Raw genomic sequence first — 57,671 nt, 5'->3', positions numbered from 1 at the left:
TCCCACCCGCATTGACATTCCCGGCCAAGTCGGCCACTTGGCCGGCCACGAACGTGACCTCGATCAACCCATCACCGAGCGTCTCGCCATCGTCGTTGTACCAATACCGAACCCGCCCGCCGCCGAGGTCTTCCGCACGATCGATGGAGACATCGCCAACGGTCACGTCGTCGGCGTCGATTGAGTTTTCATCCGTGCCTGCGAGACCTTCATCTGTCCATTGTATGTCAACATAGCCCCGCTCGGATGAAACCAACGATGCAGCGATTGGATCGCTTAACTGGGCGTACGGTCGGTTGGAATCCACTTCAATGCGTTGGGTGGCGAGCAACCGTTGGTCACCATTATTTGCCTCGACCCGGACAGAGTTTGCGCCATGGGCAAGTACGATCTCAGCGAAGAAGAACAGGCCATCGCTGTCCGCCGTTGCTGTCCCGTCGTCAAATCCGTCACCGTCGACATCAAGCAACAGAGCGGTCCCTGGCGCGGTCGAACCCTCTAGACGCACGACGGTTTGGTTGGTGAGCCCATCGCCGAGGATGCCAGAATCACTTTCGGCGGCGAGTCCAAACTCGACATCAACGACGGAGTCATTGACAAGTCGAAGATTGTCGATCGCCACCGAACTCGCAGCATCACCAAATCCGAGCAGGTCAAAGTAGAGGGTCGCGGCCTTGTCTACATCGATTGCGGTCAAATCGATGGTCACCGTGAAAGGACCATCCAATGACGATGGTTGTCCCGATTGAGAAACATTCGGGATAGAGATCTCGGTTCCGAAGTAAAGAGTCATGTCCGACTGCAGGTTCAACAGGGCATCCGTATCGGAAAGCGAAATCGTGGACACCACTGATTGCCCAGTAGTATCGTCAATCAAGGCGACTTCGAACGAGTCACTGGGACCGACGACATCGTCGACAAGATTGAGTTGCGTCACGTCGAACTGAATGGCAGTTGCTCCTGCCGGAAGAAAGATCGGGTGGGTGGAGCGAAGTTGTCCGCCGAGTGTTTCGCGTAGTGTGAATGCGCCGTCGACAGCCTCGACCGAGTGGGCAGGTGGGGGCGTTATGGAATGTATCGAACCTGCCTCTTGCAAAGCCGGAGGCGGCGGAGGGGGGGCCTGAGGTTTCGCCTTGATGTCGAAAGGTGACATCACAGTCACGGTCACCGTGAAGGGACGTGCCAAGCCGTGGACCTGCAGGTCCCGGGCAAAACTGTCCGGCCACGCGAATTCTTCGCTGTCGTTCTGCCCGTACCCGTACGTGTCGATGTAAGTGTAGGTGAGGAATCCGTTGTAACGACCGTCGACGAGTCGAGCATTTCCCGTAATTTGAAGTCCCTGCGTTCCTCCGATCGCGTAGAACGGGTCGGGCAAGGTGAACTGCGGCCGTACAATATTGACTTTGTCAAAATCGTAGGGATCGATCGTTAGGGTGCCTGAGCTATTCGCGACTTGTTCGTCGAGCAAACGCGAGACGGCGACGGTCGTCGCCAGATGATTGTTTACATGAGCCCGATCTTCAGCAATCAAGTCCGACAGTCGGCTGCCGAGCGGGTGGTGGATCGGCGTCCCAACGTTGTCGAGAAAGTGCCGCAGGTGTTCGGCCGCTGCGAAAATCGGCTCATTCGTAACCGGCAACTCAATGGTTGAGACATCGAAGTATTTCTCGAGAATGCTCTTGATTTCAATAAATGGGTTCCCAACGTTCGCAGCTAAAACAGATGCTTCGAGAATCAACTTGGCATCAGTGAGTCGGCGGATTTCACCTAGATCGAATACATCGATGCGTTCGGTCGCGTAGTCCGTGTCGGCCGAACTCGAGTTTTCGAGATTGAAATTATCCTGACCGAAGACACGAATCTGCGGGCCTGCATCGGTATCGATCGCAACACTCTTGGCGTTTCCTCCGAGAAACAGTGGAGAATTCTCTTCGGAGTAAACTTCCAGGTTGACGAATCCATCGCCGGTGAACGCAACCGGACGAAACGCGGCGTTGATATCGATCGATTGATTCACCGTTTGCGGATCTTCCGGCGACCACTGTCCATCGTTGACATCGTTGATCGAATGTCGTGCGAGGATTGGCGCCGTTGGGCCTCCCCACAAGACGGGAACGGCGACCGTGATTTCCGCATTGGCGACAACAGACTCGGCGATCGCATCCACGTCGTATACAAGCAGTGCCCCCCTTTGGCTTGCCGTAGCTGTTGGCTCATTCCCACCTTCCTGCTCGTCGACGTTCGGCACGAACTGAACGCCCGGATAGGCGGCATGCAAATACTTGCCATCGCTCGAAAGCGCTAAGCTTGAAACATAGCTGTTAGGGATGGGCCGTGTGGCCGCGACAAGCTTCGCATTGGTGGAGAGAGGATTTTGAATGATGCCGACGTTGCTTCCAGCGAAGTGAGGACTACGGAAGCGATAGGAATGTCGCTTGCTCGGATCACCGCCGCCGGTGAATTTGACACCGATTCCCGGATTCAATGTCACTTGGTTTTTTGGATCGGGGACATTGAACCCGGCGACGAATCCCCATTTCCCATCTGGCGTGATAATCACGTCACGGGCATTGTTGACGTCGAAAGAGTCCGAGATCGGCCCCGGGGAAATTGCTTGACGTTCGCCGAGCACCAGCCTGATGTCGGTGAGTTTCGACCACTCACCTCCCACGTCACGCTGAAAGATCTGTACGCCCTGATTATCAGACAGAAAGTTCGTTACTGCGATCGTGTCGGCGAATCCCGTGGCTCTCACGGCAAATGGATAATTCCCCGCCTCAAGTGATTGCAAATGGGCCCAACGAGCCTTGCTGTGGGGAGATACGTCATAGACGTGGAGTTTTCCATTCGCGTCGGGGGTGCGTCCAAAATATCCATCGCTACGAAGATTTACCGGATCGGCGACGATCAGGTGCCTGCCCGTCGGATCGATCGCCAGACCTCTTAGTCCGACCTGCCCGAACACAAAACCTCCGCCGACATTGATCGTGCGAACCTTGGTCAAAAAACTGTCCGAGGAAAAATCAACATCGATCACGTAAATCGAGTTCTTATTCTCGTCCGAGATATAGGCATATTGGCCGAGAGGATCCACTGCGATCGCATGCGGCTTGCCGGGCAGTTTAAGTCTCAACCGACCCTGCGGACCGGTCAATTCTTGGAGATTGATCGGATCGATCAGCGAAACCATTTTTGAGGATTGGTCGAGGGCGAATAGAAGCTTGCGATCGGGCGACATGGTGACCGATGATGGCTTTAGGCCGGAAAGCTCGATCGTTTTGAAGGTCGTCGGCGCCTCTCCAGGTACGTTGTGCGCAGCACGATCAGCGTGGACGACCGCCACGGAACCGTCCACCGGCTTGGCAACGAACGCGAAGCCGCCTGCCGATCGGATCGAAAACGGCTTCGACAGCACCTGCGCCGCTGCCCCTTGAATGGTGTTGTAGCTCCTGGCGATCTGAATCGTCGATTCCCCGATAACCAGATCCGTAGGAAGCTCGAACTGGATTTCACTTTCGGTCACCACCAATGGGAAATACGGTCCGAAACGTTCGCCATCGATGCTGAAGAACACGGATGCTCGGTCTAGCTCCTCAGGACCTTGAAACCCTGTGCCATCGACAACTGCAACCGTCCGATCATTTTCGTAGCGAAGCGTAACACTATTGACGCTTGGTTCACCGGGAGCGGGGGAGTCGGACGGCACGTCGATGATCAAGAGGTTGTTATCCGGTGTTACCTCCGCCACGGATCCCTCCGCGATCACGGATCTGGAGGGATCGGCGCTGTAGACCTTGTAATTGAGAATGCCCGCATTGGTCGGCAGGTGAATTCCCCCCAACCCACCCGCGGTGGTCAGCGCCGCACCGATTCCGATGTTGGCAAATCCGGTCACTAGGCCTTTTCTAACATGGTCAAGTCTCGTTTGGAAATATTTTTCGGAGCCGTATTTGCGCACCGATATCGGACTGTTTTTGATCACGATTCAAAAACGTGCGGCGCGTACTGATAATCGATTTGGGCGATGTTCGGCTGGTGTGAGTGACCTCTTGCTGTGGTCCTAACTGTTTGCCTCACGGCGAATACTCTGAAATGGCTTCAACCTTTTACCTTGAGTGTCCCAACGGAGCGGCATTGATTGAATGAATACCGAAGCTCGACGCGGGCACTGAATTGGCTTCATTGAAGATTGCTTTCAGAACCGTGTTCGGGGATGCCTTGAGACTGGGGTCGGACCTCACGAAAAAAACGCGGTGTCGATGGCTACCTGTTGAAGGTCATCCCTAAACAAACGGCTGGACTACAGTGTTGGGTAACTCAGTAGGTTCCTCGATTTACGTGTTGTGGGAAAATCAACTTAAAATTCAGGCGGCAACTCGTTTGTTGCGACGGCGACGTTTGCGTTTCTCTAACGGACGCCCGGGAAAGACTTTTGCATAATCAAACTCTTGGTCATGTTGACAAACGTACCAAAGGGAGCGACTTAGCTTACGCATCAACGCGACAAGCCCTTTCATCTTGCGGTGCTGTGTGCTCGTGCTGCGACCTACTTTTTGAAAGTCCAGATACCAGCGTTGTAGCTCAGGCCGCTTCAACGCTCGCATCGCCCACAAGTAGAGGAATTTGCGGGCTAGACTCGGACCGCGTTTGGTGATCCCAAGCTGGCCTTGACGCTTACCACTGCTGAGCTCCTTGAGATTCAGCCCCAGAGACTTCAGGAAGGCGCCGCTGCTGTCGTAGTTGCGCGGGTCGCCGACCGAAGACCAGATCATGCAAAGCGTAACAGCACCGACAGGGTCAACGTAATTGCTCATTCCGGCGTGTGATTGGGCGATCGTTTCAAGCCGCTTTTTACTGGATTTGACCTGCAAAATTGATTGTTTCAATTCCTTCGCGATTTCCTGAATCCAAGACAAATCAGCCTCTCCGACCGGAACTCCCTGCGTCGTACGAGCCGAGTCAATCAGCTGATCGATCTTCCGAGCTCCCAAAAAAGAGCCACCCCACAACCGTAGGTTTTTTGCGGCGTCGACGTCTGCGGCAAGTCTTGCTGGACTACCGTAGTGCAGCATGATATTGATCAATGTCGAGCTCTTCGGTGACAGCAAACCCGAGAGCTCCGGCCAATGCGCCGCTAGAACTGCCTCGAGACGACCGCACCACTCGGTGGCATGACGATCAAAGACATCCAGCCGCTGTAACTGATAACGCATCTCCTGATTGGTTTCGCTCCGAGGCTCAAACGGCCACGGCGTTCCTTTTCCAAAGCAAGTCAACTCGGCGATAATCGCAGCATCCTTTCCATCATGCTGGCTCGGGACACCGTCGAAGATTTCCTTATAATCACTGGAAGCTTTGCCACTGATGCGATGGACCTCTAGCGACGTCGCTGTCATTGCGGCACGAACCACTTCGCCGTAGGTCCCGGTAGACTCCAATCCGATCGTCAGGCTATCACCAGTTTCTCTAAGCATCTTGAGGAGTCCGATTAATTCTGTGATCTCCGATGGGTTTTTGACACTCCAGGGACATTCAAATGCTCCGTCGGCCCAGCGTACCACAGCGACGATCTCGTTTTTGCCGATATCCAGACCGACACAAGTGCCGGCACCTGCTTTCTCCAGGGCGAGATCCTTGAGTGTCTCAAGTGAAATCTTCTTGACGGACGTGCGGCGATACCTTCTCTTAGCAGACATGGGGATGACCTCCAATTTCCTGGTCTTTTGAATCAAAGACACCAGTTTCGGGGCATCCCCTGTTTTTTGAAATATCCATGCCGCTAACCATAGCCAACTGGGGTATAACGATTGACACTGGAAACGGTCGCTTGCACAGTTCCAACCGTGGTTCGTATGGCTCCCTCCGCCATCAGGTAGGTCCCGGTCGTTTTGATTCCTGGATGCGGCGGGGAAGAGGTTCGCACGTAGCCATCAACGCCGGCGATCCCAACCTCCTCCTGAAGCCAGATCGGTTCGAACACGCCGGCATCATTGGGGAGTTCGAACAGCCGATAGTAGAAGACCGGTGTTCCAGGATCGACACCCGCCGGGGTGGGAAACATTAGCTGGGCGGGAACCGCAAGATCGTCGCCTCCCAGTTGCAATTCAAACGCCGCTACGAAATCCAGCCATTCGGGAACGGCCAGGCTGAGGTTCGCTTCCTCGACTTTGGTTGCGGAGATAGTCACATCGTCAGACAATGAGTTTGGCGCGACTTGAACGGTCAGCCCGTCCTGAAACACGACTCCGCCGTCGGTTCCAATCAGGGCAGGACCTGGCACCGGCTCCTGCGTTGTGACGGCGACGCGAAACTCGGACGGCCCGTTGAGCGCGATGATTGTGGCTTGTCCCGGTCCGGTCGCGGTGATCAAGCCATTGTCTGAAACGGCCGCTACTCGATTGTCCGACGAAACATAGATCGTTCCCTCGGAAGCCGCGGTCAGATTCAGTTGTTCGTTTACCGTTACGCTTAGCGGTCGAACACCGCTTGTCGTCGGCAGCGAGACGGATTCAGGAAACACGTCGATACCGACAAGACGTAGCATGCCAGTGGTCTCATCGCCGGAACCTGACACCACGGTGGTTGCATCGCTTAACGCTCCCCGGTTCGCAACGATGACCGACGTCCCATTGCCACGGGCTACGAGCCTTCCACTGGAATCGAGTTCGATCATTGAAGAATCAGTGAGCGAAAGCGTGACATAGTCGGGGGGCAAACGGACGGACTCTTGATCTTCGAATGTCCCAACGATTTCAATCTCCGCAGATTCCCCCAGTTCCAGCGACAATTGCCGCGTGACCAGTTGCAGTTCGACCAATGCCGCGCTGCTGACATCGATCGAGAACTCATGTGCTGATGCGTTGAATCCGTCGCTCGTTGTAATCGACAGGTTTCCGGTGCCGATAAATCCGTCATTCGGTTGGAATAGGACGGATCGCCGATCTTTTGTCAGACGCGCGGATCCGCCGCCAACCGCGTCAATTCTCAGAAAGATCGGATCGAATTCCTGGTCTGAAAGAATTGATTTCAACGGGACCGAAAGTCGAAGATCCTCGTGGGTCCTGATTGAGGCATCGACCGCCTGTGGAGGGCGGTTCGCCTGGAACGAAAAGTTTGCAGATAGGAGGCTTAGATCTGCCGCATCGACACGATCGTTCCTGTTCAAGTCGTACTCGGGGTGATAGCTGGACTCGCCGAGTTGGCTTCCCAACGCGGTGGAGACCAGTTGCTCGTCGGTACCATCGACTTTGCCGTCGAAATTGACATCACCAACCACAGACAACGCGACGGTGTACCGTCCGTCGGTGAGGTCGCCGGTGCCGTCGACCGTCAATTGTTGAAGCCCCGCCGTTGAAATCGGGAAAACGGCATAACTTGACCCTGGGCCGTCGTGCCGAAGGACGGATGACGCTCCGGCAACTTCTCCGGAGGGTGACCAAGTGACTGATTGCGATTCGATTTCAACCCCGATGAGCACCGTGCCCAATCGGGTGGTTCCCAACTCAGACGGTCTCAATGCAAACGCCCACTGGTCGCTGACATTTGGATTCAACGTCCCTGATAATCCTTGCGACGCGAAGCGGAAGGCAGTGCCGAGATTTCCCGCAAGAGGTGTGGTTGTTGTTGGTCCATTGTATGCGATGAGATCACCATCACTCGGCGTGACCACGAGACTGAGTCGTCGGCCGGATGATTCGGCATATCCGTACTGCGTCGCGGTTTGTAATTCACTGTCGACGACGGAAGTCAATCGGTTCCCGAGATCGTATCCGTAGTCAAGTCTTTTGGACGGCGAGATCACGGACGCGATGTGCCCATTCTCGTTTCCTACCAACGTGATGCGTTCGCCGGAGGACATCAGGATTCCTGATTCGGAGAGAATCAACGACTGCCCCGTCGGCAAAATCATTCTCGTTGCCCGGCCAGCCGGATCGAGTTGATAACGAATCCCGTCCGCCGTAGACAACTCAAAGCTGTTTTTGCCAGGAGATTGCGAAGTCGGATTGTAGGGACGCCCGGAAACGTATTCGTAATAGCGATTCCCCGCGCGAAGCAATAACGCGTCCTTCGATTCAAGCGTGTTGTCGCCCGAATCGCTCCGCCATTGCGGTCGAAAGAGGTTGAGATGCTCAAATTGAAGTGGCTCCGGGTCGAACCAAAAACGCGTCCGCTCTCCGTTTGGAAGTGTCAAATAGAGACGGGTCGTCGTTGTGTAGGGCGTGACGATCCCTGTGCTTCCTGAGCCGGCCGCGTCGACATTCGTCTCGATCATGAAGTCATGGTCGGTCCACCGCCAGCCACCTCCGAAACTGCTCTCTGCAAGGTGATTGAGCGAATCGTACTGTCGCGTCAGGGTGATCGTCTGCCCTGAAAACTCAAATGACAAGTCAACCTCGCTGCGGACATGGCGACGTTTGTCGGCGCTGTTGACTTCGATCGAGACAACGGATGTGGAAGTCCGGCCATCGTAGTCGACCGCGGTCAAACGAAGCAGATAGAATCCGTTGGCGAATTCGCCAGGATCGATAGTCGCAATTGGTGTATTCGCAATCGCATCGATGCCACCAGCGATCTCGATGGCCGGCCCATCGACGCGATGAAGCAATTCCAAGACCCATTCGTCGAGGTTCTCGTCTAACACGGTTGCACGAATGGGAGTTGGATTGTCGATCACTAACCCCTCTGCATGCCCGTCGAATGACACCGAGGGAGGTTGGTTATCAACCCCACTCTTCACTCGAATCTGCTGTTGCTGGACTGAAACGGTTCCCGCCACATCAACCGCAGTTGCGACCACATTGAATTTGCCCGGTCGATCCGGGACGAATCGGCCGCGTCCTCGCTCGTCGAGTTCCAGGGAAACTCCATCGACCATGATCTCAAGTTGTTCGATCGTGAGAAAGCTGTCCACCAGCGCGGTCACGAACACTTGTTGTCCGGGAACTGAGGGAAAACTCGGAGTGATTTCGATCGAGACACTCGGTTCGCTAGGCTCGTAGGCGGCGCGTAGGATGGCAGATCGTTGAACGACCGCACTCCCGTCATCGACCGAGTAGACGACCACGCGGTCACCGAGATCAGCCGGCTTTGGAGTCCAGGTGACAGTTCCCGAGGTTGTATCGAGAGCGGCGCCAAACGGCAGTCCGATGGCGTCGAAAGTCAGTTGGGCATCCGAATCCGGATCCAACGCCTCGATCACGAACTGAAGCGGTTGCCCCACGATTGCTTCCTGATTCCCGACGTCAATCGAGGGGGCGAGATTGACATCGACGACCGAGAGAACCAATTCCACCGTGTCGGAACCGCCGGAATCGTCACTGGCAGTGACGTCGATGACGTATGTCCCCGCTTGCTCAAAGTTGGGCTGCCACGCGAATTCGCCCGAAGCGGTGTCCAGTGCGGCGCCTGCTGGCAAGTTTGCGGCACTCAGTCGAATCGCATCGCCATCAATGTCATCCGCATTGAGCGTCAATTCGATCCTTTCACCTTCAAAGATGGTTTCCATCTGAGGTGGTGTAAGGATGGGAGCCTGATTGTTGTTGTGGACCACCAACTCAACCGATGCGGAAGCAACGGCATTGCCGTCTGATACCGAGAAAACCACATCGGGATACCGGCCGGCTTGGAAAAGATTGGGCGTCCAAGAAACCTGACCCGTCGCCGCATTGAGTTTGGCACCCGGCGGCAGTCCTTGAGCCGAAAATGTCACCGTGTCACCGTCGGGATCCGAGGCCGTCAGCTGAAGCGACCAGTCCTCGAGTTCGTGAAGCTGAAGGCCGCTCGGAGGATCCAGCGAGGGAGACTGGTTCGATTCCCTGACAAGCAGCCGAATCGTTTCTTCGGCAGAGAAGAGGTTGGCAGGATTGCCGTTCCCGCTGTCCTGGACGGTCACCGTCACCGGGTGAATACCGATGTCGTCGCCACCGGTTGTCCAAAGGAAAATCGCCTGGCCGTAGCTTGACGTTGGGACCAAAGTGGCTCCCTGAGGAAGTCCAGCCGTTGAAAACGTCAGTCCGTCTTCGTCCAGATCTGTGACGTTGACGGAAAACTGAACTGTTTCACCAGCGATGACCACTTTATCACCGATGGGTGAGAGCACCGGTGGCTCGTTTGTTGAATTTACGGTCACCACGAAGGTTTGAAAATCAACATGACTTTTGCTCGGATCTCCGTCTCCATCGTCTTCGGCTCGCACGGTGATTGGATAATTGCCGCGATCGTTGATCCCAGGTGTGAAGGTGAAGGTCCCGCGACCGTCGTTTCCCGCAGCAAAACTCACGAAGTCCGGTAGCGGATATCCAGGTAGACCACTCGCAGACAAAGTAATCGGATTAAAGTCCAAGTCCGTGGCGCGGATCGCCAGTGTGAGCGTTTCATCGCGATCGAGTTGTACGTTGTTAATTGGCTCAATTACCGGAGGGCGGTTTGCATTGAGGACCGTGACGGTGTACTCCGCGGCAGCCGATTGCCCCGTGTCAACTCCATCGCCGTCGTCGCTGGCTCGGACCGTAAAGCGGTAAAATCCCGATTCGTTGAATCCGGTCTGCCAATAAAACTCTGCCGATGTCGGATCGAACTGAGATCCGGGCGGAAGGTTTGTGGCCGCGTAAGTGACGGTGGATGCGTCGCCATCGAGTAATTCGAGCGAACCGTCGGAAGCAGGCAGGGGTCCGATGTAGCCTGGATTATCGGGGTCGAACGCGGTCGTACGAAACCGAATGTCCTGGCCTTCTTGAATGACGAAGTCCCGAGCCCCACCAAAGTAGGGCGCTGCATTGGCGTTCGAAACCGAGACGAGGACAGACTCTTGTGTCCAATGCAAGCCGTCGCTGACTTCGAATACAACGTCATAGTCTCCGGCCTGGAAAAACTCCGGTACCCACGAAAAGATCCCAGTCTCTGGATCCAGCACCGCGCCTGGTGGCAGTGAGTTGCTTCGAAACGCCAGACGCTCGCCCTCGGGATCAAACGCGTCAACGTGATACCTTATGGTCTCGCCCTCTCGTCCGGGCAGACGTTCGGGTAACAATAACTGTGGGGGTTGGTTGAGTGGTTCGACCACGATGGTGGTGGTCGACTTGGAAATGGAAAGGCCGTCGTCGGCAAAGATACTGACCGAGGGGTAGATGCCGGCATCGTTTAAGCCCGGTGTCCAAACGATCGCTTTGATCTGGTCATCGTAAACGGCTCCTGGTGGTAGCTCGGATGCCCACACGAAAATCGGATCCGCGTTGTCATCGCTGACCAGGATCGGAATCGTCAACGCTTGGCCTTCGCTCACCGTGTACGAATCGAGTAGCCCTTCGATGACCGGAGGTTGGTTGACGCCAGAAACGTTGATGATGAATTTTTGGGTGGCATATGCGTTCCTCGTATCGTAGGCGTGAATCTCCACCACCACCGATTCTTTGGATCCGGCGTCGGGCTGCCAAGTCACCAAACCGGAATTGTCGTCGATCTGCATGCCTGACGGCCCCTTCGCCAACAAGTAACGCAGATGCGATCCATCTGGATCGTTCGCTTGCGCCGTATATTGATACATCGTCCCCACATCGGCCTGGGTGTTGGGGGTCGATGCGAAAACGGGCTTTTGGTTGTTACTCGGAAGAGAGTAGATCCCGTATTCAAACAATACCCGTTGGATCTCACTGTTTTGCACCGAGACTGTTTTGGCTATCGTGGTTTCGCCGGGGGACAGAAATCCGCCAGCGACACTGTCGCTCAGGTCGAGCAACCAGACATCGTTGTTTTGATCGAATATCGTTGCCGTAGGCACACCGCTAAAACCCGAAATGGGGTCCAGGACCAGATAGAGTGGAACGGCAACATCATTAATCGATGAGTTTGTGAGTGTCACGTCGATGGAAACTGTTTCTGCACCTCGGTGAGATCGCGATGCGTCAAATTCGATGTCAAGAAACTGAGAGAAGTCAGAGATGGCGAGAAAAGACGTCGCATATTCCTCCGCCAATAGAATTCCGCTGGCACTTTCAACCGTGTTGAACACCACAAAGTCATATTGCCCAGGCTCAAAACTAGAGAACGAAATAGCGACCGTGTTTGTCACCTCGTCGTATTGGATTTCTTCGATTTCAAGCGAGCCGGACACACCCGAGGTCAAGAGATAATTGTAGGGGTTTAGCACCGATCCCGAATCGGTCGCCGACTCGGTATTCATACGCTGATCGAAAGTCACCATGATCTGAAATTGCGGCAGCGCGACGACGGCGTCTTGAGGTGGGTTGGTGAAGGCGACTTTGGGGGCGACGAGGGGTTGGAGGACGTCGACTTGGTTGGTTTGGCTGATCAACAGTCGGCCGTCGGCGGTGGCTTTGACGATGTCGCCGCGGGTGCCTCCGGTGGCGACTGGGGTTTGTTGCCGTGTGGCGAGGTCGACCATGATGAGCTCGCCGCCGGCGCCTCGCTTGCCGCTGTTGCTGCTGATGAACAGCAAGCCTTCCAGGTCGGTTCCGGGGACGCCGAAGGTCAAACTGTCGATCGGGATTTCGAAATCCAGGATCGGTTCCGGCGTTCCGTCGTCGGCGAAACGTACGACCGTCTCACGGCTGGGCCATGTCGCTCCCCAAAGCACGCCCTCGGGATCGAATGTCAGATTGCCAACACGCAAATTGCTGAACGGAGTGAAGGTCTCGTCGACCGGATCAAAGCGGGCAATGCCGCGAGCGGTGGAGACAAACACGTCACCGCTGGTCGGGTCGACCGCCAGTGATTGCGTGACCCCTTCACCAAATTCTCGCTCGATCGCCCCGGTTTCCCCGTTAAGTAGCAACAGCGGTCCGCCACCGGTTGCCGCCCACAATCCACCATTGGTATCGAACTGGAGATCGAAAATGGGATGGGACAACTCGGTGACTGCGTTGCCGACGCTGCCGCCTTCGATCGACACCTCGTACAAGAAATTGCGTCCGACGCCGCCACTGATCAGCGTCGTCCCGTCGTCTCGAACCGCGATTGCCATCGGCCCGATTCCCGCTTCGCTGGTCGGGATGCCGCTGGCGAATTGGCGAGCGGCGAAGGGATGCAACACGCTCGCGAACTCGGACGTATTTCCGGCAGATGGGACTGCCGACTGAGCGGCAAGAAACAGTTCGTTGGTCGACGGCGTCTCGACCGGTTCGGGCGCCGGTGGCAGCGGCGCGCTGGTTCGATCAAAACGATTGGTCGTGCCCAGATTCACTTGCGAACCGTCAGCCGGCACCGCGGTCCCCAAGCGAGGCGATTCCTGATTACCCGCATTGTCGGTCGCAAGCGCAAGGAACTCGTAGGTGCTGCCGGGAGTCCCCACATAAATACCACTCGATTCGGTGGACTGACGTTGCCAGATCTCGAAATCGCCGCCGTCTTTGGCAACGTAAACCGTGACGTGCTTGACACCCGATCCATCGGTTTCATCATTTGCATTCCAATCAACTTGGAATCGACTGCCGTCGGCGCCGATCGGAGTCGTCGAGAGAGTGGTTAGCGGAGCGGCGACGTCGACGCGATGCGAGGTCGCGTTGGTCTGCATCGGTGGTGCGTTGTTCAAGATGACACGTGCCGAGGCAGTGACCTCATTGTCGACGTCCAGATCCGCGGCGGGATTGACTTCGTAAGTGACAAAACCCGCGCCGCGTCCACGTGCATCGTTTGGCGGCAATAAGCCGATGTCGCCGTCTCGCACCAATTCACCGGTGGCCGGATCGATCGCTTGCAGTCTCCAGCTTGCGATCCGTGTTCCCAAGTCGACGCCGGCCGTGACACGGAGCACAAAGCCCTTGCTTTCGGTAAAGTCGAAATCGCCTTGAAACGTTGCCCGGTCGTCGGGAATGTGTACTTGAACATCGCCGAGCTTCAAATCACCGAGGCGGAACGACTGGATATCGACATCTTCATCCAGTTCCGTGATCACACGCAGATCGTTCGTTGCCGAAGATGCGGATGCATCGTTCTGAAATTGGATGGTGTAGGGCAACGGCGCCGTCGCGGGAACAAATTGTTGTTCGCCAAAACCAAAGGGGCCGATCAAGGTCGCACCCGGCGTTTCGGCACCCGTCCCCTCTAAGAAGCGGGCAAAGTTCGGCGGAGAGAGTTCGGCGCCGGGAGGAACGTCGAGTGCCGCCGATCCCAGCTTGTTCGAAAAAGGAACGTAGATATTGAAGGATTGAAAGTGCGTCTGCCGACTTTGATTCAAGTCAAATGCGGCCGGATCCACTTCGTTGGCATACGTCGCCTCGGGATTGGAGGTTTCCGCGAGTCCCGCATCGTCACCGTACCAGCGACGGATGTGATCGAAGAATTCGAGCAGACTGCCAGCGGTCTGAATTTCTTCGCCGACGGGGCCGGCGAGGACACCGGTCGACAACACGGCCGCAAGACTGATCACCTTCGGGTTTTCGCGCACCGGCGGCACATCATCTTCGGGACGCAGTAAACCGCCTTCTTCGAGTGCGGCAAGATAAGCGTCAGCCCAGGTATCACGGTCGGCCGCCAGAACACGCAGCGCGGGCGAGGCATCGGGATCGTCCAAAACGGCATCGCGAAGCGCCAGTGACTCCTGGGTTTGCAATGCGATGAACTCGTCGCGATCCACTGCGGTGGCCGACGCTCGGATGTGAAACTGGAACGCGATCAAAATCGGGTCGATCGTATCCATGAACGAACCGGCATACTCGGCGTAGGCTTCGCTCAGTTGCGGAAACAATTCATCAAGCTTCTGTTGATCGCTGACGAGCGTGCTGAGCATTTCGTAGAACCGATCCATTGCGGCAAGAAACTCATTTTCTTCTTGATCAATCAGCTCTTGCAGGCCGGGATAGGTGTGGACGTTAAATGTCAGTCCTGCGAAATCGCCCACCGTAAGATCCGGAATCACTCCGGCGGCGGTGATCTGGCCAATCGCGTCGGTCTGAAAGCTGTCGTCCTGGGGTGTCGTGATCGCTGAATCCAGGCTCGCCCACGGCACGTCATCCAACGCTTCGCCATCGGGTCGACCACGCAAGTTCGATGTGAACGCGGCGTAACGGAAATCAAACAGATCGGGATTGGTGCCGAGTTCAGGAACGCCAATCGTGAAATACACGTAGGGAGTGTCGACGTTGCTGCGGTTGTCGACGGAGAAGCTGTAGGTGCCCACTTCGCCGGGATTGAGAACTCGTGGTCCTCCCAGTCCGACCGACACGTCGTGCTCGATCGCGCGTTCGATCAGATATCGGTACGGCAAGGAAGCTTCTTCGCCGTCGGGGTTGATGACCTTGACATCGTACAGACCACGGGGGGCATCGCGCAAATCAAACGTCGCGAGGATCCGAGTGCTGTCGAGGACTTTGTAGTCGACCGGTTCGAATTCACCGAACCGCGGTCGAACCAGTTTCGGAATCGCGTTCTCGTCGAACTTTGCGCCGTGAATCGTGGTCGTCACCCAACGCGAATCACCACCGACATCGGTGTTCACATCCGTCACTTGGAACGGAAGCAACTCCGCGGTGAGTGTGACCGGCGTGTCATCGGCGGGCTGGGAATAACCCCGCACCAAGACGAAGTAGGATCCGGGTTCGGTGGTCGCGATGGTCGCGCTCTGATCGGCAGCCAATTGACCGGAGTAGGCTGCGTCGTAGGCGATGCCATTGGGAACATCACGAAAGCGAATGAAGATTTCGTTGGCTGCATCTTTAGCGTCGGACTCAATCGAAACACGCAAGGTCTCGCCGGCACCGACTTGGACTTCGTACAAACGCACCTGGCCGGTGCTGAGCGTGGTTGCCAGCGGGACTCCGGGCGTCAATGCATCGACGGAAAGCTCGATGGTTCCGGGAGACGCGGTTTGATTGTTGAGTTCGTTTTCAGCTTCGAAGACATCATCGAAAATATCCGTCCGCGTGATGACGCGGTATTGCCCAGGTTTCGCCGGCGGCAACGTGGCGGTCAGCGTGGAGGTGTAGGTCTCACCGACGGCCATCGAAAAGCGGGTTGCGTTGTTTTCGACGATTCCCGGAAACGCAGTTCGCCCCAGTGGGATGTCACCAATGTCCCAGATCGCATCCTCGGAAAGATACAACGCGTCCGACCATGGACCGGTTGCCGGTTCGGGGCCATGATTGGTGACCGACCAAGTGATCTGGACGTCTTCGCCCGATTTTCCAGTTTGCGGAATGCTGATCGAATCGACTTGCAGGTCCGCCGGCGGAGGAAGCTCAATCACGGTCGGCGGCTTGCCGGCGAACCAGTTGTTGAATTCCTTGTCCAACTCAAACACGTTGCCATCGGGGAAACGGTTATTGAGAATTGGGTCAGTGATGACGATCACGTAGTAAGGACCTTGCAGATCCCGCGGGGCGCGAACGGATTGCGTCGCCGTATAGGATTGCCCCGTCGTTAATCCACCCGAATGAGATCCCGATCCGAGGTACAGATCCGTCTTTCTGTCCAGGAATGGGTCGCGAGAGAGATAAACTAAATCGGTCCAACTGGCCTGGTTCGGCGGCGTGTCTCCTGCGCCAAGGTTGCTGACGGTGTATTGGACGTCGAAGGACTTTCCGGCGAGCAGACGCGGCGGCACCGCGACGGATGTCACCTGCAGGTCCGGCGGGTCTGTCAGTTCGATCGGCAAGAATGCCTTGGCCGTGTTATCAGCCTCGCCGTCGAATTCCAGCACGACTGCCATCGGAGTGTCGCCGCAGCTGACGATGTCGTTGCGGAAGATCGCCAAGCAATCTGTTGCCGAAGAGCCGCCGGCCCTGAACTCAATACCGCTTCCGTCGACTTTGGGGAAGCGTGCACGGGTGAACTTTGAGTCGACGTCGACGATCAGATAGAAGTCGCCGTCGATCCCTTGAGGTAGGCGCACATCGAGCGACCGACTGTAGGTTTCACCGACACCGAGCACCTTTCCGTTGGCACCGAAGCCGTCTCTTGAACCTAATAACCAGTCAGACGAGTCCAATGATTCATCGCGGGAAAGAAAGACGCGATCCGGCCACGCGGTCTCAGCAAGATCCGTGCCGGGGCGCGAGTAGGTAGCGGCCGTGCCGATGTTCTGCACGGTCCAATTAACGGTGATGGATTGACTGGATTCAGCGGTGCCCGAGGGGACGGTCAACGAGGTGATGCTTAGATCTGGTTCCGAATAGGAGACTTCGATGGCGCGAGAATCTCGGTTGTTGAATTCATTGGCGGCGAACCCACCGTTTTGCAATCGCCCACCTTCGTACACTGCACCGCGTCCCCATCCGTTCGTTCCCGCATAAAACGCTTCACTGGAACCGTTGTCCATTGATGGGACGACCGGTTCGTGGGGGCGTGGATCCGGAATCGGCAGTGCATCCGTCCAGACATACACGTAATATTCGCCATCGGCACCGCGAGGCATGCGGATTTGCGTTGACTCGGTGTAGCTTTCCCCGGTTCCCAGCGGGGTGTCACTGCGATGGATTTGTTTTCGAACCAGCGTCGACTCGCTGAGTTGGAACTCGGGAAACCGTGACAGGTACACATAATCGGTCCAGTACGTGGTGCCGGACCAGACGGGCGCACCGACGTTGGTCACCGTCCAACTGAGATCGACGTATTCGCCCGATTCGCTCGACGCTGGCAAGTCGATGTTGGTAATCTGCAAGTCGGCGGCGGCCCGGCTGATCTCGATCTCGGTCGATCGCTCGTTGTTGTCTTCGAACAGGCCTTCATAGATGCCGGGGGATCTGGTGTCGGTCTCGACAATGACGTGGTTGCCAAAGATTTCCGGTGTCAAATCAAAGACGGCTTCCGCGCTGTAATGTTGGTCTGCATCCAACCGACCCTGATGAGTGAACGTCCCAAGGCTCCACGTTCGGGCGTCAGGATGCCGCCGATCGGCATGCGTCGAAACATAGACCGAGTCGTACCAGGTATCCCCTTGAGTTGCGGTATCGCCTTGGTTTCGTACCGTCCACTCGACGGCGAGGGCCGTACCGGCGACAACGTTTGCCGGTGCAACGACGCTGTCGACGACCAAATCCGCAGGTGGTATCGGCAGCACCGTGATCGACCGCGACTTGTAGTTGTTGCTATCCAGTTCGTTCGGGTCATCGGGATTCGCATTGATGTCTCGGGTGTCTTCGATCACGACGTCGTAGGCATCCGACCAAACAGTGATTTGCCATTGGCCGGCATTAAAATCGCGGCCATCGATTCTCGGCAGGGTCACCCGATGAGTCGCCTGGTAGTCTTCGCCGATGGCCAGTGATCCGGAGTGCGAGAACGTGCCCAACAAAATATCGTCGGTCCGAACGTCTGGACGGTTTCGATCAACGGTCAGCCAGATCGTGTCATTCCAGGAGTCGACGTTTGTCTCGCCAAGTCCGAGGTTGGTGACGGTGTAGGAAACGTCGATCGTCGTTCCTTCAAAGACTTCGTCAGGGGCGACGACGCCGGAGGTGACCAGGTCGGCCGGGGGAAGTGCTTCGGCGAAGAACGAATGCGTGGCAACGTTATTGTCTTCATCCGGGTATTCTTCGATCGAATCGTCGATGTCCGTTTGCACCAACACAAACACATCGCCGCGGAACCGCCCCGGGACAACGTACGGATCGATCGAAACCTGATAGGATTCATTGGGAGCCAAAGCGGCAGCATTGCCAAAGGTGCCCAGTTCGATGTCGTCGCTGGTGATCCGATTGTCGAGCGACAGGTAAACCCGATCTTTCCAGCGTCCCTTCGTCGTCTCCGTTCCGCGGTTGGTCACGATGTAGGTGGCCGCGATGGTTCCACCCGCCGGAACGTTCGTCGGCGCAATGATATCGGTGACTTGAAGATCCGGACGTGGAGGGTGACTGACGACGATGATTCCATCGTCTTCGCTGACGTTGTTGTCGGCGGCATCCGCGTGTTCATACAGTGCGTCGGTAAAGTTCGAATGCACGACGACCTGGAACGCACCCTCCAGTTCGGCGGCAATCGAAAACTGTTCGGCGCGGGTGTAGGACAAACCGGGGTCGAGCGACAGCGAGGTTTCGAAAATGCCCAAGCTGATGAGATTCGCATCGGGATCGCCCACGGGCTTGAGCGACACTCGGTCACTCCAACGCCCATCGGCCGCTGCGCTACCGGTGTTGCGGACCGTCCACTCGACATCGATCTTCGTACCCGACTTGGCTTCGGGCGGTGCGGTGATCGACTCGACAACCAGATCGGGCGAGGGCGCAACGGTGACGTCGGTCGCATCGGAGATCAAACCGTTGTTGCCGCCGAAACGATGTTCGAAAACACTGGAAAACGTTCCGGTGGAAACGACGACATAGAACGTGCCTTCCAGTCCATTGGGCAACGCAATCTGGCTGGTCCGCCGATAGCTCTGATCAACATCCAGCACGCCAAAGTGGCTGCTGCTTACGGCGATGCTTCGATCCCCGGAAACCAGATCGAATGCATGCAACAGGTCCGTCCCGTCGGGTTTACGCGCAAGCCGAATGATGTCGCTCCAACTCGCCACGTCGGTTGCGGCGATGCCCTGGTTGGCCACTTCCCAGCTGACCTCGAGCGGTCCGCCGCTGGATGCTTGCGGCGGCACCGTGATCGAAGAAACGACCAGGTCGGCGTACGGCGCCGGTGTGATGTCGACCTGTCCCGCAGCGCGGGCGTTGTTGTTGGCTGTTTTGCCGTCTTCGAACACGTCTCCCTGCGAGTCCGACTGAACAAAGACGTTGAACAGTCCGGACATCCCTAACGGCAGCGTCAGGTCGACCGAAGCATCGTAGCTGTCGCCGTTGGCCAACGCCGTCTCGCGTTCGAATTGCCCGACGACGCGATCGTCGTCGTTTCCAAAGATTTCGTCAGGCGACAGGATGATCGAATCCACCCAGCGGTCGGCGTTCGTCGGGGCGTCGCCGCTGTTGGTCACCGTCCAACTGACGGTCATCGACGCGGGGTCACCGATCACCATGGTGGGATTGGCCACGTTGCTGGCCACCAGATCCGCGTGCGGCGGAACGGTCAGCGTGATCGGGCTGGCGGCTAGGTTGTTCTCTTCTGCACCCAGTTCGTAGATTTCGTCGTCCGCGTCAGTGCTCAACACCAAGAAATAATTGCCGCTCAATTCGATCGGAATGGCAACTTCTGCTTGAGAGTTCAGCGTTCTTCCCGGTTGCCAGATTTCCGTCTCCAGTCGCTCGGCGAGCAGCACGTCACCCGTGTCGACTCGATCATCCTGCGACAGGTACAGACGCGTCGCGAACCCGCTGAGCGTCGCCGTCGACCCGATTTGGCTTTCGATCCAATCAATCGTCAGCGTGCTTCCGGCGACGACTTCCGCGGGCGGATCGACAAGATCTCCGGTCAGGTCGGGATGGCCGACCGTGATCGTTTGTGGCAGCACAAATTCATTGTTGGTTTCCCCATCACGCTCGAACAAGTCGTCGTTTCGGTCGAGTGTAAAGACGAGCCGATATTGGCCGTCGGCGACATCGGGGATCACGATGGTGCTTTCGACCGTGCGATTCTGATTGACGTCCAACGCCATGTCTTGGATCACGCTGGCGATCGGGATGCCACCGGCCACGGTTCCGTCGGTCGAGAGGTAGACCTGGTCGGTCCAGTCGGCCGCGGCGATTGCGGTGCCAAGGTTTTCGACCGTCCAGCGAAGCACGACCTGCTGACCGGGCTGGATCGAATCGCTGCTGGTCGACGCCGATGCAAAACGCAGGTCGGGTGTCGGAGCGGGGCTGATCGCAATCGCTGACGTCGCAATGTTGTTTGCTTCATCAAGTTCGATCACAGCGCCGGCGGCATCGGTTGCGACGATCAAAAACAGGTCGCCGGTCGCATCCTGCGGTATCGTGACGTCGATCTGTGCGTCGTAGCGCGAGCTGAAGGCGAGATCATCGGTACGACTCAATTGACCGAGCAGCGTGTCGGCGGCATCGAGCACCTGGTCGGAGGACAAGAAAACTTGATCGGTCCACGACGCTTCGGCGAACGCTTGCCCGATGTTGTTGACGCGCCACGCGACGGAGATCACATCACCGGTTTGGGCCGAACCGACGGCGGTGACCGAATCGACGTCCAGGTCGGGCCGGGGCTGTGCGTCGACAAAGGCCTGATTGTTCTCCTCGTCGCACTCGGCGATCGTGCCGGTGCCCGTCCCGTCGTCGTCGGCGACGACGTACAGCTGGGTGAAGCTGCTGGGGACCGAAATGGTGACATCTTCGAATTCCCCGGGATCGAGGCGCCGAGTCGTGTTGACGGTGCCGAGCAGGGTTCCGTCGGCACTCGGGTCTCCGTCGTAGAATGCGACCGGAACACCGGCTTCGGTGTGCACTTGCCCGCCGTTGCCGACTCTCGCGACAACATTAACCGATGCCCCGGCCGGGTTGGTTCGAATGTAAGAAGCCGTCAGGTCCGGTGCGGGCTGTTGTTCTTGTGCAAGGACACTGATTTCGAACCAGCTCACCCACGAGGCCGACGACGTCGTGTGGACCTGGACATACCGGCCGGGGATCGTTTCATCAAACTCGATGTGAAAGGATTGGCCGCTGGTCGTCACGGAGGTCAACCGCTTGGCCAAGACGGCACCGGCACGGTTGCTCCCGATCGGTGTGTCGGAGACCCAAATCTCGTGCGTCGTCGTCGCCGTTTGGGGTAATTGTGAGGGCAAGAGTTCGATGCGCGACAGCGGGAAGGTGCCTCCCAAATCGGCCTCGATCCATTCAGGCGGATGTGAGCCGGCATTCCACCCTGTACTGGTATTGCGATCGAACGCGTTGGCCGGGACGCTTGCTTGGTAGACACCGCTGGCGGTCAGTGCACTGCCGTCTAGATTGCTGGACACGTCGATCAGCTGTCCACCGACAAAACACTCATGACGCGCGTAATTGTTCAGCTCGTCGATTTCCGTGACGACGTCCGCGGAATCGACGACGCCCCAGATCACGTTGTCGACAAACAGAACGCTTCCCGACAGCGCGACAGAGAGCGAACGGCTTGCACCGCTGGCCAGCGACTCGGTGACCGTGGTCGTTCCGAGAATAGCGTCGACCGCCGGGTTGAACGATCCGTTTCGATCCGTGTCCTCAAAAAACGCGACTTCGATCGGTCCCGGGACATCGGTCGGGCCTGCGTTCGTGACCGTTGCGGAAACGGTCCCGCCGACGGTCAGTGTTTGTGAGTCGTACACCAATCCACTGGTGTCGACGTCGATCAACGCTAAGTCATAGGTTTGAGTGTTCAGATTGATCGCTGGCAGCGGATCGAGCTGAATTCCGTCGTACAGCGGATCCGAGCTGGTCGTTGCGGTGAAGGTGATTTGGTAGGGCACGTCACCATCGTCCAGCAAATCATCGAGTCCGGTGACGGTGAACGTCTGCGGCTGATCCCAATTGGTCGGCGTGAAGGTGTAGGTCGGCGGTGTGACCGTCGCCTCGGATGAATCGTTGGATTCAACGGTCAGCGTGACATTTTCGGTGGGCTCGCTGTCGAGGACGACGGTAAAGCTGGCTGTGGCGCCGGATTCGCTGGTCTGCAAGTTGGTCGGCGCGGCGACGGTGATGCCGGCGGTGTCGTCGTCGGCATTGGTCAGGTCGAAAGTTTGACTCGCCACCGCGGCGTAGGCCGTGTCGGCGGATGACTCAATCGCGACGGTCACCTGATACGGAATGTCGCCGTCGTCCACATCGTCGGGCTGTCCGGCGATGGTGACGGCGCGTGCCACGTTCCAGTCCTCAGGCGTGAACGTGATCAAACTCGGAGACGGTGCGCCTTCGCCGGAATCATTGGAATTGACCGATACGATCACGTTGGCCGTCGGCTCGCTCTCTAACGCGATCGTCAGTTCGCTCGTTCCGCCTGCTTCGCTGGTTTGATTCGTTGTGGGCGAGCTGACAACCAGTCCGGCTTGGTCATCATCGACGTTGACCACATTGACGTCCGACGGATCCAGGCCGCTGTACAGCGGGTCGTCACTGATGATCGGAGCGGTGAGGATCGAATAGGGTTTGTCACCGTCGTCGACATCGTCATCCAAGCCGGTAATGGTGACCGTTTGTGGCACGTTCCAGTTGTTCTCGTCAAAGGTGACCGAAGAGGCATCCAAGCTGCCTTCACCGGGATCGCTGGGCTGTAGGTTGATCGTGACCGGTGCGGCCGGAATGTCTTCCAACTGGATCGTGAAGGTCGCCGTGCCGCCCGCTTCGGTGGTGGTCAGTCCGGTCAACGGCTCGATTTTGATCCCGGCCACGACACTGGCCAGTGAATAGGTGTTGTCGGTTCGGACCGGCACGAGGGCACGATTGTTGTCGATGACCAGGCCGTTGAAAGCCGAAAAGCCTCCCGTTTGAATTCCAAAACTGGTGATCAGTTCAAAGACGTCGCCGCGACTGGGCAGGAACGTACTGGCAACATCCACGTTGAGCGTGCCGTCCAACGTCACGGAATTGAAGACGCCCAGGCGATCATATTGAGTACCGAATTCGGTACCCGCGACGTCGAACGACAGACTGCCGCCGGAAGTTTGGGTGTAGTTTCCTCGGATCGTCAGTATCCCCGGCCCATCGAATCCCGGCATGACATCACCGCCGGAGTTGACCGTATCGGACCAGACGATTCCGTTGCCTTCGAGCGTTCCGCCTTGAAGCAGGAACTGATTTGACGGGTCGATCCAGCCGCCTTCGGCGACGCCCGTTTCGCCGCCGGTTTGGATAAAGTCACCGGTGACGGAGAACGTGCTGCCAAACCCCACATCGACGATCCCCGCGTTGGTGAAGTCCGCCGGAACCGTGATATCGACACCGTCGGCGATCGCAAACGTCCCGTCAACTTCGTTCAAACGAAAACCACGCAGGGCGTCATTGCCACCGGTGTCGCGGATCGCGGCGCCGGGAGCGATCAATTCGATCGTCGCTGCGTTGGACTGGATGTCGGCACCGGGAAACCGCAGCTCGCCGGCGATGATGTAGCGACCACCTGCAAAGCGGTTGTTGGCAAAGTTTGAAAAACTACTCGCAATATCCAGCCGACCCTCGAACACCTCCACGATGCCTTCGTTTTCGAACGGAATGAAGACACTGGAACCATCGACTCCGATCTGCTGCAGCGTCCCCGCGTTGGTGACCAGCCCTGCTGCCATCCCGCTTTGACCATCTTGTCGGAAAGAGAGAGTGGCTCGGTTGTTCAGCGTCAGCGTTCCCCCGGGCATGTTGGCCAGCACGCCGGTGCCGGTTGCCGTCCCATCGCTGAGCACATTGATGGTGCCGGTGACCGCGAGCGCGCCATAGTTCTCAAACGTTCGGTACAGACCGTTCTGGTAAAACGCTGTGTTGGCCGATGCGGTCGCGCCGCTGGCGAGAATCGTCTTTCCCGATCCACGCATCGCCCCCCGCGGCCAATCCAGTCGATCCGTGATCGTCACATCGCCGCTGCCGGTCAGCGTGCCACTGAGGTGCAATCGCTCCAGCGTCTGGTCCTCGTTGATCGAAACCACGCCTTGGATGCTGAGGACTCCATCGCCGATGAGATCGAAACCGGGAACAAGATTCAGGGTTCCGCCCGTCAGGGCCAAGGGATCATTGAACGTCAGGTGATCGATGGTGACGGTTCCCTGGGCGGACAGTCCACTACCGACGACCGTGGTGTCGATCAGGTTGGGGCTGCTGACCAAACCCAGGCTGCCTTCGACGATTTCAATCGTGCCGCCGTCATTGTCAAACGGAATGGAGACACTGGAACCATCGACTCCGATCTGCTGCAGCGTCCCCGCGTTGGTGACCAGCCCTGCTGCCATCCCGCTTTGACCATCTTGTCGGAAAGAGAGGGTGGCTCGGTTGTTCAGCGTCAGCGTTCCCCCGGGCATGTTGGCCAGCACGCCGGTGCCGGTTGCCGTCCCATCGCTGAGCACATTGATGGTGCCGGTGACCGCGAGCGCGCCATAGTTCTCAAACGTTCGGTACAGACCGTTCTGGTAAAACGCTGTGTTGGCCGATGCGGTCGCGCCGCTGGCGAGAATCGTCTTTCCCGATCCACGCATTGCCCCCCGCGGCCAATCCAGTCGATCCGTGATCGTCACGTCGCCGCTGCCGGTCAGCGTGCCGCTGATTTCTAATCGAGTTAAGAGTGCCCCACCCGAAACACTGAGACTGCTTTGCGAAACGGCAACATTCTCCTCCGCATACAGACTGTTGATCGTGATTGACTGCGTCACTGCGACCGTGATGTCTCCCGATTGATCGGGGATCAGGACATCGGCGGTTGCGTCGGGCACCGCGTCGCCGAGCCAGTTGAGCGGGTCGTGCCAGCTGGTTCCATCTCCGCCGCCGTCCCAGACAAAGTTCGCGGTGTCGTCGTCGATGTTCCGAAGCGTGATCGTTTGGTCGGAAGCGGATTGATAGTCCGCGTCGGCGGTGGCGGCGATGCTGAGTGTGATCGCGTAGTCGGTGTCACCGTCGTCGACCGAATCGTCTTGACCGGTCACCGTGACCGTTTGTGGCGTGTTAAAGTTCTCCGGTGTGAACACGAGTTGCTCGACCGACACCTGGCCTTCGCGGGTGAGGTTGGATCGGACGTCGACGATCACCTCGGCGGTCGGTCGGCTGCCAAGCGAGACGGAAAACTCAGTCGTGCCGCCGGTTTCGGTGGTCTCGGTGGACGATGACGGGGTGATGATGATTTGAGTTTCGTCGTCATCCTGGTTGACAAGCGAAACGTCGACCGGATCAAAGTCTTTAAAGTTCAGGTCGTCACTGACCGCCGCACTGGTGACGATTCGGTACCCGATGTTCCCGTCGTCATCGAAGTCGTCGACCCCGGTCACCGTGACCGACTTGGACGCCCAGTCGGTAGGTGTGAAAGTGACCGAGTCGACGCTGACCGTTCCTTCGCTCGGGTCGCTGGTGGAGATCCCGACCGTGACATCGGCGGTGGGTTGCTGGTCCAAGGTCACCGAAAACGTGACACTGCCGCCGGCTTCGGTGGTCGCCAGGTTTTCGAACGGCTCGACACTGATGCTGACGAAATCGGCGTCCAGGAAGTAGCCGTCGCCCGTATTGTTGGGGACCAACAGTCGGTTCGGGGCATAGTCCAGTCCCGTGAATGTCGCGAAATCGCCGGATCGTGAAAACAACGGGTAATCGAGAATCTCGAACGAATCTGCGGCACCGGGCGCATATCCGTCCGCCACCGAAACGCTCAGCGTGCCATCGAGGCTCACTTCATCGGCTCGAACGAAACCGAACTGATCCGGCGGCGGGCCATTGAGCGCGATTTGCAGTGTCCCTGCGTTCCCTTGCTCGAACCGTCCCAGCACGACCAAGCCACCGCCGAGCGGCTGGACAACGCCGACGCGATTGCTGATGTTACCCAGGAGGGTCCCGTCACCGCGAAGACTGCCGCCATCCAGGAAAAATGTCCCGGTCAGCATCTCCGCGCCGTTCGTGATTTCGGTCAATCCATCGGTCTGGACAAGGTCGGTAAAGAAACCGGTCGCGAACGCGCTCAAGCCATCTAGCCGGAACAGACCACGATTCTCCAACGCCCCATTGATAAACAGGCCCGTTTCGTCCAGGAGTTGAAGCTCGCCATCGGTCTCGATGGTGCTCAGCGACACCAAAGAATTGTTGCCGCTACCGTCGAAGATTCTTCCGTTGCCGTGTTGCTCGATCGACGACGCGAGATTGGTAATGCCTTGGTTCGGAAAGACGAACCTATTGTGTATCACGTAGTTTCCACCAGCGAGTCGTCCATCGGTGTAGTTGGACGGTGCTTCGCTAAGCGAGAGATCTTGCGACTGGACCAGGATCGTTCCGTCGTTGGTGATCGGTCCCGAAATGTGACGGGCGCCGCGTGTTCCGCTGCCTTCTCCTGCCTGGGACGTGATCGTCCCGGTGGCAAGATTGAGTAACATCCCGCCACTGATCGACAGCGTCGTGTTGGCAGCGTCGCTGTTGCCGCTGGGACCTTCACCCAGCTCGATCGTTCCCGCGTTGGTGAGCCCATTTGGAAAGTCAACTGAAAGCGTCTTGTTGATCGCGGCGGTGGTGTTGGTTGCGTTGACACTGGGTTTGATCGCCAGAGTGCCCGTAGCCGCATTGGTGAAGCTGCCGGCAAAGGTGCGGGTGACTTCCGGAGTCGTGCTTGACGCGTGATGGCGAACAACCTCGATCAAACCTTCATTGACCAGGACCGAACTGGCAGGGAATTCCGCATTGTCAAACCGGAGATTGCCTTGAAGAGTCCCTCCCCCCAGTGCAGCGCCGCCGTCAAGCAACAAGAATCCATCCCCGATCAACGCTCCGCTGAGCGGATTGAACGTGCCGCCGTCGACCCTGGCGATCACGCCCACCGGAGTTTCCATCGTCCCTTCGTTGTTGAACGTGGATCCGTTAACCATCAGGCTGCCACCGAAGGTATTGACGATGGAGTTTTGATTGACGAGGGTGTCGCCGGTGCCTTGGTGCTTCAAATCGTGGGAAATGAAGATCGTCCCCAGGTTCATCGTGTCGCCGTCAATGACACGGGGATGCAAACTACCACTGCCCTCGCCACGTGCGGAGAGGATCACGCCGGTCGACTCGTTGAGGAGTGTTCCGCCGCTGATTCGCAGGACGGTGATCGCGGAGTCAATGCTGGCGCTGTTGCCTTCGCTCAGCTCAATCCTTCCGGCGTTGGTCAATCCGTTTTGAAAATCGACCGTGTAGGTTTTGGTGATCGCCGCAGTTGTATTGACCGCGTTTACGTTCGGCATCAGCCGCAGCGTTCCGGTCGCGGCATTGGTAAATGTCCCGGCGATGGTTCGTGTGACGTCAACACTCGATGAGAAACTGAAATGCTCGTGAAAGGTCAGCACCCCCGCGTTGGTCACACTGGTTCCGGCGGGCATACCGGCATCGTAGAATTCGACATCGCCGGTGATCGTCCCGTTGCCAAGTTCCGCACCGCCGCGCAATTCAAACGTCCCCGATCCGGTGATCTGGCCGGTCCCGGGATTGAATCGCGAACCGCTCGACACCACGATCGAAGTCCCGGGATTGGTTTTCAGGTCGCCGTTATCAGAAAGCGTGGCATCGGTCAGGATCAAATCACGATCGACCGCTTCGATCGTCCCCTGGTTGTCGATCGTTCCGGAGATCGCGCGTGAACCGATCGTTCCGGCCCCGTCGCCGAGGATCGTTTCGATCACACCCGTTGGCCGATTGTCCAACACGCCTCCGCTGATTCGGACGAGCGTGTTGGCGGAGTCGCTTGAATCGCTCGCACCCTCACCTAACCGGATCGCTCCCGCGTTCGTCAGGCCGTTCTGAAAATCGACCGTCAGCGTCTTACTGATCGGCGCCGTTGTATTGGTCGCGCCGACGCTGGGCTTGAATTCCAATGTCCCCGTCGATGCGTTGGTAAAGGTGCCCGCCATCACTCTGGTCGCTTCGGACGACGAGCTGAATGGGTGGTGGCGGACAAATTCGATCATTCCTTCGTTGACAAACACCGAACTTTCGGGGAATTCCGCATCGTCATAACGCAGATTTCCTTTCAGAGTGCCGCTACCCAGTACTGCTGCATCGTCCAACAGCAAGAATCCGTCACCGGTTAACTCGCCCGTCAGCGGGTTGAACATGCCCCCGCGGACTTCCGCGACGATGTCCGTGGGAGTCTCCAGCGTGCCTTCGTTGTTGAGCGTCGACCCCGCGACGATCAACCTTCCCGTCGCAGTGTTTTGGATCGTCTGCCGATTGTCCAACATCGCTCCGACGCCACGATGCACGAGATCTTCGGAAAGCGATAGCATTCCCGAATTGCTCAGATTTCCATCAATTTCTCGAGGGCGGACGCTTCCATTGCCGCCGCCAAGGAGAGACGCGATCACCCCGGTCGACTCGTTGAGGAGTGTTCCGTCACTGATTCGCAGGACGGTGATCGCGGAGTCAACGTTGGCGCTGTTGCCTTCGCTCAGCTCAATCCTTCCGGCATTGGTTAATCCGTTTCGGAAATCGACCGTGTAGGTTTTGGTGATCGCCGCAGTTGTATTGACCGCGTTGACGCTTGGCATCAGCCGCAGCATTCCGGTCGCGGCATTGGTGAATGTCCCGGCGATGGTTCGTGTGACGTCAGCACTCGATGAGAAACTGAAATGCTCGTGAAAGGTCAGCACCCCCGCGTTGGTCACACTGGTTCCGGCGGGCATACCGGCATCGTAGAATTCGACATCGCCGGTGATCGTCCCGTCGCCCAGCTCCGCACCGCCGCGCAATTCAAGCGTACCCGATCCGGTGATCTGGCCGGTCCCGGGATTGAATCGCGAACCGCTCGACACCACGATCGAAGTCCCGGGATTGGTTTTCAGCTCGCCGTTATCAGAAAGCGTGGCATCGGTCAGGATCAAATCACGATCGACCGCTTCGATCGTTCCCTGGTTGTTGATCGTTCCGGAGATCGTGCGTGAACCGATCGATCCGGCCCCGTCGCCGATCACCGATTCGATCACACCGCTCGCCTGGTTTAGCAGTGTTCCACCACTGATGCGAAGCTCGGTGTTGGCGGCGTCCTTTGAAGACCCCACACCCTCGCTCAGCCGGATCGTCCCCGCGTTGGTCAAACCGTTCTGGAAATCCGCCGTGAACGTTTGGGTAATTGCAGCGGTGGTGTTGGTCGCATTGACGCCAGGGAAGAGCGTCATCAGCCCTCCGGGGCGATTGATGAAAGCTCCGGACAGTGTCACCGATTCGGGCGGCTGAGAGCTGGAGAACACGTCGTATGACAGGTCGAACTGGCCGCTGTTGTCGACTTGGCCCCGGATACTTGCCGGTGCAATGACATCGACGGTCGATCCCGATGCAACCACGAGCGGTCCGGCGGTCAGCTCCAACGTCGACGAATCGATCGCCAAGGTTTGGGTTCCGACGGCGTTTCCGATCGCGATCGATGCCACGGAAACGTCCGAATCGATGATGACTTCGTAGTCACCAGCCAGGTTGATGCGCACATCGTCGTTGACGCCGGGCAGTTGATCGGTGCTCCAGTTGATCGGGTCAGACCACAACAGACCATCGCCTCCGCCGTCCCAATCGACCTGTGCCAGCATTCGGCGGTCTTCGAGCAGTTCCAGGCGGAGCTGCTTGCGAGACAAACGCAAACGTTGTTTTCGTCGCTTGCGGTTTTGTCTTCGAGGCCGGTTGATCGTGTTCTTCACGTTCTTCACGGTGTCACCTTGTCCAATGGATCACCAAAAAAGTCATGCCCGATCTCCAGCCGCGTTGGGACATCGGGTCGTCAGAAGCCGCAGCGACACGGCCGGGAGTAGAGGCCGGCAGCTGGCGAAAAGACGCCGCAGTTTGCGGCTGTAGAAGGCACTGCCAGGGCGGGCGGGATCGGAGGGGCGGTTCATGCTGCAATCTTGCATTGGTCGTCTGGCCTTTTGCCCCGAGGCCGATTGTACTTCCGGTCACCCGCCGTGGGGGAATCGGAAAACACACTACAATGGATGTGTCCTGTGATCCTTCACCCGTGCCACGCGTTGCGAGCACGCTCCATCAGTACTAGCGCGAACATCGCGCCGATTGTCCGAGAAAATTTAAGAAACTTTCAGGTGCCAACGGATCCTTCGGAAAACAGGATGCCCGAGACCCGGCTTTGACAACGCACGGCGCCGACTGCGCCGTGAGCCCAACAAGAGCGTCTGATTTTTCTCTGAATCAAATGGACGCTGTGTTACAATGACCGCAACGCTTTAAGGAAAACACCAACCACCGCTCCCTGTACGAAACGGAATCGTGTGTCTTCCACGGCACGCGTGTGAATAGCTACAGCATGTCTGACGTCACGAAGATTCTCGGCCGAATCGACGCCGGTGACGGCCGTGCGACACAGGAATTGCTTCCGCTGGTCTACGACGAACTTCGCCGGTTGGCCGCTCAACGGATGCGTCGTGAGCGGTCCGACCACACGTTGCAGTCGACCGCGCTGGTCCACGACGCGTATCTGCGACTGGTGGGGTCTCAAAATGAGAGCTGTTGGCAGTCACGGTCACATTTTTTTGCCGCCGCGGCTCAGGCGATGCGTCGCATCTTGATCGAACATGCCCGCCGAAAAGCGAGTCTGAAACGCGGCGGCGATTGGAACCGGATCGCGCTCGAAGACTACGAAGAGCAAAGTGTTTGCGATCTTTCGGCCGACCAACTGCTCGAACTCGATGAAACGCTCACCAAGCTGGAAGCCGAAGACGCGGTGATCGCCGAACTCGTTCGGCTCCGGCTTTACGCCGGGCTGTCGGTCACCGAGGCCGCCGGCGTGATGGGGATCTCCCGCAGCGTCGCCTACCAGCACTGGGAGTACGCCCTCGCCTGGTTCGCCGTCGAGCTGGAGGGCGATTGATCGATGAACCAGCAACCCGTTCCCCCGCCGGCCCGCCGTCTTTTCGAGCAAGCAATCTCGATCGAAGACGAAGCGTTGCAACGTTCGTTTCTCGCCGAGCAATGCGGCGACGACACGGCATTGCGGGAGCGGGTCGAGCGTTTGCTGTTAGCGCGGCGTGAACAGCCGAACCATCTGTTGCGTCGCGCCGTGGCATCCGCGAGCGTCGGCGCGAAAGTGCAGCAAACGGAGTTCCTTGATCGTGCGACGCGTGCCGCGACGAACCAGTCATCGACGTCGGACACCCCCACCGTTTATGAAGACTCCAGCCGCTTCGCCCCGCCCTCGATCCCCTCGTACCATCTCGTTCGGGTGATCGGCGAGGGTGGGATGGGAACGGTTTACTTGGCCGAGCAGCTCGTGCCCGTCCGCCGTGAGGTCGCGATCAAGGTGATCAAGCCGGGGATGGATTCCGAGGAGGTGATCGCGCGATTCCGCGGCGAGCGTCAGGCCCTGGCGATGATGGATCACACCAACATCGCCAAGGTCTTTGAAAGCGGCACGACCGAGCGAGGTCGCCCGTACTTTGTGATGGAACTGGTTCGCGGCATCCCCATCACCGATTATTGCAAACAGCACCATTTAAATCTGCGCCAGCGGCTGGAACTGTGCGCCGACCTTTGCATGGCAGTCCATCACGCCCATCAGCGAGGGGTGATCCACCGCGACCTGAAACCCACCAATGTCCTGGTCATGAACCAGGACGACAAACCGGTCATCAAAGTGATCGATTTCGGCGTCTCCAAGGCACTCCATGGCGATCTGGGCGGACTAACGCTGGTCACTCACGGCTCCCAGCTGATCGGGACCCCGCTGTACATGGCGCCCGAACAGGCGAAACGGACCAATTACGATGTCGACACACGCGTCGACGTTTATTCGATCGGAGTGGTGCTGTACGAACTTTTGACCGACGCGACGCCCATCGATCGCGACACGCTCAAGCGGATCGGTGTCGACCAGTTCTACAGCCTGCTGGTGCGACGAGAACCTGAACGCCCCAGCCAGCGCGTTCCCGGCGCGGGATTTCAAACCAAGCTGCTCAAGCGCGAGCTCGATTGGATCGTGATGAAGGCCATCGACCGGGAACGTGACCGGCGGTACCCATCGGCCAGCGCGTTTGCCGCCGACTTGCAGCGCTATCTGGGCGGCGAACCGGTGGAGGCGTGCCCGCCGTCCTGGGCGTACCGGTTCGGTAAAACCGCACGCCAGTACCGCATCGAACTCAGCATGTTGGCATTGGTGATGGTCACGCTGGTCGTCATCTCTGGCGTCTCGCTCTGGCAGATGGCGGCGGTGGATGCGGCGCGACGCGAGAGCGAGCAACGCGAACGTCATGCGGTCGAGTTGCTCCAGGCACTCAAACTGCAACGCGCCCTGACGACGCTGCAGGACGGCAATCTGGTGCGACTGCACGAATTGGCCACCGACCTCCAATCCGAACCCGTGCCGATCGAGGGAGTCTCCCGGCCGCCCGAACTGACGCGACTGCTGATGAACGTCGCGACGCGCCCGACCGCGGGATCCTTTGCCAATTCCTCCGCTGTCAATGGGGTGGCGGTGACACGCGACGGGAAGCGGGCATTGAGTGTCGACGAACGCGGCGATGTCAAGCTTTGGGATTTGAATGCACCCGATGCGAGCGGGCGATTGATCGGGACCCACAACGAACCCGCTCACGCCGTCGCAATCTCGCCCGACGGCCACACCGCGGTCACCGGCAGCAAGCTGGGAACGATCTGTTTTTGGAACCTGGACGACGGCACGCTGATTCGTCGATTGCCGCCGCTGGAAACCGGCGTCGAAACGCTGCGCTGGTCCCCCGACGGTCGGCATTTGGCCGCCGGTGCTCGCTACAGCGAGGTCTGGGTCGGTGACGCCGATGGCAAGGAAACGTTTCGCATCGCCAATGACCATCGCCATGAAAGTTTGCTGTTTTCGCGCGACAGCACCAAATTGATCATTCCGACACGAGCGGATATCTCTGTCTACGAGATGTCGTCGGGCAAAAAAATCCGCAGCATCAATCCGCTGCCGCTAAGCAATGTGCGAACACTTTGCTTTGCCGGGAAAGACGACCGCTGGCTGGTCGCCGGCGAGCGATTCAAAGAATCCTTGATCATCCTCGATTTCGAAACCGGAAAACTGATCGGTCAATTGCCGCTGGACACCTCATATCCGCGCTCCCTCTGCGCTTCCGGCAACGGCATGTGGCTGCGGATGAGTTTCTCCGACGGTCAGATTCAGGTGATTCAGCTTTCTCCGTCCGACGGAGGAGCCTCGGTGACCGGCCGCGTCTTCGCACAGTTCCTCGCCCATCGGCCGGCATTCGATGTGCGTTTGCCGCTGGCGTCCCTGCCGGGCGATACCTTGTTCGTCTCCGGCGGCCAGGACGGCAACCTTCACCGCTGGCATCAACATGATCTGCGTTCGTCCGAGATGCGCAGGCGGCCCGATTCGGTGCTGGCAACCTATTTGATCCCGGAAACCGGACACGTCTATCACGTCCACCGGACGAAGCAGCCGCCGCTTGCCAGTCGTTCCGCGATCTTTTCTCCGACGATCGTCGATGGAATGTTTGCGGTCGCTTACAGACAAACCATTTCGATCGTCCAGACCAGCGACCAACGATCGATCGCCGAAATCATCTCACCGCTGGCCGAACACCGCGACGTCACTCTCTCTGCCGAAGGTGACACCGTGGTGGCGGGATCCGCGACGACGTTGTGCGTCTGGAAATCGACCGACCGATGGAGCTCACACGAATTGGTCAACCAGTTCGAGATCCAGCACGACGCGCCGCCACTGCTTTGCGATGGCGGACAAACGTTGATCGTGGACGACGCCGTCGGACGTCGGATCCTGGCGATTGATGTGCGATCGGGGCAACAAACCGAGCTCGCCAACGACGTCAGCGTCTCCTTCCTCTGCCTGGACTCCGACGCCCGGCGATTGGGGATGATCGCCGATAATCTGCTGCAGGTGATCGATCGCCGAAGTGCGGACGTGCTGATCGAGAAGCCCCAATTTCATGGAATCGCACGGCTGCATTTCAGCGACGACGGGACCACTCTTCTGGAAGGCCGCCGCGACGGTCGCGTCTACGTTTGGCATCTGCCGACGCGTCAACAACTCGGGTTGCTCTACGAACCCAAGCATGCGGTCGGCACACTGCTCCGCTGGCAAGTCGCAGACGACAGCCGCCGCGTGATGCTAGAATTCGGCAGCGATTACGGCGGGATCGACCTGCTGTTGATCCCCGGACAGACCCATCCGTAAGCCCTTCCGGCACAACCCTTCCATCCAGTCCGCCGGAGTCAGCGAGAGAGAATGAAGAGGATCAGTAGCTTGGACATGACTACCATGACGTTTCGATTCGCACTGGTCGCCGTTACCGCCATCATCTTTGGGACGCAGTCGTCCGCGGAATCGGCCGAAGACGCTCTCGGCAGCCCCAACTTCGTGGTCATCTTTACCGATGACCAGGGGTATCAGGACGTCGGCTGTTTCGGATCGCCAGAGATCCGCACGCCACGGCTTGATGCGATGGCCGAGGACGGCATGAAGTTCACCAGTTTCTATGCACAGCCGATTTGCGGGCCGTCGCGTGCGGCATTGATGACCGGTTGTTATCCGATGCGAGTCGCAGAGCGAGGGCACACCAAACAGGTGCATCCGATCTTGCACGAGGATGAAATCACGATCGCCGAAGTGCTGAAGACGAAAGACTATGCCACCGCATGCTTCGGAAAATGGGACTTGGCGAAACATTCCCAAACGGATTTCTTCATCGATCTTTTCCCGACCCGTCAAGGGTTTGACTATTTTTATGGAACGCCGACCAGCAACGACCGTGTGGTGAATCTGTACCGCAACGAAACGCTGATCGAACCGGCGTCCGACATGTCGTCTCTGACGCGGCGTTATACCGATGAAGCCATCGCGTTTATCAGAAAGAACCGAAAGCAGCCGTTTTTTGTTTATCTGCCACACACGATGCCGCACACGCGTCTGGACGCGTCCGGGCCGTTCAAGGGGAAAAGCCCGCGAGGGCTCTATGGCGACGTGATCGAAGAAATCGATTTCAACGTCGGCCGACTGCTGGATTCGATCGACGAATTAGGCTTGGCCGACAATACCTATGTGCTGTTCACCAGCGACAACGGACCTTGGTTGAACAAGAACACAGGATTTGCGGACGGGCACCTGGGCGGCGATCATGGCGGTTCGGCCGGGCCGCTGCGAAGCGGCAAGGTGTCGACATTTGAAGGCGGCGTGCGGGTGCCTGCGATCTTGTGGGGTCCCGGGCGCGTCCCCGCCGGAACGACCTGTGATCGGATCGCCACGACCATGGACCTGTTGCCGACCTTCGCCGCGCTGGCTGGTGCGGAAGTCCCATCGAACCGTGTCATCGACGGCGAAGACATTCGACATCTTTTTCACGGCGAGTTTGATCAGGCGGATCCGGAGAAAGCCTACTTCTATTATTTGCGCGTCCATCTCCAAGCGGTGCGTCAGGGAAAGTGGAAACTGCATTTGCCACGTCTGGAAGAACCGGTCGGGGCGGCTCCCTTCAGCCGCAATGTTCACATCGCGCCGGCCGATCGAATCGGATTTGAAAAACCGTTCCTTGTCGACCTGGAAAACGACCTCGGTGAAACGACCGACGTCGCGCACGCGAATCCCCGAGTGGTCCGGCGATTGCTCGCCCTGGCCGAAGACATGCGCGAGGATCTGGGTGATTACGATCGCGTCGGAAAGAACATGCGTTTCTTCGATCCACTGGAACGTCGGCCGACAACGCCGCCGGTTCCAGATCCCTCCAAACCACGAAAGAAAAAGCCGGCTGGATCCAAGAAATGAATCAACTGAATGGACGCGTTGGTGGGTAACACGAAATTGTTCTTAAGAGGTGAACCGCAGCCGGCGAGTCGAGATCATGTTGGAGTTTCGGTCAATCGCGCCGACGCGATCGACCGCAGGCTGTTATCCGAGCAAACGCACAACACCTCTACACCAACGGTCTTATGATGAAAGCTCTCCATCGCTGGATCGTCGCTCTCGCGTTTTCTGGGTTGTACGTGGTCCACCCTGCTTCAAGCGGCGCACAAGAACGCTTGCCTGCCGTTGTCGAGATCGATTTTCCGGTCGGTGATATTCACTTCCGGCACGACGAAACGCTGCGCGGCATGATGCTGACGATTTCCAGCGGCCCAATCTCGATGCGTGTGCGGCGCGTTTACGTCGGTGACGGCAAACTCGCGGTCAAATACGAGGCTTCACAATTCGGAATGATCACCCCTAACGGAACAACAAAACGGGGTGCGATCACCGTCGCGAATGGCGCACGAATTCAGACCGATGCGGAGCGACTTGCAAGGTGGGGAAGCATAGCCAACGAAGTCTATCTTTTGGTTCCCAACATTAAACTGATTGCAATCGACGAAGAGACAGAGTAGCGGTCAGAAACCAGTAAGGATTTGACTTCACGTGGTCGTCAGCCAATTGGCCGAAAAGTCGTCTCGCAAAGAGACGAGTCGCCGCGACGCTGACCGTGGCATGGTGGCTGAAGATGGCGAACCTATTTGTGTCGGTGTTGTCATAAGGACCATCCCCAGCACCCTCTCGTTGCCCCCGGGTTTTTACTGAAGCGATGGATCCGAACACCCATTCCGCATTGACAATTGAACAGTTCACACGGCAAGCGGTCCCGTTTGCAAGCTTGCCCGGCCACTCGGCGGCCATGGACATACTGGTTGAACTTGCCGCCCCGGGCCCCGAGGATGACATGTTGGACGTCGCCTGTGGGCCGGGAATCGTTGCCTGTCATTTTGCCCCGTTGGTCGGCTCCGTGACCGGGCTTGATCTCACGCCGGAGATGATTCGCCAAGCACGGATGCGACAATCCGAACAGGGCATCAAAAATGCCTCTTGGATCGAAGGCAGTGCAGCACTGTTGCCGTTCGACGACGCGACGTTTTCTCTCGTGTTGACGCGTTACTCGTTTCATCATTTCCAAGCCCCCGCCCAGGTGCTCTCGGAAATGCGACGCGTCTGCAAACCCGGTGGGCGGGTCGTCGTTGCCGATGTTTCCCTGCCGAGCGACAAGGTCGCCGGTTACGACGAGATCGAACTTCTGCGTGACCCCTCGCACGTGCACGCGCTCAGCCGCGACGAGTTTGCCGACCTGTTCTCATCCGACGAATTCGACCGTGTTCAGTTTAAAGAGTACAAGGTGGAATTGACATTGGAAGAACAGCTTGCCGTTTCATTTCCGGTGCCCGGTGGTGCGGATCGGATTCGCAACCTGATGCAGAATGATGTGGGCGTCGATCGGATCGGCGTCCAAGCATCGTTGGACGACGGGACCCTTCGATATTCCATTCCGATCACGGTCGCCGCCGCAACGACGGCGAGGAGCGGGTAGGAGGGGGCAATTCGATCAGCGTCTGTCGCCTCGGACGTGGCGTGCATGCGCCAGCGAGTCGGTGATTTGCGGTGCGCGATTGTTACCGTTTCTTGACCAGCGACGGTTGCCAGACTGTTACACTGGAAACTGATCCAAGGGATTGGCGGCAGGGGGCGATCGGTTGCGTGGTGGTCGATTGCGTGCCGCCGCGGAGATCCGTTAGATCGCTTCATTCTACTGATCCACGGAGACGCCGAATCAATGCGCCGCTCATCAATCTCTCACGTTCTGCTGATTCTTTTCTCCCTCTCCCTGACGGTTGCGATGTCAGGATGCGGTCAGGACATGTCGGAGCCCCAGGGGCCGGAGATGAACGCAGTGGAAGCTTACTTGCAAGAGCATCCCGAGGAGCGTGAAGACAATCCCGATGAAGCTCAGTCCGAAGAAGACGAGAACGATGCTTCGAGCTGATCAACGTTCGAAGCCGATCCGATAAATCAATTCCAATGTTTGTTTCTTTTAGCGCCGACCTTTCGTCCTATCATGCGAAGGGGCGGTGACCGATTTTTATTGTCTTGTTTGTTCTTGTTCGAGGTAGGTGTCATGAATGTCCGTATTAAACGTAGGGGTTTCACGCTGGTGGAACTGCTGGTGGTGATCGCGATCATCGGGATCTTGGTGGGGTTACTGCTGCCGGCGGTCCAGGCGGCGCGCGAAGCCGCGCGGCGGATGAGCTGCAGCAACAACTTCAAGCAGATCGGCTTGGGGATCCACAATTACCACTCCGCGTACAAGCGACTCCCGACGATCCGCGGCGGGACCTCACGAGTCCACGGGAGCAATAATCCACAGTCCCGCGAGCCGCGTACGATTGGTGGCAGCTTCGGTGGAAACAACCTGAACAACCTGAGCTCGCTGGTCCAACTGGCACCATTCGTCGAACAGCAAGGTTTGTGGGACCAGATCAGCAATCCGTTTCGCGTCCGCGAACCGGCTTCGGCCGCAGGACAGTACGAATTCAGCGCGATGGGGCCTAACGCCGACATCAGCCTGGCCCAGCACGGTCGCTATCAATACGATCCGTGGTTGACCACGGTCCCGATGCTGCGCTGCCCGAGCGACCCGGGCGACGGTTTGCCGGCTCAAGGCCGAACGAACTATGGTGTTTGTGTCGGTGACGCGCTGCAATTCCAAAACACCGGGGGCATCAACCAGAACGGCCGGCCGAACCGGACGGCTGCACCACGTGCCAAGGCCACTTGTCGCGGCATGTTTTTCCCGCGTGTGAACATGCGATTCCGCGACACCCTGGATGGGCTTTCCAACACGATCATGGCCGGTGAAATGGCGACCAATCTTGGCGACCGAGCCGTGTTCACGCACGCCGCGCGGATGACCAACCTGGCCACGCTGCAGAACGATCCATTGGTTTGTGAAGCCGAAATCGATCCCGATCGACCCAAGTTCTGGGCTCCCGGCGCCTCATTGACCGGTGGAACGCAAGGGCAACGCGGGTTCAAGTGGTCCAGCGGTTATTGCGTGCACACCGGAGTGACGACCATCCTGCCGCCCAACAGCCCAATCTGCAGCAGCGGTGCCGGAACCTGGCGGCCGGGAATCTATGGTCCCAGCAGCCGGCACCAGGGCGGCGCCCACGTCTTGATGGGTGACGGCGCCGTGATCTTTATCACCGACTCGATCGAAGCGGGCAACAAGTCGAACCCGATGGTGATTTGGAATGGCACCGATGCACGTTCGCCGGGGTCTCAAAGCCCGTATGGCTTGTGGGGCGCACTCGGGACGCGTGCCAACAACGAAACGATTGATGAGCAGCTCAATCAGTAGTTGACTCACCAGACTTGGTTCAAGTCGACATCGACGTCATGAAGGTACGTGACGGAAATACGCTTTTCCGTCACACGCTGGTCGACGTACCGCCCGTTCTCGAGCACCAACTGCGTCAGCGTCTGTTCAAACGGGTCGACGATCCAATACTCCCCGACTCCGGTTCGCTCATACAGTGAACGTTTGAGCGTCTTGTCGTTCGATTCGGTCGATGGCGACAGAATCTCAATCAGATGGTCGGGGGCCCCCTTCACCTTGGTGGGGGTGATGATCCGGTTTTCTTTCAGCACGACGACGATGTCCGGCTGGACGATGTCACTTTCGGTCAATTGCACATCCACCGGTGCGCAGATCACGCTGCCTCGCTCGACAAGTTCGATCTTCGAATACAACTGAAAGTGCAACCGCCGTGACACATATTGATGGTAGGTGCTCGGTGCCGGATTCATGTAGTGATCTCCTCCGATGATCTCATGCCGCTTCCCGTCATCCGGGAAACAGACGTAATCCTGGTAGGTCAGCTTGCGAATCTCAGTGCTCATCGATTCTGGCGAGGTTCCGGGCGAGGAGGAGCGAGCGAAGTTGGCGCCCACCGCCAGTATATCCATCGTGGACTTTCGCGGCGAACGAATGCGGCCACTGGGACAGTTGCCAGGTAGAGGTAAGAAGATTCTGGAGGTAGGAAAATGAGCTGAGTCGGATGGAAGGTTCATTTCGCTAGATTCTTACCCCCAAATCTTCTTACCCGATTTTCGCGACCGATCGCGACCTTGACGCCGCGACGTTGCCGGTCGAACATTCGCAGATTCTACGAAAGATTGCTGCGAGCCGATTCGGAGAGAGATTCAACGCGTCGGCCGCGATCCGCATGGTTCTACGTTTGAAAGGGTGGCTGTCGTCGGCTGGTATCTACTTCTGATCGTTGCAGGGTTTCTGGCCGGGGTCGTGAACACGATCGCCGGTGGGGGATCTTTCATGACGTTGCCGGCGCTGATGGTGTTCGGGTTGGAGCCGAAAATTGCCAACGCAACCAATCGCGTCGCGGTGCTGTTTTCCAGCGGCGCTGCCGTCGCGACGTTTCACAAGCACGGGCACCTCGACCACCGGCTTGCCAACCGCCTGACGATTCCGACGATGTTGGGGGTGCCGGTCGGGTCCTGGCTAGCGGTCTACCTGCCGCCGGACGCGTTCGAGCCCGTGTTCGGTGCTATTTTTCTGGCGATGGCGGTGCTGCTCTTGCTGAACCCCAAGCGAATTGCCGCAGCGAACGTCGCTTCGGATCGTTGCCGCCGGTGGGTCAATCCGATTTTTTTCGCCATCGGCATCTATGTCGGGTTCATTCAGGCCGGGATGGGCATCCTGGTGCTGTTGGCGATGAGCCTGACCAACAGCGGCGACTTGGTCGCGTCGAACGCGGTGAAAAACTGGATCGGTTTTTTGGTCACGCTGGCGGCGACGGTGATGTTTGCGATCTATGGGCTGATCGACTGGCTGCCCGGTTTGGTGATGGCGGGCGGCAACCTGCTGGGCGGTGTTGTCGGTGCTAAGCTGGCGATCAAGAAGGGGAACCGCTTAATCTTCGGGTTCCTGATCGTGGTGATGATCGCAACGGGGCTGAAGTTGATCGTCACCAGCGTGTACGGCTGGATCCGTTGACGCGATCGCGTCGACCGAGCGAGGTGAATAGAAAACGGCACGCCGCATATCCTAACACGGCGTGCCAAAATCAAATCCCGTATAGACTCCCTCTTCCCTGAGGTTCCGATTTACGCCAGATCGGCGGCAACGGACGGGACTCGACTGAGCGATAATGGAGCTTCGTTTCGAAGTGCTTGAGTGGGCTGTTTGGCTTTGGGGGCCCCGATGGCTTGGCGGATGGAGTTCATCAGCGTTTCCAGGCTGAGCGGTTTTGGCAACCAGCGATCGACGCCTTGGCGCCCCATCACGAGGTCATTTTCTTCGGGCGAAGTCCCGCTGACGGCGAAGATGGGGACATCGCGGAAGCGTTCCGACTGGCGCATCATGGTGACGGTTTGATGACCATCAAGCTCGGGCATGTTCATGTCCACCAGGACCAGCCCCGGTGCATCATTGTCTTCGAAATGCTGCAGCGCGTTGGCGCCGTTGCTGAATTCCAGGACCTGGTATCCTTTCAATTGCAGCACTTCGGCCAGCATCCGCCGTTCGTTGGCCGAGTCTTCGATCAGGGCGATGGTTTCGCGATCGGGGTCGGTGACCGGCGGTGCGTCGGGCCGTCGGAAGGCCTCGTTGGAATCGAGCCGTTTCAGTGATTCTTGGAGCGAATCGAAGGTTTCTTCCGCTTCATCGTTAATCCCGGCGCGGATCAGCTCGCGGTAGAGGTGCAGCCCGACGGTGATCTCGTGCAGTTCGTTGCGGATCCCGTGTCGGGTTTCTTGTGGCAGTTGTGCGATTTGGCGGCGGACCATTTCGGCGATCGCGTCCCCATCGCTGACCTCATCGCGCACGATGGTGATGCTGCGCGGTGCATCGATGCCGATTTTCACCTGTCCAGATTGGACGCGGATAAAGTGAACCGTGACTCCGACTTGCGGAAACGACACTTTGTCTTTGGTGCGACGAGAGAGAACTAACACGGCTTGCCCCTTGGAGTTAATTTTGCAGCGTCACAACCGGGAAAAAATCCCACCGGTCAACCAATTGTTTGCTGCGACTGACCTACCAGTTGGCAGGTGCGCTCCATTGCCAAGTCCGAGTGTCGGCCACTCGGAAAGCCGTATGATTAGGATTAGAACGCATGCCCCACTGAGTGTCAAACAATTATTCTACAAAAACCGCGAATAAATTGAAGTTCAATTTGCGCTCGGTTCGGCAGTGTTTTGCGAAGCATCGAAGTCGGCGATCGATCGCATCAGTTCGTCCGGATCGATCGGTTTGACCAGGTGCCTGTCAAAGCCGGCCTGATCGGCTTTGTTGCGATCCTCTTCACGTCCATAGCCGGTCACCGCGAACAAGATCAGGCCGGCATGCTCGGGATCGTCACGGACCCGCCGCGCCAATTCATAACCGTCGATGTCCGGCAGACCGATATCGACGACGGCGATGTCGGGACGGAATTCTTTAATCGCTTCGATGCCTTCGCGTCCGGTGACCGCCGTGGCGACCTCGAACCCTTTCAGCTGCATCGAACGCGAAAGCATCCGCCGGATCCCGTCGTTGTCTTCGATCAGCAACAGTTTTCGCCCAGGCGTCGCCGCCGTGTCGGACGGCACCTGGTCGGTCGGTCGTTTGTCGGTGATCGGAATGCGGATGGTGAACTCGCTGCCCCGCCCCGGACCACCGCTGTGGGCGACCGCGGTTCCGTTGTGCGCCTTGGCGATCATCCGCACCAGCGGCAACCCCAACCCCATGCCGCCTTGGGAACGTTCGATGCTTTGATCGGCCTGGGTGAAGGGCTCAAAAATCGACGGCAACAGCGACGCGGGAATGCCTTGGCCTTCATCCCGAACGGTGATGACCGCATCGTTTCCGTCGCGACCGACCCCGTAGGAAATGCTACGCGATTCGGCGCTGTATTTCGAAGCATTGACCAACAAGTTGACCTGCGCCTGCTGCAACCGCCCCAAGTCACCTTCGACGTAAAGCGGGCCATCAGAAACATCGACACGCAACTGCTGCTTTTTTTCATCGACTTGAAATTGAATGCAATCGACGACGTCCATCACCAAGTCCGTCAGGTCGAACACCTCGTTGCGCAACACGATCTTGCCATGGGTGAATCGCGCCACTTCCAGTAAGTCATCGAGCAACCGAGCGACGTGCCGGAGTTGGTGGTCGACGACCTCACGGGCTTCGCGGATCGTGTCCGCATTGATGCCGTCTTCCTTCAGCAGGGAGGTCGCGTTGAGGATCGCCGAGAGCGGATTGCGAAGCTCATGCGAAAGCGTGGCGAGGAATTGGTCACGGTGCCGGACCGCTTCCCGGATCTCGAATTCGGCTTGACGCTGTTTGGTGATGTCACGGGCGATCACCGATGCGCCGACGATGTTTCGATGGTGATCATGGATCGGCGAAACGGTCAGCGAGACGTCGATGCTGGTGCCGTTGCGGCGGACACGCGAGGTTTCCACGCGGTCGACCGCGATGCCGGTGCGGATCCGCTCGAGATAGGATTCGGGTTCGGAGGGGCGATCCGACGGCGCGAGGATGGAGACGTGTTTGCCGGTGACTTGCTGGCTTTCGTAGCCGTACAGCCGGCTGGCGCCGAGGTTCCAGGTACGGATCGTGCCGTCCAGGTCGACGCGATAGATGGCATCGTCGGAGTGCTCGACGATCTCGGACATCTCTCGCAACATCGCCTCGGCGTTTTTGAGCGTGGTGATGTCGATCAGCGTGATGACGACCCCGTCGATCCGCTTGCGTGCGATGTAGGGCTGAATCCGCAGCAGGTGCCAGGTGCCCGCCTGATCGACGACCTCCTTTTCGAACGCCTTGCCGTTCTTCAAGACGGACCGAATCTCATCGATCAGCCCCGAGTACAAGATCTGGTGCGAGAAACTGTCGAAGCGTCGTCCGACGTCTTGCGGAATCAAACTGAACGTTTCGGCGATCCCGGGCGTGAATCGCCGAATACACAGTTCGCGATCCAGGAAGATCGTGTGGACGTTGGTGCTGATCAGCAGGTTGTCCATGTCGTCGTTCAACTCGGTCAGTTCATCGATCTTGCGCTGGTGTTCGGCGTTGACGGTGTAAAGTTCTTCGTTGACGCTGTGCAATTCCTCGTTGGTACTTTGAAGCTCCTCGTTGGACGACGTCAATTGTTCGTTGGCGGATTGAAGCTCTTCGTTGGTCGTCTGCAATTCTTCGATGGTCGACTGCAAACTGTCCTTGGTGAATTGAAGTTCCCGTTCGATGGCCTCGAACTCTTCGTTGGACATCGTGCTGGCGTCGACGTTGGCCGGCTGAACCGGGTCCTCGGTCGGGGAATCGCTTTGGAATTGCAATAACAGCTGGGTGTTGCCGTTGGGGTCTTCGATCGGCAAGACCATCACGGTCAACTGCTCCGGGCCGTCGGCGGTCTGGCATTTGACACCGGCGTACTTGACCGGTGCTTTGTTTTGCATGCCGCGGCGGATGGCCGCCGACAAGGTGGAGCGGAGATCGGGCAGCAGGGCTTCCAGGATGTCCGACGACGGCCGGCCCTGGGGTGCGCGGAAATACTTTCCTGCCCCTTTGAAGGTGTGGATCAACTCGCGGCCCGACGAGATCAAGATCCCCGGCGGCATGAAGTGCTCCAGCAATTGGTCGTAAGTGTGAAGCAGGCTTTGCGCCGGGATCGATCGCAACAGTCCGGGGCCGTCCGAAAGCGGCGCGGGGACACGGGCCGGAGTCGCGATCGGCATTCGCATCTCGGTGGTCAATTTCAGTTCACGGTGTTTGCGATAGATCCGTGCCCGGTCGTCGATCGGCTCGAATTCGTCCGACAAGTCACCGGTCGTTTCGCTGGTCCCCAGGCACAGCACACCGTTCCGTTTCAGGCCGAAATGGAACAGCGACAACGCTTTCTTTTGGGCCGGTTGGGTGAAGTAGATCAACATGTTGCGGCAGGTGATCATGTCCAGCCGCGTGAAGGGCGCATCGCGGATCACGTTGTGCGGTGTGAACACGACCATCTTGCGGACTTCGGGCGAGACGTGATACCCGTCCTCCCGCTGAATGAAGTGCCGCTCGAGCCGTTCGGCGGTCAACCCGGCCAAGCTTTCGGGTTGGTAGATCGCACGGCTGGCCAGTTTCAACGAGCGTCGGTGGACGTCCGACGCGAACACGCGGACCGGTCGATCGGACTCCTCCAGTTGCAATCGTTCGGCCAGCAGGATGGCCAACGAATACGCCTCCTCGCCGGTCGCACAGGCGGCGACCCAGGCCCGAAACTCTTCGCCCGGACCGAGTCGCGAAAACAATTCCGGGATGACATCCAGCTCCAAGCGATCGAACACTTCCTTGTCACGAAAGAATCCGGTCACTCCGATCAACAGGTCGCGATACAGACGATCCAGTTCCCCTTCATCGCTCTTCACACGCTCGGCATACTCTTCCAATTCCACCGTGCCGGTCAACAACAACCGCCGTTCGATCCGGCGGCCGATCGTCGTGCTCTTGTAGTGAGAAAAGTCCAAGTCATAGCTGTCTTTCAACTGTGTCAGGATCGACCGTAGGGGCGCGTCGAGCACTTCGTTTGACTCCGAACCGGGCTTGGGGGCGGCGTGCCAGGGGGTTTGAAGGTAGCGGAGCAACGCCGCCGGCATCTCGCGAGCCGGCAGGACCATGTCCACGATGCCGGTGTCACAGGCGCTGCGGGGCATGCCGTCGAATTTCGCCGACGCTTCGCTTTGAACAACGACCAAACCTCCGGCCGCATGAATGTCCAAGATGCCGCGAGATCCGTCGGTGCCGGTGCCCGAGAGCACGATGGCGATCGAATTGCGTCCTGCGTCTTGGGCCAGCGAACGGAAAAAATGATCGATCGGAAAGCTGAGCTGTTCGCCCGCCGAACGGTCGGCCAGCAACAGTTTTCCGTTGGATAGAATCGCTTCCTTTTTGGGCGGCAACAAGTAGATGTGGTTGGGCAAAATCCTGGTCCCGTCTTCGATCAGCCGCACCGGAATCTTTGTCTTCCGGGTCAACAGCTGGTCCATCACGCTCTTGAAGTCCGGCGAGAGGTGCTGGACCACGACGTAGGCCAACCCGCTGTCGACCGCCGTGTTCTCAAACAGCTGCTCCAATGCCTCCAGCCCCCCGGCCGAAGCGCCGATGCCGGCGATGAAGAAGTGCTCGTCGGTAATGTTGGCGGTGTCTGCCGCCGGTTTCGCTTGGCTCATTGGTCGCCCCCAAAATTCATTGCCTTAACCTGCCCCTACGATCAAAGCTCGTTGCGGTCCATCGTAATACATGCGAAACTCCAGTTGGTGGTTTAAATCTAGCCCGATGAAGACTTGTTGGTCGCATTGTTGATCACCTCTTCGACGTCCGGCAATCGGATGAAGAACGTGGATCCTTGCCCCGGCTCCGACTCCACCCAAATGGTGCCGCGATGGCGTTCGACGATCCGCTTGCACAGGGCCAATCCCAGGCCGTTGCCGGGGATGTCACGACGGGTGACGAAGCGACGGAACACGACGAAGATTTCATCGATATGGTGCGGCTTGATCCCGATGCCGTTGTCGCTGACCGAGATCACTACATCGTCCCCGTCGGCCTCGGCGTTGATCTCGATCCGTGGCGGTGATTCGCTGAACTTGATCGCGTTGTCGATCAGATGTTCGAACAACGCCCTGAACTGAGCCGGGTCGACCGCCAACAGCGGCAGGATGCCGCGGGAGATGATCGCGTCGGAGTGCTGCAGTTGCTCGGCGAGCCGGTCGGTCAGCTCGTCGACCAGTTCTCCCAGGTCGGTCGGCTTGGGGCTCGCGCCGCGGGTGTTGACGCGTGAGTATTCCAGCAGGCAATTGAGCAATTCGTTCAGCCGTTCGGCCCCGCGGGTGAGCATCTGCAACTCTTCGGCAGACGCCTCGGGGATCTTGGACGTCAACGACTCGTGCAGGCTTCGCGAGAACTCGTACACCTGTCGGATGGGCGCTTTCAGGTCGTGGGAGACGCTGTAGGCGAAATCCTGGAGGTCGCCGCTGATTTTTTCGAAGTGCGTCCGCTGCTTGCGTTCCAGTTCGGCATGTACGACCGAAGAAATGTCGGTGAACGTGATCACGACCCCGCTGGTTTCGCCGTTGCTGCTGCGATAGGGCTGGATGCGTTGCAGGTAACTGGTGCCGTCGCGGGCCGAGACCTTCCGTTCAAACGCGGCATCAGAATCGAGCACGCGATGGGCGTCGTGCAGCAACTCGGAGTTGTCCAGGTTGTAGGCGAATTGGTCGATCGGCCGGCCGATGTCCTGCTCCATGATGTTGAAGGCCGCGGTGATCGCGGGCGTGAATTTCCGGATCCGCAACTGGGTGTCCAGGAAAATCGTCCCGATCTCCGTGCTCAACAGCAGGTTGTCCATGTCGGAGGTCAGCTGCATCAATTCTTCGATCTTGTGCTGGTGCTCCGCGTTGACGGTGTAAAGTTCCTCGTTGACGCTGTGCAGTTCTTCGTTGGTGCTTTGCAGTTCTTCGTTGCTGGCGACCAATTCTTCATTGGTCGACTGCAGTTCTTCGTTGCTGCTTTCCAGTTCTTCAACGGCCGACTGCAGCGATTCTTTGGTGAATTCCAACTCGCGTTCCAAGTCGACGATTCGCTGGGCGGCCTGATCGCTGGCGTCGAAGACTTCGGCAGCCGGTTCGCGAGGCGTGTCGGGCTCCTTGATTTCTTCGATGCAGACCAGGTACAGGCTGTGATTGCGTTTGTTGTAGGGTTCGACGGCGATTTGCATCGTGCGGCGTTGGCCGTCCTCGTCCTGCCGAATGCCCTGAATCACGACGCGTTCCTTTTCCCGCGTCGCGCGGTGCAGAGCGGCACTGAGTGCCATCCGCAATTCACCCTCGACCATCTTCAGCACTTCCAGGGTCGGGACGCCCTTGGGCTGGGTCAGTATCCGGCGGGCGTCTCCGAAAGAGTGCATCAGTTCGTAATGTTCATTGACCAACAAACTGGGCGGCACATAGCGTTCCAGCAAGTCGTCGGTGACCGAGGATTCCAAGCCGTCCTCGATCCGGGCGATGCCCCCGAAGCGCGGTTTTTCGCGGATGATGCTGGTCAGTGCTGGAGAGAGCGGCATCGTTTTGGATTCCGGCAGTCGCACGTCGCGGAGTTTCCGGAAGATCCGCCAGTGCTGGTCGAGTGTGTCGAATTCTCGCGACAACTCGGCCACGGTTTCGCTGGGCCCCAGGACCATCACGCCGCCGACCTTCATGCCGAAATGAAACAATGCCAGGACGCGCTTCTGGACCTCCGATTCCAGGTAGATCAGCACGTTGCGGCAGGACAGCAGATCGATCTTCGTGAACGGCGGGTCCTTGGTGATGTCGTGGGGGGCGAAGATCACGGTCTTGCGCAGTTCGCGCGAGACCTGGTAGGTGTTGCCGTGCCGGGTGAAATATCGGGCCCGCAATTCGCTGGGAACGTTGCTGAGCGCCTCGCTGGAATAAATCCCGGCGGCGGCGATTTCGAGCGAATTGCTGTGCACGTCGGTCGCGAACACCTTGACCGGGCAGCGTTTTTTGGCATCGGCCAGACAATCATCCAGCAAGATCGCGATCGAATATGCCTCCTCCCCGGTGGCGCAGCCGGGCACCCAGACGCGGATTTCGTCGTGCGGTTCTTTGGCGGCGGAGACGATCGGCGGGATGACGTCGGCACGCAGTCGCTCGAACGCACGCGGGTCGCGAAAGAATTGGGTGACTTCGACGAGCAGGTCTCGATACAGCGCATCGAGTTCGTTGACGTCCGATTCGAGAATCTGCACGTAGTCGGCCAGGTTGACGCAGCGCGTCATCTTCATCCGGCGTTCGATCCGCCGATTGATGGTGTTGGCCCGATACAGGGTGAAGTCGATTCCGAATCGTTTTCGAAACAGTCGGAAAATGACTTGCAATTCGGTCCCGGGCAGGGCGATGCGCTCCTGTTCGTGGACCTGTTTGGTGAATTGCTGTGGATCATTGGCGTAGGAGGAGATCAGCCCGCCCATTTCGCGAGCGGAGGTGACCACATCGGCGATGCCCGTGGCGATGGCGCTGCGTGGCATGCCGTCAAACCCCGCCGTGTCGATGTCTTGGACGACGACCAGGCCGCCGGCATCGTGCACGTCACGCACCCCGCGTGACCCGTCGCTGCCGGTCCCCGAGAGGACCACGGCGATGGCACGCTCGCCGGCGTTCTGAGCCAGCGAACGGAAAAACACGTCGATCGGCAAATTGAGCCCGCCGGAAGCATCCTGCTCGGTCAGCATCAGCTTTCCGCCGGACAGCGTCATGTTCTTCTTTGGCGGAATCAGGTAGATGGCGTTCGGCTTGACCCGCGTCGCGTCTTCCACGCGAAAGATCGGGATCGACGTGTGCCGGGCCAGCAATTCGTCCATCAGACTCTTAAAGTCCGGCGAAAGGTGCTGCACGACGACGAACGCCATGCCGGATTCGGCCGGGACGTTGTCGAAAAAATGTTCCAGCGCCTCCAGTCCCCCCGCCGAGGCTCCGATTCCGACCACGTAAAAGTCAAAATTATTGGTCGTCTTCGGGGGCGATTGCGGCTCGTTCGTGTCCACGTCGGTCACCTATTCGTTATCATCGTGATCGAAAACAATCGTCTGACTGTGCTGCTACGACTTTGGCGGATACTTGACGATCGCCAACCAAAAACCCTTGATGGAATTGACGACCTCCTGAAACTGGTCCAGCCCGATCGGTTTGGTAATGTAGCAACTGGCGTGCAGGTCATACGATTTGAGGATGTCTTTCTCGGCATCCGACGTGGTCAGCACCACGACGGGGATGCGTTTCCAGGCCGGGACCTGTTTGACCTCGCGAAGGAATTCGCGGCCGTCCATCCGCGGCATGTTCAGGTCCAACAGGATCAGATCGGGCAACTGTTTGCGTTCGCTTTCTTCGGCGCTGCGCAGGTATTCCAGGGCTTCCACCCCGTCGGCGGCGACGTTCAGCGTGTTGTAGAGCTTGCTGCCGGTGAGCGCTTTTTTGGTCAGCAGGATATCGCCGGGGTCGTCGTCGATCAGCAAGATGTCGATCAACCGCGGAGGAGGGCCGATGTCGATCATATCGTTTGCCTGTTGATGGTAAAGTAAAACGTGCTGCCTTGGCCGAGTTTCGATTCCAACCAAATCCTTCCGCCCATGCGTTGCACGATCTTTTTGCAGATCGCCAGCCCGACACCCGTGCCAGGATACTCGTCGCGGCTGTGTAACCGTTTGAAGATTTCGAAAATCCGGTCGGCGTATTTCTCTTCGATCCCGATCCCGTTGTCTGTGACGAAACATTCGTATTGGGGGCCGATTTGCCGGCCGCCGACGCGAATCTGCGGAGAATTCTGCCCTTGGTACTTGATCGCATTTTCGATCAAGTTTTGAAATAGCAGGGTCAGCTGGTTGGGATCGGCGATCAGCGTCGGGAAGGGCTCGACGCTGATCTCCGCACCGGATTCTTCGATCGCCAGTTGCAAATTGCTGATCGCTTCGGCCACCGCCGCGTTGGCGTCGACCGGTGCGAGCTCTTTGCCTTGCGAACTGATCCGCGAAATCGACAACAAATCGCTGATCAACGTCATCAAGCGGTCGGCACTACTGACGATAAATTCAATGTACTCGGTGGCTTCTGCGGAAAGCTTCGTCCCGTATTCGTTTTGCAGCAACTGGGCAAAGGAAGAGATCTTGCGCAACGGCTCCTTCAGGTCATGCGATGCCACGTAGGCGAATTGCTCTAATTCGCGATTGCTCTTGGAAAGTTCCGTGTTGAGATGTTTCAATTCGTCTTCACGCATCCGCTGGTCGGTGATGTCGATTCCCTCGGACAGGATCCAGGCGACTTGTCCGTCGGTTCCCGGCATCGGCTGGAGCGAACAGTCGACCATGATCGCCGCTCCGTCGGCCGCCTGGCGTCTCAGTTCGAATCGGGTGCCTTGCCCGTTGCGGGCATCGGCGATCGCACTTTCCAGAGTCGGCTTCATCGACGAAAAATCTTTCCACCAGCCGGTTTCCCAGAACGGCCGATTCAGGACGTCTTCCTTGCGGACGCCGGTCGCTCGGAGCGATGCTTGATTGGTTTCCAACAGCGTTCCGTCCAGATCCAAAATTCCGAGGAAATTGCGGCTCTGGTCGATCACCCGCTGCAGTTGGAGCCGGGTCAGTTCCAACTCGGCGGTCCGCTGGGCGACTTTGTTTTCCAACTGCTGCGGGCTTTGCAATTGCAGCATCTTGGGAATCGTCCAACTCAAAACGACTGCCGTCGCGATCGAAACGATCCCGGTCCCGAGTTTCAGGATTCCCAGCAATCGGTAGGCCGGCCACCAAAAAATGATCGCTTCCATCAGGTGCGTCGATCCGCAGAACAGGATGAACACGCTGAACAACCAGAACAGGTTGCGGAAGGGAATTTCCGGTTGCGAGCGGGCGAAATACACCAGCATGATGGGGATCGCCACGTAGGCGACCCAGGTGGCGATGTCGCTGATGATGTGCAACCATCCCATCAGCGGCGTCCAGCGGCCGCAATGCCAGCGGGGCGGGTAGTCGGCGGTGTCCCAGACCAACGAGACATCGCCAGAGAACGCGAGCGCAAGTCCGGCGCCGACAACGCCCAGCGCAATGCCGCCCGCTAACTTGTTCATCCAAAGCCCCCAAATTGCTGGCAGAAAAAGTGAATTGCTGGCAGAAAAACGTGCCGATGCCTCGATCAGCATCACCGCCAGACCGGCCACGGCGCGCTGACGCGATTCGCCCGCCGCCTTCGGCTGCCCGCTACATCCGCACATCCGCACATCCGCACATCCGCACATCCGCACATCCGCCGGAAAAATCGATCGGTGCTGCAAGCGTCCGATTCGGCTATCACCCCGCGTCAGTGTACCGATCTGGACGGTCGCCGCGCAGGTGACGTCTGTCGAGTTCCCCGGATCCCCCTCGATGGTGCGACTGCGGCAGCAATCGATAAAAGACCTCGTTCCAAAGGCTCCGCCTGGGAACGCACTGCAGGTGTGGCTCCCGCCAGACGCGGCCGTTTGCAGCCGGAGGCGGAGCCCGGGCGACGCAATTCCGTTCGATTCGTTCGCGTTTTCATCCGTGGGATTTTGGCGTTTTCAGGTCCGCTAAACCCTTTTGAGATCAGTCGTTTGGCGCCAGCCGGATGCCACCTACTCTATGAGCCGACGGCGCTAACCGCGGGTCTTGGATTGCCGTTCGAGACCTGTAAGGCCCGAGGCTAGCGCCTACGGCTCCGTTTGTGATCGAAAGACCTGTAAGGCCCGAGGCTAGCGCCTACGGCTCGGTTTGTGATCGAAAGCGTGCCTGGCGAAGAAAAAAATTGCGGGGAGCCGGGGGAAGCCCAATGCTTCTGCCCCGACCCCTGCTCCCCGCTCTTTGCTGGCCACCAGCGGCATCTCACGGTGAATTTGCCCCAATCCCCGCGAGTGCCGTCGGCAGAGCCCGCCCACCAATAGTGGTCGGCAAGCGACCGGCAAAGAAAAGCCCGGCAAGAAAAGCTCGGTGTGCCGCGTTCGGATCAGGCCGATAGCAACGGGTCCGGCGCGGTGCTTTGGACGATTTCGCGAACCAATTCCTCGGGATTGAGCGGCTTTCGCAGCCAGCGATTGACGCCGCCTTCACCGATCGGGACGTCGTAGTCGTCCGGCTCCATCCCGCTGACGGCCAGGATTTTGAGGCCGCAATGCTGGGGATCGCTACGCAGCTTGTTGACCGTCCACCTGCCGTCGTACTTGGGCATGTTCATGTCCAGCAGCACGACGTCGGGCTTTCCACCACGATCCAGATGCTCCACTGCATCGGCACCGTCGTAGGCGACGTCGACCTCGAATGACTTCAGCCGCAGGTAACTGGCCAGCAGCCGAGCTTCGTTGCGATTGTCATCGACCAACAGTGCCCGACGGGGCGGTTGGGTTTCCAAACACATCCCGTGTCGCTTCGCTTCGACCTGCTCATCGAGTGATCTCAATTCACAAAACGCCGCGGCCAGCAGCGCCCGCGAATCGTCCCACTGCATCGATTCGACCGTGCTCCGCAATTTCCGCAAGATGTTGGACGCGGAATTGAGATGACGATTCGACGAAGCACCGCGATGGGAGTCCTCGTAACAGGCCCGCGAATCACCATCAGCCAGCTCGCTGCGAAGGATCTCCACCTCCGAGGGGGCGTCAATACCGAGCCGGATCCGCGACCCGGTGTTTTTGAGAAGGGTGACTGTGATTCCCAGATTCGGGAACTGAACCGATTCGTTGAGTCGACGCGAAATCACTAACATGAATGGTCTCCTTACATTCGAGAATCCTTCGTTCTGCCCCGAGGGAATCTCATTTGGATGTCGGCATCCCCGCGACCGCGGGGAATCACCTGATTCCCGTGACAACACGGAAATTTGATCGCGTGACATCCAGTCGACCAGTTCATGAACCGGTAGGTATCACTACCTCACAATCTTCATGGGGGGGATCATAGCACCGTTACGGGAATCCGCAAATACCAGTTTCTGAGAACATTTCTGCTGTCAATTTGAAGGCATTTCGGTGTGCGAATCAGACGACAACGGGGGAGTGTTACAATCGGGTACCCAAGATCCCCCGTAGCCATCCGAATCCTCGGCTATATTGCTGGTGCTTCGTCTGGGAACCTGACCATGTCCGACATCACATTGCCGATGATTCGGCGTTCTGTTTGGGTCTGTTTTACGTTTGTTTCGTTCGCCGTTGGGGCCGGTGGAGTAAAGGGTCAGTCGACGCCCCCCGACGCCCGTCCGGACGCGGCGGATCTGTTGCCGGCCAGTGTGGTCGCCTACGCCGAAGTGCCGCGGCTGGGCGCAGTGATCGAACTGGTCAGCAACCATCCCCTGGGCGAGAAGATCGGGTCGATGCCTGCGGCGCAAGCGGTTGCCGACTCGGATCAACTGCGGCCGCTGCGTGACGCCACCGCCGCATTCGAGGGCGGCATGGGACGGCCCTGGGATGAAGCACTCAGCGTGCTCACCGATGGCGGCATTCACCTGGCCTTTGACGCGTCGTCCCAAGGCGCCGCGCTGCTGGTTCGTTCATCCAGCCGTGATCAGTTGGAACGCTTTCGAGGTGTCGTGCTCGCGCTGGCCCAACTCGGCCAAGGAGATTTTGGCATCGCCCGCCAAGCCGACTATCGCGGCTTCACCGCCTATGCGGTCAACGACGACGTCAAATTGGCGTTGGTCGACGATTGGTTCTTGATGACCAACAAGCCGGAACTGGGAAAGTCGATCATCGACCGCTACCTCGATGGTGGCAACGATTCGTTGGCCGTATCGCCCTCCTTCAAATCGTCGATGGCCGATACCGATGCGGCGACGGCAAAGGCATACATCAATCTCGACACGATTCGCCAAGCCGGTGTAGCGCCCAGGTTGTACGCCGGCAAAACGGACAACATCGCGGCCGAAGCACTGCTGGGTGGAATCGTCGCAAACCTGGCGCACACGCCCACCGCAGTCGCGCAACTGGACGTCCAACCATCCGGCGTCGCGTTGACGCTTTCCACGCCCCACCGCCCCGAATGGACCGCCGGTCGCGAGTATTATTTCGGCGAGAACTCGGACGCGTCTGCGCCGCCATTGCTCGAAGTCCCGGACCAAATCCTGGCGATCAGCACCCACCGCGACCTGTCGCAAATGTGGCTGCGCGCCCCCGACCTGATGACCGACAAGGCGAACGAAGATCTCGCTCAAGCCGACACCAACTTGACCACGTTCTTCTCCGGACGCGACTTCGGCGAAGACATCCTGGGGTCGCTCGCGCCGGGCATCCAGCTCGTCGTTCAACGCCAGACGTTTGCCCCGCAATCACCGACGCCGGCGATCAAGCTGCCCGCGTTTGCGCTGCAATTCAACATGCGGACGCCGGACGAAACCACGCGGGAGTTTCGCAGGGTCTTCCAAAATCTGGTCGGGTTCATCAACGTCGTCGGCGCGATGCAAGGACAACCCCAGTTGGATCTTGATTTCCGGCAAACCGATTCGGCGACCCTGATCACCGCCAGCTATGTTCCCCCGCGCGAGGAAGACGATCTGGATACGATTCCGATCAATTATAACTTTTCGCCGACCATCGCCTTTGCCGGTCAACGGATGATCCTCGCCAGCAGCACGAATCTGGCTCGCGCCATCGCCGATTCAGCAGCCAGTACCGACGCGGCTGCGACACAGCCCAATACGATTGCGGTCCTGAACGTCGATCCGATGGCCGATGCGTTGCGTGACAATCAAGCTCAGCTCGTCGCGCAAAACATGCTCGAAAAAGGTCACGGACCGGACCAGGCCGATGCCGAAATCGGCGTCCTGTTCGACCTGCTGGCGCTGTTCGAAAACGCGACGGTGAAACTGGATGTGGAGAATGATCAGTTGAGACTTATGACGGAGATTCGGGTGAAGACTGAATAGCTGTCACGGGAAAGGGGCAAGAAGGTTACCGTTGGTGTTTAGCGTTTAGGCGATTCCCGGTCGCTGCGATGCAGCGACAGTGGGCGGCTAAAGCCTGGACACCAACACGTATGCACGTACGAATCACCACGAACGTTCCATGGCCGAAGACCTCACCATCGATCCCGATTGGGCGTGGCAACCCTTCACGCCCAGTGACTCCCGGCAGTGGGATCACGTGGCAGCGGCGCACCTGTATCGTCGCGCCGGCTTCGGCGCCGATATCGCTTTGTTGGATGGAGCAGCCCGCCGGAGCCCGCGTGACGTCGTTGACGAATTGGTCTCGTTGAATTTGGAAACGTCCGAGTTTCGCAGCGTCGCGGACTCGCTGGCCCAAACCCTGCTGGCCGGCGGCGATCCGATGAAACTGTCGGCAGCTTGGGTTTATCGAATGCTGTTCACACCGGCACAGCTACTGGAAAAGACGACGTTGTTCTGGCACGGGCACTTCGCCACCGGGGCCGATAAAGTCAAGGATGCGTCGATGATGTGGCGCCAGAATCAACTGCTGCGTCGGCACGCCCTCGGTGACTTTCACGCGTTGACCCAAGCCATCGCCAAAGACCCCGCGATGTTGATCTATCTGGATTCGGCATCGAACCGGAAATCGCATCCCAACGAGAACTTTGCCCGCGAGCTGATGGAATTGTTTTGCCTTGGCGAAGGACACTACACCGAAGCCGACGTCGTGGAACTCGCCCGCTGTTTCACCGGTTGGGAAATCCGCAACAACCGGTTTCGCAAGAATCGCTACCAGCACGATGACGGCGAAAAGTCAATCTTGGGCAAGCGAGGCGTGTTCGACGGCGAACAGGCGGTCGAGATCGTGATCTCAAAAGACGACGTGCCACGTTTCATCTGTCGAAAGCTGGCGCGGTACTTCATCGCCGATGAGCTCCAGTGGACCGACGACCTGATCGACGTCCCGGCACGGACGATGCGCGACCATGGACTGCAGATCGCACCGGTGCTGCGACAAATGCTCTCCAGCAACTTGTTCTATTCCGCCCACGCCCGGGCACGGAAAATCAAATCGCCGGTCGAATTGGTGATCGGCATGTTGCGGGGATTGCGTGGGACGACGAACAGCCAGCGTGTCGCGCAAGGCCTGCGCGCGATCGGTCAGGGCCTGTTTTACCCGCCCAACGTCAAAGGCTGGGACGGGGGACGTGCCTGGATCAATTCGTCGACCGTACTCGGTCGGGCCAACCTGTTCGAACAGATCTTGTCCGACGGCAACACCCGATTCGACGGCGAATCATTGACGCAGTACCTTGCCGGCCATGACGTGCACGACGCCGCCGAAGCACTCGATCACTTCGAACGCTGTTTGATGGCCGTGCCGATCAACCCGGCCAATCGACAATCATTAATCGCGCAGTTCGGTTCACTCGGCAACGATCACGAAAAAGCCTACCGCCGATTGTTGCACGCGGTTTGCTCACTCCCGGAATTTCAACTCGCTTGAATGCGCGAAGTGGTCAGAAACCGTTGGCGGCTAAAGCTCAATACCCACACGATCGATGGACGTGAAGATGTTTGATCAACCCACCAATCGGCGCCGTTTTCTCTATGCCTCCGGCAGCACTGCGTTTGCGATCGGCATCGGTTCGGCGCTGCCAGACTGCTTTGCCCAAGCCGCCGAATCGGCGACCTCCGACGGCGAGCGGATTCTGGTCGTCGTACAACTCTCCGGCGGCAACGACGGCTTGAACACGCTGATTCCCTATCGCGATGACGCCTACCGAGCCGCCCGGCCGACCCTGGCCGTGCCGCGATCCGACGTGCTGACCATCGATGACGACATCGGATTTCACCCCTCGCTGCGTTCGATCAAGGACTTGCTTGACGGCGGGCAGGTCGCCGTGGTCCAAGGGGTCGGCTATGAAAACCCAAATCGATCACACTTCGAATCGATGGAC

20 protein-coding genes and 1 pseudogene (2 of these 21 cut by a window edge) are annotated in these 57,671 nt (G+C 58.3%); 11 read left to right on the top strand and 10 right to left on the bottom strand.

Annotation, left to right across the window (positions count from 1 at the left end; translation table 11 throughout):
* The 3 genes and pseudogenes from Mal15_RS01325 to Mal15_RS01315 form a co-directional block, all read right to left on the bottom strand.
* Nucleotides 1–3,895, bottom strand: the 5' portion of a protein-coding gene (locus Mal15_RS01325; protein WP_147866093.1) for a YncE family protein. 1,877 nt of this gene lie to the left of the window's left edge; only the first 3,895 of its 5,772 coding nucleotides appear in the window; the start codon lies at nt 3,893–3,895; its stop codon lies beyond the left edge, outside the window.
* A gap of 691 nt (nt 3,896–4,586) precedes the next feature.
* Nucleotides 4,587–5,696, bottom strand: a pseudogene (locus tag Mal15_RS01320) (IS110 family transposase); the annotation flags it as partial.
* 83 nt (nt 5,697–5,779) lie between these two features.
* A complete protein-coding gene (locus Mal15_RS01315) occupies nt 5,780–30,145 on the bottom strand; it encodes a CARDB domain-containing protein (protein ID WP_147866091.1) in 24,366 nt (8,121 codons plus the stop codon).
* A gap of 608 nt (nt 30,146–30,753) precedes the next feature.
* Here Mal15_RS01315 and Mal15_RS01310 point away from each other — a divergent pair.
* The 7 genes from Mal15_RS01310 (at nt 30,754) to Mal15_RS01285 (ending at nt 39,610) form a co-directional block, all read left to right on the top strand.
* A complete protein-coding gene (locus tag Mal15_RS01310) occupies nt 30,754–31,317 on the top strand; it encodes an ECF-type sigma factor (protein ID WP_147866090.1) in 564 nt (187 codons plus the stop codon).
* A 3-nt stretch (nt 31,318–31,320) separates the two neighbouring features.
* Nucleotides 31,321–34,635 carry a serine/threonine-protein kinase gene (locus Mal15_RS01305; protein ID WP_147866089.1) on the top strand — a complete coding sequence of 1,105 codons (3,315 nt, stop codon included), beginning with the start codon at nt 31,321–31,323 and terminating at the stop codon, nt 34,633–34,635.
* Nucleotides 34,636–34,719: 84 nt separating this feature from the next.
* Complete coding sequence (locus Mal15_RS01300; protein ID WP_147866088.1) at nt 34,720–36,219, top strand: sulfatase family protein; 1,500 nt, start codon at nt 34,720–34,722, stop codon at nt 36,217–36,219.
* 218 nt (nt 36,220–36,437) lie between these two features.
* Nucleotides 36,438–36,815 (top strand): hypothetical protein, encoded by a 378-nt coding sequence (locus Mal15_RS01295; RefSeq protein ID WP_147866087.1) that lies wholly within the window; start codon nt 36,438–36,440, stop codon nt 36,813–36,815.
* Between the two features lie 194 nt (nt 36,816–37,009).
* Nucleotides 37,010–37,783, top strand: coding sequence for a class I SAM-dependent methyltransferase (locus Mal15_RS01290; protein ID WP_147866086.1), 774 nt, complete (start codon nt 37,010–37,012; stop codon nt 37,781–37,783).
* Between the two features lie 327 nt (nt 37,784–38,110).
* The gene (locus Mal15_RS34860) at nt 38,111–38,236 is read left to right on the top strand and encodes a hypothetical protein (protein WP_261344582.1); all 126 of its coding nucleotides are present in this window, start codon (nt 38,111–38,113) and stop codon (nt 38,234–38,236) included.
* Nucleotides 38,237–38,368: 132 nt separating this feature from the next.
* Nucleotides 38,369–39,610, top strand: coding sequence for a DUF1559 domain-containing protein (locus Mal15_RS01285; RefSeq protein ID WP_147866085.1), 1,242 nt, complete (start codon nt 38,369–38,371; stop codon nt 39,608–39,610).
* 5 nt (nt 39,611–39,615) lie between these two features.
* Here Mal15_RS01285 and Mal15_RS01280 read toward each other — a convergent pair whose 3' ends face one another.
* Nucleotides 39,616–40,152, bottom strand: a complete 537-nt coding sequence (locus Mal15_RS01280; protein ID WP_167546569.1) for a Uma2 family endonuclease — start codon at nt 40,150–40,152, stop codon at nt 39,616–39,618.
* Between the two features lie 346 nt (nt 40,153–40,498).
* Here Mal15_RS01280 and Mal15_RS01275 point away from each other — a divergent pair, with 346 nt between their 5' ends.
* Nucleotides 40,499–41,266 carry a sulfite exporter TauE/SafE family protein gene (locus Mal15_RS01275; protein WP_147866083.1) on the top strand — a complete coding sequence of 256 codons (768 nt, stop codon included), beginning with the start codon at nt 40,499–40,501 and terminating at the stop codon, nt 41,264–41,266.
* A 110-nt stretch (nt 41,267–41,376) separates the two neighbouring features.
* On the opposite strand, the gene Mal15_RS01270 is transcribed toward Mal15_RS01275, so the two are convergent.
* The 6 genes from Mal15_RS01270 to Mal15_RS01245 form a co-directional block, all read right to left on the bottom strand.
* Nucleotides 41,377–42,225 carry a response regulator gene (locus Mal15_RS01270; protein WP_147866082.1) on the bottom strand — a complete coding sequence of 283 codons (849 nt, stop codon included), beginning with the start codon at nt 42,223–42,225 and terminating at the stop codon, nt 41,377–41,379.
* A 216-nt stretch (nt 42,226–42,441) separates the two neighbouring features.
* Complete coding sequence (locus tag Mal15_RS01265) at nt 42,442–46,467, bottom strand: chemotaxis protein CheB (protein WP_147866081.1); 4,026 nt, start codon at nt 46,465–46,467, stop codon at nt 42,442–42,444.
* 98 nt (nt 46,468–46,565) lie between these two features.
* Nucleotides 46,566–49,841, bottom strand: coding sequence for a chemotaxis protein CheB (locus Mal15_RS01260; RefSeq protein WP_167546568.1), 3,276 nt, complete (start codon nt 49,839–49,841; stop codon nt 46,566–46,568).
* A gap of 54 nt (nt 49,842–49,895) precedes the next feature.
* Nucleotides 49,896–50,348 carry a response regulator gene (locus tag Mal15_RS01255; RefSeq protein WP_147866079.1) on the bottom strand — a complete coding sequence of 151 codons (453 nt, stop codon included), beginning with the start codon at nt 50,346–50,348 and terminating at the stop codon, nt 49,896–49,898.
* On the bottom strand, nt 50,345–51,913 hold the full coding sequence (locus Mal15_RS01250; RefSeq protein ID WP_167546567.1) for a sensor histidine kinase: 1,569 nt from the start codon (nt 51,911–51,913) through the stop codon (nt 50,345–50,347). Before Mal15_RS01250 ends, Mal15_RS01255 begins: the two co-directional genes overlap by 4 nt.
* An 890-nt stretch (nt 51,914–52,803) precedes the next feature.
* The gene (locus Mal15_RS01245; RefSeq protein ID WP_167546566.1) at nt 52,804–53,559 is read right to left on the bottom strand and encodes a response regulator; all 756 of its coding nucleotides are present in this window, start codon (nt 53,557–53,559) and stop codon (nt 52,804–52,806) included.
* A gap of 372 nt (nt 53,560–53,931) precedes the next feature.
* Between Mal15_RS01245 and Mal15_RS01240 the strand changes: the two genes are divergently transcribed.
* The 3 genes from Mal15_RS01240 to Mal15_RS01230 all read left to right on the top strand — a co-directional run.
* A complete protein-coding gene (locus Mal15_RS01240) occupies nt 53,932–55,710 on the top strand; it encodes a hypothetical protein (RefSeq protein ID WP_147866076.1) in 1,779 nt (592 codons plus the stop codon).
* 139 nt (nt 55,711–55,849) lie between these two features.
* Complete coding sequence (locus Mal15_RS01235) at nt 55,850–57,217, top strand: DUF1800 domain-containing protein (RefSeq protein WP_147866075.1); 1,368 nt, start codon at nt 55,850–55,852, stop codon at nt 57,215–57,217.
* A 67-nt stretch (nt 57,218–57,284) separates the two neighbouring features.
* Nucleotides 57,285–57,671: the 5' portion of a DUF1501 domain-containing protein gene (locus Mal15_RS01230; RefSeq protein WP_167546565.1), read on the top strand. Its footprint extends 858 nt past the window's final position; only the first 387 of its 1,245 coding nucleotides appear in the window; the start codon lies at nt 57,285–57,287; its stop codon lies beyond the right edge, outside the window.

Origin of the sequence: Stieleria maiorica, assembly GCF_008035925.1 — a bacterium.
In the GTDB taxonomy this organism is placed as follows: Bacteria; Planctomycetota; Planctomycetia; order Pirellulales; family Pirellulaceae; genus Stieleria; species Stieleria maiorica.
Note: the sequence above shows the minus strand (reverse complement) of the source record. Positions and strands in the feature narration are given on the sequence as shown.

Coding starts and splice junctions, on each gene's coding strand:
- Mal15_RS01310 (WP_147866090.1), top strand. CDS start 30,754: ATGTCTGACGTCACGAAGATTCTCGGCCGAATCGACGCCGGTGACGGC.
- Mal15_RS01280 (WP_167546569.1), bottom strand. CDS start 40,152: ATGAGCACTGAGATTCGCAAGCTGACCTACCAGGATTACGTCTGTTTC.
- Mal15_RS01265 (WP_147866081.1), bottom strand. CDS start 46,467: ATGAGCCAAGCGAAACCGGCGGCAGACACCGCCAACATTACCGACGAG.
- Mal15_RS01235 (WP_147866075.1), top strand. CDS start 55,850: ATGGCCGAAGACCTCACCATCGATCCCGATTGGGCGTGGCAACCCTTC.
- Mal15_RS01245 (WP_167546566.1), bottom strand. CDS start 53,559: ATGTTAGTGATTTCGCGTCGACTCAACGAATCGGTTCAGTTCCCGAAT.
- Mal15_RS01240 (WP_147866076.1), top strand. CDS start 53,932: ATGTCCGACATCACATTGCCGATGATTCGGCGTTCTGTTTGGGTCTGT.
- Mal15_RS01255 (WP_147866079.1), bottom strand. CDS start 50,348: ATGATCGACATCGGCCCTCCTCCGCGGTTGATCGACATCTTGCTGATC.
- Mal15_RS01305 (WP_147866089.1), top strand. CDS start 31,321: ATGAACCAGCAACCCGTTCCCCCGCCGGCCCGCCGTCTTTTCGAGCAA.
- Mal15_RS01250 (WP_167546567.1), bottom strand. CDS start 51,913: ATGAACAAGTTAGCGGGCGGCATTGCGCTGGGCGTTGTCGGCGCCGGA.
- Mal15_RS01290 (WP_147866086.1), top strand. CDS start 37,010: ATGGATCCGAACACCCATTCCGCATTGACAATTGAACAGTTCACACGG.
- Mal15_RS34860 (WP_261344582.1), top strand. CDS start 38,111: ATGTCGGAGCCCCAGGGGCCGGAGATGAACGCAGTGGAAGCTTACTTG.
- Mal15_RS01300 (WP_147866088.1), top strand. CDS start 34,720: ATGACGTTTCGATTCGCACTGGTCGCCGTTACCGCCATCATCTTTGGG.
- Mal15_RS01285 (WP_147866085.1), top strand. CDS start 38,369: ATGAATGTCCGTATTAAACGTAGGGGTTTCACGCTGGTGGAACTGCTG.